The following is a 57,671-nucleotide window of genomic DNA, read 5'->3' as shown; positions in this document are numbered from 1 at the left end:
TGCCTTCAATCGCACATAACCCTCTTTTGCCTCTATCGGCTTGACATTTAATGAAGAGTAATCGGTCAGGTTCGCTTCATGTAACATCATATAAAGGTCTGGCTTAGCCTCTATTGTAACAGGTGTACACACCTTCTGCTTCTTACTCAATGGTGCTTTCGTCCAAAGTCCCTCATAGTAATCGGCATCAAAAGGCAATGTCCATGCCTCAGGGTCACCTTTGAAACAGAACTCTGTAAGCTCATCTGTGATAATGAAGTCGCTTAGGTTCTTCTGTTGTGGGAATACATAACGGAAGCCCATACCATCATCAAAGACACGGAAGACAATGGTCAGCTGGCGTTGAAGTCCTTTCTTCTGTGCTAACTTCATCGTCAATTCGTTATAATGATTGCGTACATCATCTTCTTCTCCCCATGGTTGATGCCACGTTTCATCCTTAGTTGCACGTGAGAAACCTATGAGTCGGAAGTCATTAGACAAGTCGCCATCCTTCAACTTCAACCCAAGTGCCGAATGAAGGAGTATCTCCTCTTTCCCACGATTCAATGAGTAATAAGGACGACCCACATTATCTACACCAGTCGTCAGCGTAATGTTACCTGATGGTGAACTCACTGTTGCTTCCTGCTTAGCCATCATTGCCATTGGCAAGAGCGATAAGCAGACTGCTAAAATGGAGTGTTTTAAAATCTTAGTTTTCATTTATTGAGATATTAATTACCTTATCTTTTACTATTCAAAGTACCAATGATAGCCTTTGCTTCATCCATTTTCAGTTGCACAAGGGCATTATATGCTTCCTTAACCTTAGGATTGTTAGGTTCGGCAACACGTGCCTTATACCATTGATAGATAACTTCGAGGTCGGAAACTGTATACTTCACGCCTGTAAACTTCTGCAACATTTCGAGGTACTTGTAGCCATATTCCAATGTAGGCTCTATCGTTGTACCCTCTCCATAATCGTTCCATGTACTAATCTGAAGGTACTTTAACCCAGCGTTCTTGGCTGCATCTAGCTGGCGTTGGAACAACTTTCCACCCTCAGCATCGTATGTTGTATAACCATTACTGCCCTCACCTTCTTTATAATAGTCATGGAATCCAGGCATAGCACCACCCACAAAACACTTATAGTTCTTAGCTATTGCATAGTTCGGATTGGCATTTACCCATGTATAGACGCCTTGCGCATTGTCTGAATAGCTCGTATTATTAACGCTGCTGAGCTTTCCATCTAATACAAGGAACATCGGTTTTGTGGTCAAGATAGAAAAGACACGATACCAATCCTTCGGTGATTCCATCGTAATTGGACCAAAGTTAAGCAGAAGTGGACGCCCATCTACCTTCACATAACTATCATCCTTGAAGAATGTCTCTGCCAAATAGCGCATATCCTGACGAGCTGTTCCTACCCTATCAGACGCTCCGTCCAATGTACGATCCTCATAGACGACACTCATCTTGAGCCCTGCTCGCTTCAAAGCACGGAACAATGCCTCTGTATTCGACTTGTGTTGAGCAATAGAATTATCGCTATTTACACCATACCAATCGACCATTACACCATCAAGACCTGCATATTTCATCAACAAACATTGATAGTCTAGCACTGCCTCATCGCCACTTGCATACGGACCAATCTGTGGATAATAGTGCGAAGCAATCTCTCTTTTATCATTACCAACCATCTTATTAGGGTCACAATTCTTCATTGTCCAGTGATAACCCCACTTACCTGCATTCTGCGGATTGGACGTTGTTGTCTCAAACCATGGCATGTAATGAGCATAAACCTGCATACTATTAGTCTTCTGGACGGCTAATGGCATCACTTGATGCGCCTCTTGCCTTCCATCCACCTTCTTGGGTGCACCCTCATAACTATCTGCACAAGATGTAAATAAGAGTCCAGCAGTAGCTGCTAAAGTAAGTATTGACTTTAAATCCATATCTTTTTATTCATTATCCATTATGTAATAAGTAATACTGAGATACGTTAAAAGTTATCCTGCCCCTCAACATGTATCGTTAAAAAGAGGAACAAAATTAAACAAAAAAATCGTTTTCTCTTATCTAAAAATAACTTTTAACTATCTCATAATATCATTCTCTTAAATGCTTAAAACACTCTCTTATCATGGTTAAAACACTTGATTCTATCGCTAGAAACAACTGATTAAAAGATTAAAGAGATTGTTCTTACTAAGAAAATAATCTATTTTTGTATCCTTTTTAGTTTAATTTATTTCTATTTTTAATCTATTTTTCAATTATAAAGAAACTCTTTTCCATGATAAGGCAATAAGTTTAGACTCATTAATAAGCCTCATTACTCACAAAAAAGAGCCTTTATAAGATAATTAAGAGCATGAAAAAGCTCCATTTATAAGTATATATTACGATAGAAAACCATCTTGCTTTTCATCCTTATTATATACTTATAATGGAGCTTTCAACGCTTTTTACTGTTGTGAACTATAACCTGGATTCTGCTTCAAATTAGGATTCTTGTTCAGTTCCTCTTGTGGGATAGGATAGATACCAGTGTGATGATCAGCTGGATCAGCTGGTTTCTCCCACCATGCCTGATAGTAGGTACCAAAGCGAATGTTGGTTGTTCGACGAAGATTCTCAAATACAAACTCATGCTTCCACTCGGTATCTAAGTCCTCAAGTGTCAATGTTGTAAGATCGTTGAGACCTGCACGTTTGCGAATCTGATTGATATATGTGAGGGCTGTTGGGGTATAGCCGAGGCGGAAATTACACTCTGCTTGCATCATTAAGATTTCTGCATAACGCATAAGAACCCAATCATTATCACGCTCCCAAGAGTCAGTTGCACTCCACTCATACTTATTTAAACGTGCACCAGCATTCTTTGCTGCATCGGTGAAATTGTCTATTTCTTCAGTATAGTTCAATGGTGAACCATCGTCCATCAATACTTCTGAACCATCTTTAGCACTATACTGCTGACCTATTAACAGACATTGGCGACGAACATCCTTCTCATCAAATGAAGAATAAAGCCCTGGCTGTGCACAAATACCATTACCACACCACTGGTAAACACCAGCTGGATCGAAGGCTAACTTCTGATTGTAATGATAGGTCATACTAGCTAGGTAGTTACCAACAGTACCTTGTTTATGGTCGTAAGGAATAGAGAAGATAATTTCAGGAGACTTCTCATTTTGGATAGCGAAACTGGCTTTATAGTTAGGAGTTAAGCTATATCCTTGAACCTTACTACATGCATCCAAGCAGTCTTGCCAACGCGGAGTTCCTGTGTAAACTTCAGCATTTAGATAGAGACGAGCCAACAAGGTGTTAGCCACATTCTGCGTAAACTTAGCATAAGTAGTACCTGATGGAAGTATTGGAAGTATATCCTTAAGCTCCTTCTCTATAAATGCAAAGACATCCTTACGAGGCGAGTTTGCAGGCAACTCCTTCTGTGTGAAGTCGGTCACGATAGGCACATTTCCAAAACAATCAAGCAAGTTGTAGTAGTAATAAGCACGTAGACCGCGTAGCTCAGCCTCAACTTTTTGCTTGTCTTCAGTGCTTAATCCACTTTGTTCTACTTGATGAATAATAGCGTTAATCTTCGATACTCCGGTGAAGTTATAACGCCATACAGAAAGGATACCCGTGTTCTTTACGTCCCAATTATGACGCTGGAACTGCTGGTAACGACCGCCATCGAACCAGTCAGTACCACGTGTTGGAATACAAGCCTCATCGCTTGAACACTCCTGAGTAAAGAACACGTACTCACAAGTTGGATAACAGATAACACCTGCCCCTTCGGGTGTGTTAGCTCCATAACCACGTAATGTGGCATACGCACCACCGACTATAGTAGCCACTTCTGATGATGTCTTTCCATAGTTGTCTTGCGATACTTTATCATAAAGATGTTCGTTTAGATCGGTGCAAGAAGATAGTGCCAAGAGAAGACCTAAGCCTAAGCATGCCTTCTTAGGGAGCATATTTGATATATTGAAATTCAATCGTTTCATAATAGATAGAATCTTTTAAAGTTAGAATTTACGATGAACTTAGAAGCCAACGTTCAATCCGATAGAGAAAGTACGTGGTCGTGGATAACTATTGAAGAAGTCTATACCTGGTGAGTTAAGTACGTTGTCAGGTACACTAACCTCTGGATCAATACCCTTATAACCTGTTATACAGAAGAGATTCTCGCCTGTTACATAGAAACGTAGACGAGTGAGACCTAGCTTCTTGAGGCTGTTCAATGGTAAAGAATAGCCCAATGTTATAGCTTGAAGACGGAAGAAATCACCCTTCTCTATGAAGTAATCAGAGAAAGTTGGATTATCAGTTATACCACTAGTCATGAAGTCGTCAAGTGTATTCTGTGATGGGAAACGTGTTGGATCATATAATACCATACGACTAACATTCAGTACTTTCTGTCCGAACATACCATAGGCTGCAACGCTAGCATCAAAGTTCTTCCATGTAGCATTTAGACTTAAACCAATATTCCACTTAGGCATTGCTGAACCAAGATAACCTTCCTTCACCTTACCATCAGCATCTTTTTCAAGCATATATTTGCCATCTTCAGAGATACCTTGGCAATGTGGTCCCCAGAAAGCACCAGCTGGATAACCTTCTTTAATTACTTGTGAATAGATGTTAGACATACCACGTACACTATGCAAAGGTCCTGCCTGCAAACCAACAGCTTGATATTGATCATTTGACAACTTGGTTATCTCTTGCTTATTATACGATAGAGACATATTTGCATCAAGTGTCCAATCCTTTGTACGAACAGCTTTGTAACCTAGAGTTAACTCAAATCCTTTGTTCACTAAGTCACCAACATTGGCTAACATAGTGCCAACGAGATATGGAGGTTGTGGTACTGGATAGGTCCAAAGAAGGTCTGATGTCTTCTTATAGTACAATTCTAAAGTACCATTCAACTTATTGAATACAGAGAAGTCAACACCTAGGTTCCATTGAGCAGTAGATTCCCACTTAAGATCAGGGTTAGGGTTTTGAATCTGTGTGTAGGAGTTCTTCCATGTATTAGTTGCTCCATCGTAATAAGCAGAACCTGCTGCCGAAAGAATAGAGAGCGATTTGTATTCACCAATACCATTCTGGTTACCAGTTACACCAAAGCCTGCACGAAGTTTCAAATTGTCTAACCATTCACGAGTTGATGCCATAAAAGGCTCTTCAGAGATACGCCATGCAAACGAAACAGAGGGGAATACACCCCATTTATGGTTCTCACCGAAACGTGAAGAACCATCACGACGTAAGGTTGCTGTAAGCATGTAACGATCAAGAAGACTATAGTTAACACGTCCAAAGAACGATATTAGCTTAGAACCTCCTTTATAAGAACCAGCGTCACCTTGCCTATAATCACTACCAGCACCTAGGTTATTATAACCGAAAGCATCAGAGTCATAACCAGAACGAGTAGCACTGAAACCCTCATAGATATTATCAAGATAAGAGTAACCACCCATCAGATTTAAGTGGTGAATATCAGCAAACTTCTTATCATAAGTTAGGTAAAGTTCAAGCTGCTTATTGGTATAATCATCATAAAGACGTTGACCCCAACCTTTCTCACTCTGCCCTTCCATGCGCGCATAAGTTGGTTTATAAAGACCTGACTTAACGGAATTGAACTCATAAGAAGTATTCATTGTCGCAGAGAGACCATCGATAATCTGTAACTCAGCTTTCATATATCCAAGGAAGCGATGACGCTTTCGGTCCTCTGTACGATGATTATTTAATTCAACTGGATTCTCCGTGTTTGTACCATTCAATTGGGCGTAGGTTCCATCTGAATTATATACAGGGAACGTAGGTTGAAGATTAATCATTCGCTCGAATATTCGACTATCGATTGGATGCCAACTATCGAAGTTTGTATTGATACCTTCATCTAGTCTTAGATGTCCATTAAGCCCTGTTTGATATGCAGACAATGAACCTGCAAGCCTGTTCATAGTGTTAGTTTTGATTACACCTTCATTATTATTATAGGTGAAACTAGCACGATATCCATGATTCTTCTTCGATGATGAGAAGTTAATATTATGACTATGTGAGACAGCTGTACGCATTAATTCATCCTGCCAATCAGTGCTAGCTCCAAAGTCCAAAGCACTCATATTACCAGTAGAACGTACATAGCTTCGCCATTGATTAGCCGATAATACATCTAGTTTGCGAGCTGCTGAAGCAAAGGCAACATAGCCATTATATTGGATAGTATTTACTTCTGTATCTGTTCCCTGACGATTAGTTGTAATGATGATGACACCATTTGCACCACGAGAACCATATATTGCTGCCGCTGATGCATCCTTGAGAATGTCCATACTAACAATCTCTGACGATTGAACAGAGTTGATATCAACACCAGGAATACCATCAACTACAACCAAAGGACCATTGCTTGCAGACAAAGATGTACCGCCACGTAAGCGAATTGATGCTCCTGATTCTACAGCACCAGAACTTTGTACGATAGAAAGACCTGCTACTTTACCTTGTAATAATTGTTCTGTAGAGGTAATAACACCTTGTTTCATGTCCTTAGAACTAACAGATGCTATAGCACCAGTTAGGTCGCTCTTACGCATCTTACCATAACCAACGCCAACAACAGTCACCTCATCAAGTTTCTTAGCATCCTCTTCCAATACAACCTTCAAGTCTTTTGCGGCTTGAATCTTACGTGTTGTATACCCAATATAGGATACTTCGAGCATGTCACCTTGCTTACATTCAATACTAAACTTACCATCAAGGTCAGTTATAGCACCTACTTTACCACCTACAACACTTACAGAAGCACCGATAAGTGGCTCTTTCTCTGAATCGACAACACTACCACTAACTGTGATATTTTGTGCCGATACATTGCTACAGAACAACATCATCATAAAGAGGATGAGCCCCGATAGTTTATTTTGAAATGTTAGTTTCATAGAATTTAATGCTTTTATGGATTGATAAAGATAGGAGAGAATCCCTCTCCCATCACCTTATTTAATCAGCTACAACAAGTGGTATAGTTGATTCAACAACCACTCTATCATGCTGTTCCTTGATAGTTAATTTCAATTCAGATGCTTTAACGCCTTCTAACTCCTTATTAAGATCAAGTGTTACCTCACGCTTGTCACGAACACCAGACATAGTTCCTGTAAGAGTCTTAGAGCCTGCTACGATTGTATACTTTAAATCTCCAGATGTTCGTTCATTGTATTCACGGGTCAAAGTAAGGATATCCTTTGCACTTACTCGTGTAGGGAAATAAGAGAACATAGGGTCTGGATAAGGTGCAGCAGAACCTGCCTTTTGCTTTTGATCACCACTATTTACACCCCACTGATTAGCTCCATTAGCATCTTTAATCACCTTAATTATAATATAATTCATGTTTTCAAGTTGGAAACTAGCCTTCTGATCAGGATCAGCAAGGATTGTTGGCTTATCAGCTTGACCTGCATCTTGAGGGTTATAAGCATAATACTCACTAGGTATTCCAACGTTCCAAGCATAGAGACCATTAGAGAGTTTCTTCAAACCAGCCTTCTTTAATACAGCAGGACGCCATACATCAAGTGTTTGTTGCACAGTCCAATCATTTAAAGCTGAGTGTACACCAAATTGAACGAAATCAGCATCTTTAGCCAACTCTGTCAATGTCTTATCACCTAACTTATACACATCAGGGTTGAAAAGGACTGTCAATGGCTCATCCAAAGTAAACTTCTCTGTCAAACCAGTAGACTTCTTACCACTAAAGAAGGTTATACCTGCACCTGACTTCTTGAAGTTTGCAAACTCTAAACGGCTGTCGGGAGCAGCAAAAACACCTGACCATAGACTTCCATCTTTCGTCTTCAAGCGTTGCCAAAAGCCTGGCCATTCAGCGTCTTCGAACTTTGATACATCACAATGGAAGTATTGTGTTGGTATCATAGTCTTCTTATAAATGTTGTTACCAACGTACTCCAATTTGGCAAAATCCGAAGAGTTACCACCATGACCAGCATCTGGCTCTGTTGGTTGCCATGCCCATAAATAGAGATCAACCCCTTCTTGAAAGCCCACATCTGTCATATCATAATAGAACGTAACTTCCTCATCTGCAGTGAAGACTGCTGGTACTGTCCAACACTTAGGAGCCGTACTTAATTCCGTACCTTGACCAAATAAAACCAAAGGGAACAAGCACATCAATGCTAAAAATATCTTTTTCATAGCCAAATCACTTTACAGCTTGCGTTAAATTATACGTATATGAAACAAAAGACTGTCCGTTTGTCTTACGAGTCAAACGATATTCAAGAGTCTTAGTATTACCCGGTACAGCTGTTACCGTGAGAGATGTTTCTGCTTTACCATCGTTAAGAATCAGATTACTAGCTGTGTTGTCACTCTTTGTGAAGTTATAATCCATCTTCCACGTACCGCTGGTTGGCAGTAGTGCAGGCGCATTACCTTCAACAGAGAAAGTGGTAGCATTACCCGCTTCATCTTGGTTAAGATTAATAACAAACGTGTCAAAGTCGAGTAGATTTGTTAGTGTCTTTGTTCGCGCGTTAGTTTCATCAGTCTGCGTAACTGAGTTCACAACCCACTTACCACCAATCTTCTCGGTCAGTGTGATGGGTGCTGTATAACTGCCATCATCAACTGTTGAGCATCCTAGGAACGTCATCGTTGAAGATAGTAGTAACACTGCACCAAGCAAATTACTTGTGATTTTCCTCATAGTGAACCATGTTTTTAGTTATTTAAAATATATTCTTTTGTTCTTATTCTTTATTCGCAAAGATAGTGATGATTTCACATTTAATAAATAAAACTGCTTATTATATAAACAGAAAATGATTTTATTAATTATCAACAAGCTGATTATCAAGTATTATCAATTATCTTTTTAGTTGGTAAATATAATCAAAATATTAGGCTTATAATGCCTTTATAATAAAGAAGTAACTATTTTTCAACCACAAAATAAGCTTTTTAAAACATTCAAATAGGAACTAATAGCACTTACACTAAACCTCTTTAAGCATAAGACTATGCTCTTTAGAAGTATTGTGAAAGCACCATTACAATAAAAGAAAAGCCTACTATATCTTCATGATATAGCCTTCAAACTTATCATTGTCTATGTGAGAACGATTCTTGACACGTGTTTTATAAGTATTAATGGTATGAACTGAGTAATTAAGGAATGTTGCTATACGTTCAGAGTCAGTAATTCCTAAACGAATAAGAGCGAAGATTCGCATCTCTGTTGTGAGCTGTTTCGGATCAAGACACTTACTATCCGGATCATCAAAAAGCTCATTGTATTTCTCGATGAAATGTGGGAAAAGCTTCAAAAAAGTCTCATCAAAATCAACGAACATCGACTTTCTTTCTGCTATCAATTCACTCTCTTTGAGTGACGAACGCAAGTCTTCAATTCGGCGAGTCATGAGTTTTCTATCAATGGTACGATAGAGTTTCTCTACCTTATTAATATATTCAGAGTTAATATAGAATGATCTCCCAATATACTCATCCTTTATTTTGTTTACTTCTTCCAATTGGTTGTTCTTAGTCTCAAGTTGTTTGTTACGCCGAGCGATAATTACTTGAGCTTTCTTTAGCTCCATCATTTGCTTACGAATGTACCACCACGCCACAAAAAGTCCAATAACAAAAAGAATAAATACCACAGCTGCCACTGCTATTGCATTCCTTTGCCCCTGCATAATATTATATCTATCCCGCTCAATGATGGGCAGAATACTACTTACCTCTATCACTCTCTGTCGTGCCCCATAGAAATTTGCATTCGAAAGTGACTGTCTGACGTATTCAGTTGCATGTTGTATATCACCTTCTTTATAAAGAAGTCTTGCCAAAGTACACAATGCTGTGGTTTCTCTTACAACTCCTTTATTATCATAAATGGCTGCTTGTGCAAGATATTTAATAGCTTTGTTTAAATCCTTTTGGTACAGATAAAGCCATCCAAGACATGAGGTAACAATAGCTTTACTATGCACATCGCCCCCTTTCTGCTCCATATATTGATTAAAGTAATCAAGGGAAGCTGCAAAATTATGCTCCTTCATTTCTTTTATTCCTACCGCATAATACCACTCTGGAGAATCTTTTTGAATATAATGAAGCAACGAATCAGTATAAACACTACCTTGTTTGATGTATTGACTTTGGTAAGGTTCGGTCTTAGTATAGTCTGAGACATCATAATACAAGCGTGATGCCATCTTAAAATAAAGCTTTCTAGATTGCTGATTGGTTCCTTCAAGACGAATTGTAGCCAACTCATTGAACGCTTCAGTATATAATCCAGCCGAAAGAAGACAGAAGACAATATCACAGCGAGCCTCTAATTCATAATCACAATTCCGTTCTTTAAGAGCTTGTGAAAGTAAATGATTCGCATAAACATAAGCTGAATCGTACTGATAAGATGAATATTGATCAAACAACATACGATTGATTTTAAACTTATCAGCCTGTGATGCTGTTCTCAAATTGCGTTTCAAAGCCTTTATCTCATCAAGTTTTCTTTGCTCATAGACGCTCTTTTGAGATAAACTCTCATCCAACTTATTTAATTCTTCAGACCATTTTCCATTAGAGGCTGAACTTATCAGCGGTAAAGAAAACAGCACACATAATAGATATAGTCTTATTGATGTATTCATCTTAGGTATTCTTTATTAGTAAACCAATAAAAGACATGTCTTTTTATAGCCCACAAATATAAAGATTTTATTAGATAGTAACAAAATTATTGACGCCTTTTTCTAATCTAATTCTTAACTCTTCTCCTTCCTTATAATAATAGGTGTAAATGCTAAAAAAACTTCAATTACAAAGATTATAAGCCTTAATAATAATAATAACAACTCATTATCAACCATTTACATACCATTATCACTCTCGTGAGTACAAATGATTTATTTGTTTCAAAACGCCCAATAAATTATCTTATAACAAGGCTTTATACCAATAACAAGGCTTATAATTTACTTTCTTATAATGTATTTTAAATATACTGATTATCAGTTACTTAATAAAATAACCTCCTTTTAAATACCTTATAACCTTTATATTTATAGAAGCACAGCCTTATATAGGCTTTGAGCTTGCGCTTTTTATTGTAATTTTGCCTACAGAAACGATTAGACTAATTTACTCATAAATAAGGTTTTCATGATTTCATAGGTTTAAGTTTATCGTAAGAATAGGTCGAAAGAATTGTAAGTAAAAGTTAGGTTTTGTGTTATTTGAAACACTTCGTTGTGATATTTGGTATATATGTATTTGTTATTTGGGTAATTTTAAATAATGAAATTTTAATTAAACTCACATCACTTTTTAATTAAGCAAAATGGAGTTTGTCGGGAGACAAGCTCCTTTTTGTTTTCCCTCACTTTAGGTTTTATTATCCACATAAGACTCTTCTCCATTCCATATAACGCTTTCTTCCATAACAAGAGAGGCTCTCCTTCATTAGAAGAGAGCACTTCTTGCATTAGAAGAGAGGCTCTCTTACAATCAACATAAGTGTTTCGAACATCAGAGAAAGGATGATACTATATAAAAAGCGAGAATATCTCCTATCAAAGGTAAGATCCTTTTGAGATACTCTCGCTTAAATCAATAATAACAAGATAAGTTCTTTATATATCGTAAGGAAAAGATTCCTTTCTTTATTTCACTTCAGCTGTTACAGGACTATTGATTCCCTTCATGGAGGTAAGGAAAGCCTTGGCTGAACCAAACTTTAAGCGCATATCGAGACGAACAGGGATGTGATTCTTATCGTCTGTAACGTAGAAACTTGCTATGTCACGCCACTTTCCATCATCGTATTCCCAATAAGTAAGTTTCAAACAACGATACTTATGACCATTATCCGCCTTTACATCTTCCTTACCATTATATATAATACGTGCAGGATCACGGCTGTTTCCATCTACGATAGGGAAGTTTACAACCTCACCTTTCTTCCAACTCTCAGGATTAAAACTCCTAGCACGAAGGAAGATACTCATCATATCAAAGCAACAATCATCATAAGTGCGTTCTATCCACTTATGTTTCCCTTCACTATTGATACGATGCTGGCGAAGATGACACTTACCATTAGGATAAGAATAGAATATTTCATCCACCGTATAACGCTTTCCTTCTCTTGCTCCCTTGCGATAGTACAATGGTGCCATCTGCTTTGAATTATAAGCAAGGAGCGTATCACGTAATACAAAGTAATTATCGAGCTTACCATTGCCACGCGTTGTCAACGATGCACGATAAGCCGGTGTACCTTTATAATTAGACGAGACTGTGTACCAGGAAGCCGTTCCTGCCTTTACCCAAATAAACTTCCAATTGTAATAGAGATTGTAAGTTAAATATTCTCCACTGCTGAATGCTGTGTTACGAAACGTGCATTGAGCCGAGACATGCAGGCTAAGAACAGCCAAGAGACAAACTATATAAATCTTAAAGTGTTTCATCTTAACCAGTTTAAAAGTTCAATTCATATTATATATATTCTTTATTTCTTTTATTGAAAGATAAAGAATGATTTAGTATGATGGGCTGTGGATTGGTGCAGAACTTATCTTCTCTTTTCTTGTTAGATTGCTTATCAACTTGAGAAAGATACTTATTAAAAAGTTATTCGTACTTCTTTTGATTGATAATCAACCTTTATTATGAGTTATCCACACTTTCCACAAGTGGTGCAAAGATAATAAGTTTATATCTTTTTACACTGATAACTTGTGTAAAACTTATCTAAAATGCCGTTAATAACTATGTGGATATCCACTAAGAAGGGGATCTCTACTGAGGGTTGTGGATATCCACAGGGTTATAAAAGGGTTATGAAATGTGTTTTCAACATAGTTTTCAACAGTTTTGTGGATAACTTTTCCTACTTATGAGGATTGTGTTTTTAGGAAGATGAGATACGAGTGATTGCTTTTATATACAATCATTCGGGCAAATCAGAATAGCTGACTTGCCCGAACGATAGGTGTAATGAATAAATTAAATAGCTTTTTAAAGGTCGTCGATAAGGGCTGTACTCTTTGCATAAGCCGTACTTCTTGCTTCAAAGAAGTCGGTTTTCACCATATTAGCGTTAGAGTATTGCCCCACCCACTGCATGTTTTCTGGTTCTTTCTGATTGTCTGGATAGAGGAAACCAAAGCCCAATCCTGACCAACGAAGGTTACCGAGATAACGAATATAATCTGATACCATCTGCGAGTTTAGACCCTGCACTTCATTTCCAATAACGTATTGTCCCCATGCTATCTCTTGGCGTACTCCCTCGCGCATCATATCCTCGTAAATCTTTACCTTTTCTTCGGTGAACATATCAGGTTCCTCCTTCTTTAATTCGAGGATTATGCTTCTGAAGAGCCAGAGATGCGTGTTTTCGTCCCTATTGATGTATCGAATCTCTTGAGCAGACCCCGACATCTTACCATTTCTACTGAGATTATAGAAGAACATAAAGCCACTATAGAAGTAGATACCTTCGAGGATGAAGTTAGCAATTAAGGTCTTCATCAAACTGAATTTATCGCGCTTCTCATGGAATTCATTGTAACAATCACCGATGAATTTATTGCGATTCAGCAAGTGTTCGTCCGTCTTCCACTGATAGAGAATGTCGTTTCTTTCCTCTGGAGAGCAGATAGTATCAAGCATATAACTATAACTCTGACTGTGTATGCACTCCTGAAATGCCTGTATATGCAAGCATAGATTCACCTCATTGGCAGTAATATACTCACTAACAGTTGGCAAGTTATTACTTTGCAAAGAATCGAGGAATACCAAGAAACTAAGAATCTTATCGTATGCTGTTCGTTCGGCTTTATCCAATCGAGGATAATCCTTGAAGTCTTGCGAAAGATTAATCTCTTCGGGAATCCAAAAGTTATTCATTGCCTGACGATACCAATCACTAACCCACGAATACTTCATGTTGTTGAAGTCATTCAGATTGGTTGTATTACCGCCGATCATGCGTCTTAAACGCAAATCCACATCCCCTGAAGGGTTAAACAGGGTGTTTCGTTTTAGTTTATCTTCCATTGCTTTGAGAAGTTATGAATACTTCTTTTTTCTTTATCTATCATTAATAAATATATTTGTCTTCACTCCCTTTCATTCCTTTTCACTCTTGCTTACTCCTAAAATATGTAATACTTTTTCATTGATTGATTATACCTTTCAGATGAAACGAACGTACTTTTCATTAAAAACGGAGGTACATTTTACCAAAAACGGAGGTACGTTTTACTAAAAATGGATATACGTTTTATTAAAAACGAATATACGTTTTTTCTCAATCGATTATACTTTTCATAACACGTTAACTGTTAGATAGTTACAACTGATGATGGTTTATGACATAAATACTTGTTTTTATGATGAGAATCATCCGTTAGATACAAATTAAATGTAAATTATTTTCGTAAAGTTAAGATGCACAACTCTCACATTCCTCTACCTCTAATGACTTACTTCGAACGTAATAAATCGTCTTTACTCCGCTCTTCCAAGCTAATAAGTATAGGTCGAGCACCTGTCGCATGGTGAAGTCATTGGTGATATATAGGTTCATACTCTGCGCTTGATCAATATGACGCTGGCGAACACCAGAAGCCTTTATGCTCCACTTCTGGTTGATTAGATATGCACTCTTATACATCCAGTAAGTTTCGTCAGATAGTTCTGGAGCAACGCGAGGGAGCATACTTCCTTTCTTTTCCTCTAAGAAGAATCGCTTCATAATAGGGTCTAATCCAGCCGTAGTTCCTGCAATGATACTGGTGCTACTGGTCGGTGCAACAGCCAATAGATAAGCATTGCGCATACCCTGTAAAGCCACTGTTTTGCGCACTTCTTTCCACTCATCACTATCGTAACCACGCTTGTCAAAGTATAGACCCGTTTGCCAGTCGCTACCCTCAAAGTACTGATAACTGCCCTTCTCTTTGGCTAAATTAGAACTGGCAAGTATCGCCGAACGATTGATAGTTTCGAACACTTTGTCCATAAATTGTAGGTGTTCTTCACTCTCCCACTTTATTCTTCTCTTAGCCAAAGCATGGTGATAACCGCTGATTCCGAGCCCTATTGAGCGATACTTCTGATTAGTTATTTCTGCATAAGGAACGGGATAGAAGTTAAGACTGATCACATTGTCTAAGGCGCGAACTATCGTTGCTACCTTCTCTCTCATCTGTTCTTCATCCTCCAAAGGAAGGCGTCCTAAAGAAAGACTGGCTAGATTACAAACAACGAACTCACCCGGTTTGGTGGTTGTGACAACAATCGTTTCTCCGTCCTTCGTTTCGATAGTCTTCGATACAGTCTCTATAGGTGCCATGTTCTGCGCAATCTCCGTGCAGAGGTTAGAACAGTATATCATGCCCTTGTGGTGATTAGGGTTTGCACGGTTAACTGTATCTCGATTGAATGTGAATGGAGTACCCGTCTCAACTGCAGAACGTAGAACCAATCGGATGATATCTTTGATACTTATAACACGACGCGTGAGTCTTTGGTCGTTGACACAATCGAGATACTTACGTTCCCACTCCTCTCCGTAACAATCTTCAAGACAATATCCTTTGATGCGCATGATCTCATTTGGACAGAAGAGATACCAATTCTGATCCAAGTTCTCATCCGCCATCTTCCAGAAAAGGTCAGGATAACAAACAGCTGGGAAGATGTCATGTGCTTTCATGCGATCGTCTCCGTTATTTGTGCGAAGTTGTAAGAACTCTGGTAAGTCCTTATGCCATACATCCAAGTAAACTGCTACTGCACCTTGGCGCATACCCAACTGATCTACCGCAACTGCCGTATCGTTAACAAGTCTCATCCAACGAATTACACCACCAGCAACGCCTTTGAATCCTCTGATATTACCTCCCGTGGCACGCACCTTACCAAAGTACATACCCATACCACCGCCGAATTTGCTTACTTGTGAGAAGTTATCCAAACTGCGATAAATACCATCAAGGCTGTCAGGAACGGTGTCGATGAAGCAACTTGATAGCTGATGATTAGGCTTGCGAGCGTTCGAAAGCGTTGGAGTTGCCATAGTAACTTCTAATTTACTAAGCATGTCATAGATGCGATGAACCCATATAAGGCGGTTCTCTTTCTGCTCTGGCATGGCAAGATGAAGGGCTATACCGAGATACATCTCCTGTACTCTCTCTATGGCTTTACCCGCATAGTTCTTAATGACATAACGCTTCAGAAGAAGATCCAAACCCGAATAATTCAATAGTTTGTTACGCTCTTCTTTGATAAAGGTAGCCGCTTCATTGATTTCCTCTTCAGTATAGTTCTGTAGGATATATTCACCATATAGACCTTCGGAAGTCATGTATTTCAACTTATTGTAGAAACCATCTATTCCAATTTCATCTTCCTGTTTCTTTATCTTCTGTTCAGCCCTATATGATAAGATGCGAGCCGATATCATCTCCCATGCAGGAGCTTCAGGAGTGGTCAATTCTACGGCAGCTTTGATAAGAGTGTCTATAGCTTCTTTATGCGACATACCCGGTTTGCAAAGGTTAGCAAACTTCTCTTGAAGAGTCACCATACTATATACACGCTCTCGATACTCACGTGCCACGTCTTGCAGAACAGTGGTTAATTCCGTATCATCAGCCATTCGAGCGATGTCGTTGATAGCCTTTCTCTGCTCGTTGCGCTGGTATCTAAAGAGGATGAAGTTCTTTGCTTCTTCATAATGACCATGCATCATGAGATGCTTCTCCACCTGATTTTGAATTTCTTCAACGGTCCTTTGGTCTGGATTATCAATGATAATCTGCTCAACCTCAGCCACCATTGCGGCTATCTCTTCGTCCTTTATGGTCTTACCAGTGCTGATAAAACTCTTCTTAATGGCTATCGCTATCTTGTTGTTATTATATCTTTCCGATTCGCCATTACGCTTTATTATATCCATTGAATCTATTTATAAGTTTTCTATTTTAATCTACTTTTAATCGAATGAACAACGAGTATGTTCTTAATAAACAATTATTTATCAAATAGTTATAATTAATTTGCCATTTTGATATAGGCAAAGTTACCAAAAAAAAACGATAGCGTGTTGTCTATAATGTATAATTTTCAAGTCTTATAGAGTTTTAATAGTTATCTATTTTATGTGTTTCTCGATACTTAAAAAGTTGTTTTTTAAAGCCAATCTATAGCTTGTTTTTATCCTTTATATTGTTGCTTATTAAGGATGTAATTATTTGTTTCCTTTGAATAATGAGCTTCTTTTCTTTCTATTAATGCCTGTGTATAATCGAGATAGAACTTACCTAAATTGGATAATACTTCTTCTTACGCTAATAAATAGACTAAAAGAAGAAAGAAAATAGGCAAGAAGAAATATAATAATAGACTAATTTATAGATTAAGAAAGGTTCTCCTCTACCCTATTCGAATATTTTTAATTGTAAAGAAGATTATTTCTTGTTTCATAGAATAGTGTTTGTTATAATAGAAAAAGGCATAAAAAAGACTGTTCCAAATATCAACTATGGTGTATTTAACCGATAGATTGATATTTAGAACAGCCTTTAGAGTATTATACTTTAGTTGGTTTTGCTTTAAAGGAGTGCCTGATAGCTCCTAAACCTATTATAATGAACGGAATACTAAGTATCTGTCCCATATCAATAGGGAGACCTGCTTCGAATGTTTCTTGTACCTCTTTGGTGTATTCAATGAAGAATCTAAAGGTGAAGATAAGCGTTAGGCAGAGACCAAAGAAGAGTCCTGTACCCACTTTCTCAGGGTGGCGTCTATATATAAAGTATATGATTGCGAAGAAACAAATGTATGCTATCGCCTCATAGAGTTGCCCTGGATGACGTGGATAAGTATCAACTTTATAGAAGATAAACGCCCATGGCACATCAGTAACCTTACCGATTATCTCTGAATTCATAAGGTTTCCAAGACGAATAAACGTTGCCGTGAGCCCAGAAACAATCCCAAAGAAGTCGAGAACAACCCATGTTGGCATCTTCATACGGTGTATGTAAAGGGATAAACCAATGAGCATTCCAATGACACCACCATGTGATGCGAGTCCTTGATAGCCTGAGAAAGTCCATGAACCATTAGCTAAATGCTTGATGGGGACGATCATTTCGATGACATGATCCCATGAAGTAAGGAAGTATTCGGGCTCATAAAAGAGACAATGACCCAATCTTGCACCTGCAAGAATGCTTATGAACATGTAAAGGAAGAGTGGTTCAAACTTCTCATCAGGGTAATTATGGCGTTTATAGAGCCACTTCATCATGAAGAAGCCGAGTGCTAAACCAATCAACCAGCACATTCCATACCATCGAATACCTGCTGAACCAATATGTATGAGATACTCGTCTGGTCTCCAAGCAATATAAAGTAACGTATTCATAGTGATGTGTGTTATTGCTTATACATTGAATCGGAAGTGCATGATATCACCATCTTGTACAACATACTCCTTACCTTCTATGCCTAATTTACCTGCTTCTCTGATAGCTGCCTCAGAGCCATATTTAAGGTAATCTTCGTATTTGATGACCTCAGCACGTATGAATCCCTTTTCAAAGTCGGTGTGAATAACACCTGCACATTGTGGTGCTTTCCATCCTTTATGGAATGTCCATGCCTTCACCTCCATCTCTCCTGCTGTGATGAAAGTCTGTAGGTTGAGGAGATGATAAGCCTTATTGATAAGACGATTCACACCACTTTCTTCCAAACCAAGTTCTTCGAGGAACATTTGCTTATCCTCATAACTATCGAGAGAAGCGATGTCTTCCTCTGTCTTAGCAGCTATAACCATTGCTTCAGCCCCCTCTTCAGCAGCAATCTTCTCAATCTGTTTGCTGTATTCATTGCCTGTCTTTGCGCTAGACTCGTCTACATTGCAAACATAAAGGACTGGCTTAGTGGTTAAAAGGAAGAGATCGTGTGCTGCTTGTTGTTCTTCTTTGCTTTCGAACTCAACGCTACGTGCATTCTTACCCTGCTCTAGTACTTCCTTATAAGCTTCTAGTACAGATACAAGGATCTTAGCATCTTTATTGCCAGTAGCTGCTATCTTCTGTTGTTTTGCTAGTTGTGACTCTATCGTTTCAAGGTCTTTTAACTGCAATTCAGTATCAATAATTTCTTTATCTTCTATTGGATTAACAGCCATACCACCTTCTCTTACAACGTTATCATCCTCAAAACAACGGATAACATGTATGATGGCGTCACATTCGCGGATGTTACCAAGGAACTTATTACCGAGTCCTTCACCCTTAGAAGCACCCTTTACAAGCCCTGCAATGTCAACAATCTCGCAGGTAGCAGGAACGATTCTTCCTGGGTGAACAATCTCTGCTAACTTATTGAGGCGTTCGTCTGGAACGCTAATTACACCGAGATTCGGTTCGATAGTACAGAATGGGAAGTTAGCTGCCTGTGCTTTGGCACTGCTTAGACAGTTGAAAAGAGTAGACTTACCAACGTTTGGTAGTCCTACTATACCACATTTTAATGCCATGTTCTAATAAACGTTTATATCTTTGATGCAAAAGTACATAATTAATTCGAGACTAGCAAATAGGTAGTAATGATAGGTTCGTAATGGTGTTAGAGCTGGTATTTTAAGATAAAAGAAAAGACGATGATAATTGAATATCATCGTCTTTTCTTTTATTAAAGTATGATTTTTACTCTTCGAAGGCTTGTGATTCTGCAGCAGCAATAATACTCTCTTTGTCTATTTTTTGTGAATGAGAGATACCCGAAAGATCGAATTCTTCATCTTTAGCTTCTATTACTTCTTCCTGTAAAGTAGTATTCTCTTCAAGCTTTTTATTGTCTGCGGCGGATACCTTTTCATCAAATACTTCTGTGTGGAAAGGTGTTTCCTGCTTTTCTTTTTCTGTATCTGAATTTACGATGAAACTCATGTCTTGCGATGTTTCAGGTACATTTAAGACGGGTTCTTCTTCCATCTTTGTGCGGTTAGCCTTAGCTGAAAAGATCTCTTCAATGAACTGTGGTTCACGACGAAGACGCTGAAGAGTGAGTTTAGCAGCCTCTTGCTGTCCTTCTTTCTTTGAGTATCCACGACCCTCACCACATGCAATCTCTTCCATAAATACTTGGAAATGGAAAGTAGGACTGCCTTGTTTGTCCTTCTCATGCTCAATGAGTCGGAACTCCATATTGACCTTATTCTTCTGGCTCCATTCGATGAGCTTTGACTTAAAGTTCACTTCTTTATACGCCACCTTATCTATATTAATGAGTTCACCAAGAATCTGCTTTCTCATAAACTCCATACAAGCATTGTAGCCATGATCGAGATAAAGTGCCCCAACAAGAGCTTCAAATGCATTTCCTCCCATATAACTATTGTGAGAAGAAGAATGTCCATTAGAGAGAATCAACTGATTGATTCCCATCTCTTTAGCCAATCTGTTGAGTGTATCACGTTGTACTATCTTGGAGCGTGTATTGGTAAGAAAACCTTCACGCTTATATGGGAAATGCTCGTAAACAATGTCGCCAACAATAGCATCAAGTATTGCATCGCCGAGAAACTCGAGTCGTTCGTTGTTTACAGGCTTTCCCTTTGCATTACGACGTGCTATACTCTTATGTAAAAGAGCAGTCTTGTAATAATCGATATTGTGGGGAATAAAGCCAATGATATGGTACAAAGACAAATAAAGCTCCTTCTCCTTGCGGAAAGGGAGCTTTATTCTATCAACTATATTATTCAGCATATTTCTTGAATATGACACAAGCATTGTGACCACCAAAGCCGAAGGTGTTGCTGAGTGCAGCACGAACTTCACGTTTCTGAGCTTTGTTGAACGTGAAATTTAAGTTGTAATCCAGCTCTGGATCATTATCATTTTCTTCGTGATTGATAGTTGGAGGAACTATATCATTCTGCACTGATAATACACAAGCCATGGCTTCTACAGCACCAGCGGCACCGAGTAAGTGACCTGTCATACTCTTTGTAGAAGATATGTTGAGCTTATAAGCAGCTTCACCAAATAAAGCTTTGATAGCCTTAGCCTCTGATATATCACCTACAGGAGTTGAAGTTCCATGAACATTGATATAGTCAATATCCTCTGGCTTTAAGTTTGCATCATTCAAAGCAGATTGCATTACAAGTTTAGCACCAAGTCCCTCTGGATGAGAAGCAGTGATATGATGAGCATCAGCTGATTCACCTTCACCAACCATCTCTGCATAGATCTTAGCACCACGAGCCTTTGCATGCTCTAATTCTTCGAGTATCAAGCAACCAGCACCCTCTCCCATTACGAAACCATCACGGCTTGCAGAGAATGGACGAGATGCGTGTTCTGGATCATCATTGCGTGTTGAAAGTGCATGCATAGCATTGAAACCACCTACACCACAAGCACAAATAGCTGCTTCTGCACCACCACTAACAATGATGTCAGCCTTTCCTAAACGAATCTGATTAAATGCTGATGCTAATGCATTAGTAGATGAAGCACATGCAGATGTCGTTGTGTAGTTAGGACCATGGAATCCAAAGTGGATTGAAATCTGTCCTGCTGCGATATCAGCAATCATCTTTGGGATAAAGAATGGATTGAATTTAGGACCATTCTCTGGGTGTTGTGCATAATAGCTAACCTCGTCTTCAAAGGTTTTGATACCACCAATACCTACACCATAGATAACGCCAACCCTATTTTTATCGATTTTCTCCAAGTCAATGGCTGCATCCTTAACACCTTGTATAGCACTAATCATTGCTAATTGAGTGTAACGATCAAGTTTGCGAGCCTCCTTACGATCAATGTATTCGTTGATGTTTAGGTTCTTAACCTCACATGCAAATTGGGTCTTGAACTGCGTTGTATCGAAATGTGTAATAGGTGCAGCACCACTTTTACCTGCCAGCATATTCTGCCAAGTCTCCTCAGGAGTATTACCTATAGGAGTGACGGCACCAAGACCTGTTACAACTACTCTCTTTAATTCCATGCGTTGAAATATAAGTTAAAACAAGTAACCTAAAAAAAAGCCAAGCAAAACAAAGTGCTTTGCCTGGTGCTTTTTACATATAGGCTAAACTTACTTAGCGTTCTCCTCAATGTAAGAGATTGCATCGCCAACAGTAGCAATCTTCTCAGCCTTATCGTCTGGAATAGAGATACCAAACTCTTTCTCAAATTCCATGATGAGCTCTACAGTATCCAAAGAGTCTGCACCAAGATCGTTTGTGAAGCTTGCCTCTGGCTTAACCTCTGCCTCGTCAACACCAAGTTTATCTACGATAATAGCCTTTACTTTTGATTCAATTTCTGACATAACTGTAAGTTTTAAATTGTTTAATATTGATTTCTAAATTCTAAAATGCGCCTGCAAAGGAAATATAAATTTTCCATGTATGCAAGTTTTTGATGTAAAAAAGCACTTAATTATGCACAACACCCTATGGTTTGTGCATGTTTTTCTATGATTTATCACTTTATCTTGCGTCTCTTCAAATAATTATCTCATATCATTCAAATATTACTTATATTATAAGGTAAATTACTTTCAACCTTTCTTTTGCTTAAATTCTCTACATGAATCATGCGATAATAACTTATAAAGATAAGTTTATTCTCTATTCAAAAAACTTGTGTATGGACTCAAGTTGGTTTGAAAGTTAGCCTTCTTTTATGACCTTTACATCTAAAGTCAACTTCATTTAATCTATTTAAAAAGCTGAGTTTATTTTTATTTTTGGATACTGTCATATTTAATATTTGTAGTAAGAGCTTATTTCTCAGATGTTTGTAGGTAGATAAAAGTATGACAGTAATGCCGGGAAAATTAAATCAACTTTTATTGATATAGTTCTTATGTGTTGCTTTTTAGACTTATTGTTATGTTCTTTTCTTGTATCAATACCATTTACATCTATCATATATATGAAATGTGAACATGCTATATGTAAGATGTAGATATGCTCTTTTCAATATCTAGAGATGCTTTTCTTGTGCAAAGAAGAGCCTTTGTTAATTAGTAAGCAAGGCTCTCTAATATTCTTAATAGTTTGCTAGGTTATTGATAACTATCCTCTTATAAGCATGAGAGAATTGTTATCTACCTTATATAAAATATGCTCTTGTTATAGTTTTTGTATCCAACTCCTCTTTCTTTCAAGTCTAGTGACGTTAAAAACGTCCGTTTTATTTTGTGCTTTAAGTATTTTGCTTTATATTTGCACAATAAACAAAAAAGTAATAACCGAATGTCATTTACAGAACATTGTAACGAGATCTTTAATCAAGCTATTCGTGATTATCATGTCACAGATAATGTTGATACCCCGATTAATAATCCTTATGACAGAGAGTCGATAGAGAATCGACTCTATTTGAAATGCTGGATTGATACTGTTCAATGGCATTTCGAAGATCTTATCCGTGACCCACATATCAGTCCTGAAGATGGTATGAGTCTCAAACACAGAATAGACCGTTCAAATCAAGATCGTACTGATCTTGTTGAACAGATAGACTCTTATTTCCGTCAACTCTACTCTGATATAACGCCTTTACCAGATGCTACTATTAATACAGAGAGTCCTGCGTGGGCGGTAGATCGCCTCTCTATCCTTGCATTAAAGATATATCACATGAAGGAGCAGACCGAGCGTAAAGATGCATCAGAGGAGCATATTAAAAAGTGTAAGTCGAAGTTGAATATCCTTTGTGAGCAACAGAAAGACCTTAGTTTGGCTATTGATCAGTTGCTTGATGATATTCAGCATGGACGAAAATACATGAAGGTTTACAGGCAGATGAAGATGTACAACGATCCTTCAACGAATCCGATACTTTATAAAAAGAAGTGATGATATATTGAAAACCTTTCCTTTAACATAGGAAAGGTTTTCTGTTTATAAACCACCCTGCCCCACTCTCATTTCCTAAGATAGTTCTTTTTTATTATTGCTATAAGTCTTTTAAATAGATTGTAGAGCTGTCTTTATTTTAAAAAGTCCCTTCAAACGAGGTTAGATATTTATACCTTATAATTATATAAGGTCTACCTTTAACAGCTTCTTTGTATTAGTAAAGTTTGTTAATGGTTCATTTATTTGGGCTTTTATAGTCTTTTTTGTACTTTTGTAAACCTTAAAAGGATATAAGAAAAGACTAAAAAAGACGCAAATAGTTATGGTAAAAGATGACAAGGGACTAACCCCAATGATGAAGCAGTTCTTCTCGATGAAGGCACAACACCCTGATGCAATGTTACTCTTTAGGTGTGGTGACTTCTACGAAACCTATGGTGAAGATGCTGTGGAGTCAGCTCGTGTACTTGGTATAACCCTTACTCGTCGTAATAATGGGGGACTTAGCGGTTCTATAGAGATGGCTGGTTTTCCTCATCATGCCCTTGACACCTATCTACCTAAGCTCATCCGAGCTGGTAAAAGAGTTGCTATTTGCGATCAATTAGAAGACCCTAAGAAGAAGCGAGAGGCTATTAAGGGCAAAAAAGGCTTATCCGCAATGGATAAGATGGTGAAACGTGGTATCACAGAGTTGGTTACTCCAGGTGTAGCTCTTAGTGATAACGTGTTGAACTATAAGGAGAATAACTTCTTAGCAGCACTTCACTTTGGTAAAAGTGCATGTGGTGTCAGTTTCTTGGATATATCAACTGGTGAGTTCCTAACGGGTGAAGGAACCTTTGACTACGTCGAGAAGCTGTTTGGAAGTTTCCAACCTAAGGAGGTATTGTTCGATCGTTCGAAGCGAAGAGACTTCGAACGTTACTTTGGAACACGCTTATGTACGTTTGAGATGGACGATTGGGTCTTCACTGATCAGACTGCTCGTCAAAAGTTACTAAAGCACTTTGGCACTAAAAACCTTAAGGGTTTCGGTGTTGAACACTTGTCTAATGGTGTGATAGCAGCAGGTGCTATCTTGCAATACCTTGATATTACACAACATACACAGATAAATCATATCACCTCATTAACGCGTATTGAAGAGGATAAATACGTACGAATGGATCGCTTTACAGTTCGTTCTCTAGAACTGGTAGCACCTATGAATGAGGGTGGATCGTCTCTTCTTAATGTCATCGACAATACTATCACCCCTATGGGTGGGCGTATGCTTCGGCGCTGGGTGGTCTTTCCTTTGAAAGATGTAGCGGTTATCAACGAACGATTAGACATCGTTGATCATTTCTTCCGAGCCTCCGATTTTCGTAACAACATTGATGAACAGTTCCACCAGATGGGTGACTTAGAACGAATCATATCTAGGGTAGCTGTTGGAAGGGTTTCTCCACGTGAGGTGGTACAGCTGAAGAATGCTTTAAAGGCTATCGAACTAGTGAAAGCAGAATGCCTTTCTACGAATAATAAGTCGCTGAATAGGATAGGAGAACAGTTGAATCTCTGTGCGAGCTTACGCGATCGTATAGAGAAAGAGATCAATGTTGACCCACCACAACTAGTTGCTAAAGGGGACGTGATAGCGTCTGGATACGATAAGGAATTGGATGATTTACGTTCAATTCGTGATAATGGAAAGCAGTATCTACTTGAGATACAAGAGAAAGAGATTGCACAGACGGGCATAAGCTCGCTTAAGGTGGGATTCAATAATGTGTTTGGTTATTACTTAGAGGTGCGTAATACCTTTAAAAATAAGGTTCCTGAAGATTGGATCCGTAAGCAAACACTGGCACAGGCAGAGCGTTATATCACACCAGAACTTAAGGAGTATGAAGAGAAGATACTGGGTGCTGATGAGAAGATATTGGCTCGTGAGGGGCAACTCTTCATGGAGTTGATTCAAGATATGCAACCTTTTATCCCACAGATACAGGTTAATGCCAACCTTGTGGCACATCTCGACTGCTTATTGTCATTTATGAAGATAGCCTTACAACAGCATTATGTGCGCCCGACAGTGGATGAGTCTGATGTCCTAGATATACACCAAGGGCGTCATCCTGTTATAGAGACTCAGTTGCCAATAGGCGAACAGTACGTTCCTAATGACGTCAAGTTAGATACCGAACATCAACAGATTATGATGATAACAGGTCCTAATATGGCTGGTAAATCAGCCCTTTTACGTCAAACGGCACTGATCGTTCTCTTGGCGCAAATAGGTTGTTTTGTTCCTGCGGAGCGTGCGCGTATTGGTATAGTAGATAAGATCTTCACACGTGTGGGGGCTTCCGACAACATCTCACTAGGTGAGTCAACCTTTATGGTAGAGATGACTGAGGCTGCAAATATCCTCAACAATGTTACGACACGTTCGTTAGTTCTCTTTGACGAGTTGGGTCGTGGCACCAGTACATACGATGGTATAAGCATTGCATGGGCGATAGTTGAGTATCTACATGAGCACCCTAAAGCACAGGCTCGAACGCTCTTTGCGACCCATTACCATGAATTGAATGAGATGGAGAAGAACTTCTCTCGCATCAAAAACTATAATGTATCTGTGAAAGAGGTAGATGGTAAGATCATCTTTCTTCGTAAGTTAACACGAGGCGGAAGTGAGCACTCTTTCGGTATTCATGTTGCTGAAATCGCTGGTATGCCACGCTCAATAGTAAAGCGGGCAAACGTTATTCTAAAGGAGTTAGAGGCTGATAATTCACAAGTGGGAAGTGTTGGTAAGACTGCTATTGAGCATTTGGAGAAGAGTAGGGAGGGCGTTCAACTCTCTTTCTTCCAGCTTGATGACCCTGTACTTACGCAGATTCGTGATGAGATTCTAGGGCTGGATGTCAATAACTTGACGCCTGTTGAAGCCCTTAATAAGCTCAACGACATTAAGAAGATACTGAACGGATAGGTTCGTGATAAGCCTTTATAATATGTGCCAATACATGCAGGTTTTGTACAAACTCACGTGTATTGGCTTTTTTATGTGTTATAGTTTGATGAAAAATAGGGGTAGGATCACATTTGTAAGAAACCACATTAATATAAAGGCAGCCATCACAGCATCATTTCCCCATAGTGTTTTCTTAAAGTGTTTGAGTACTCGTTCTCTCCTGTTATTACGTTCGTATAGCTTAGAGATGATATAGTTAGCAGCTAGAAAGACAATCAGAAAAGCTATACAAAAGTCCCATTTGGGGCTTATTACGTATATATTTAGCTTGAAGAATAAAATCATCAAGGGCATAAAAAGCGGCAGGCAAATCATAAATGGACCATCCATTCGCCCTGTGTATTTATGTTCTCCGACATAATAAAGATAATCAATAAAGTGGTAATGTATCCTCTTTTGCGGTATTCTCATAGGATGAAACTATCTATATTATCAGATGTTACGATTGTACGAAACTATCTGCCTGATTCGTAAATATGCTCTTGTTGCATACAAGGACAAATATAGCTATTTTGTAATGGACAACAAAATCTTTATAAGATATTTGTATTGCAATACCAAAAAAACATAAGATTTTTGTATTCTGGGGCTTTTATTACTTTCTAGCTTATGGTTTCCTCCTTTCTTCTTTACTTGTTATTCTGTTCCATTTGTATGTTTTTAAGTCTGCTGTAATCCTCTTTCTTTCTTCAATACAGGCTCTGGCTCTCCTCTTAAAAATGCCATATAGCATTGCAGCTAATGGACTTGTATAGAAAAGGAGAAGCCTTTTAATGATAGCATCAAGGCTTATTTATATCATAAATAAGCTCTTTGATAATTAAAGAATAGATTAATAATACATTATAAATAGATTAATAATAATTACTTTTTAATCTAATAATTTGGTTAAAACAGGGTTTCTTTGTGAATAGACAGGCATTTCTAATGATTTAATAGTTGGTGTGCTGTAGGATAGGGGAGGCTCTCCTTATATGGAGAAGAGCCTATGTACCTAACGTTCTAACCTATAATTTTATTCACTGGTAAGACCACTTCGCCGAGTTCCATCATAGCATTGAAGAGGCTAATCTGCTTGTAGTTAGGGAGGTCGGAAACGAGGAGCTCACGCTCTTGTAGTAGTCCTCTATCCAGCAAACTCTGCCTCATTGTACCTTGAAGGAGTGGGGTAGAGGGCGTAAACCATTGTTTGCCATCATAAAGAGCCACGTTTGTATAAGAGGTATCAGTGATGTGGTTATTGCGAATAATCAATATTTCGTCACACTCGCCTTGCTTTTCTTTGAGTTGATTAAGGGCAGACCGATCCACACTCTTGTATTTGTAATCAATGTCGTTGGCTGTTATAAGGCGCAAGAAGTGGATATTCTTGCGTTTGTAAGGCGTACAGCTCATGTCATGAATACCAGCCTCATCATATACAAAACGTAGCTTAGCAAGCCCTGAAGGAGCCTTTATGCCTTTGAAAACATCATTAAGGAGTAGGGGAGTAGGCTGTCCGAACACCTCTAATCGTGTTTTGTTCATTCGCTGCTGATGGTATGCAAGGTTGCAGATGTGCCCATCCACAACCCTTAAAGACTCAATATATTGGCACATAAACCTTTTCTATTACCTCGTTGTATTCGTCATCATTATTGCTCTGAGCCGTTATACCGCCCCCAGCCTTATAGTAGTAGTGCCCTTGCTCATCCTCATCTATGAAGCGAATCATCACTGCGCTATCCAGAGAACCATTGCTGTAACAACCCATCACACCCGTATAGAAGTCTCGTTCATAGCCTTCCGCCTCACGGATAATCTCCATGGTTCGACGTTTAGGAGCACCTGTTATTGATCCAGCGGGCAGTAGACGGAAAAGCAAACTACCAATTTCTTCTCTGTAATTAGCAGCGAGTTGTCCTGTAATCTCCGAACTCGTCTGCAATATTTGTCCTTTATTTGTCGCCAAACGGTCGATGTATCGATAGCGAGAGACGCTTATCTGATTGGCAATCATACCCAAATCGTTGCGGATAAGGTCGACAATAGTGGCGTGTTCTGCCGCTTCTTTCTTGTTATTCATCAGTTTTCTCCTTGCGTCGGGGATGTTGGCATCAATCGTTCCCTTCATCGGATAAGAAGAGATAACGCCCTTTTCATTGATACGAACAAATATTTCGGGAGAGAAACAGACGAACTTTCCCTTCATCCAACAGCGATATAACGCCTTTGAACGTAGGAAGATGTCATGCAAAGAGAGGTTTGTTTGGATGGGAATCCTGCATGTTAGGTTGGCAAGATAGCTATCTCCTTTCCGTTCGTAATGCTTGATAAGGTTGATACGTGGCTCATACTCTTCCCTTGTGAGGGCTTCGATATGCCATTCAACAGCCTCTTGGTCGTAGGATTCGTTTGTTGGAATGTTGTTAAAAGAGGGAAAGGAACATAATAACTCCGTATGATCTATATCACAAGTTTCGGCTATGTATGCTCCATTGGCTTCATAGTTAATGATGAAGACAAAGTCTTTATTCTCTTTTGCTAGTCTGTTCATGCACTCTATGGCAGACTCCCTATTGTATAATCTCATGCCCTGTTTTTCTTTGGAATAGTCTTGTGTTGTGTGGAAAGAATCGCTATTTATCCATGGAAAACATATCTTTTGCCTCAAAGACACCTGATTGTTTGCTCTTTGCCAATTCAATCATACAATGTGCTACAAGCTCTGTTTTCATGGGTCGTTGGCTCATGAAAAGCCCGAAGCGATTGAGATATTTAAAAACAGAAACAGCTATTTTCTCACTCGTCTTAGTGGTGTTCTTGCGTATTAACGAGGGTGGTCTGAGGATGGAAATCTGCTGGTAAGGTAATTGATTAACAGCTTCCTCTAGTTCACCTTTCATCCTTGGATAAAAGAAATGAGCCTTTGGATTTGCCATAGCAGCCGATACGAGGATGTAAGCCTTTACTCCCTGTTCTGCAGCAGTGCGTGCGAATTGATATTGATAAGTGTAGTCTACCTTGTATTGAGCGTCCTTTGAGCCAGCAGTCTTGCGTGATGTTCCCATGCAAGAGAATACGATGTCGCCATGAATCTGTAGTCTCCAATTATCCGGTTGGTCAAAGTCAACGATGTGCGTCTTTACTTTCTTATGCTGAATCCCTGCATCTCTTCTTACGAAGAGATCAATCTCTTCAAACGTGTCATCGCTGATGAGCTGCTGAACAAGGTCTTTTCCTACGGCTCCAGTAGCTCCTAATATGATAGCTTTCATACTTTGTTTTTATTGTTCATATTGGTTATTTGCACTCAAGATATAGCCTTCTTTTATTATTTATAAGGTGTGATTGTAATCTTGGTGCGGTAGGTATTGCGGTCAATTACCTGTTGTATCGTATAGTGTTCGGGGTATATTAACTCTAACCGACGGCACATATTCTCTAGTCCAATGCCTTTCCCACTCTTGTCAGTGGCGTTCTTTGGATAGTTACTATTCTCTGATAAGAAGATGATGTCACCATTCTCTTCAATGATAGAGATGTGTATAAACGATGGTTTACTTGCACTGATACCATGTTTAAAAGCGTTCTCAACAGGCGTAAGGAATAACAGTGGGGCTATTACTAGCTGTGAGTTCTGAATTGTGAACTGGCTGGTTATCTCTACATTAGCCCCCGAACGAAGGCGCATGAGGTTGATGTAGTTCTTGATAAAGGCTATTTCGCCTGTTAAACTCACCTCTTTTGGTTGCGTAGCATACAATGTGTAGCGTAATAACTCTGATAGTTGACCTATCGCCCGTTGTGCATTTGCAGGGCTAGTCTGCGTTAGTGACGCTATATTGTTTAGTGTATTAAAGAGGAAATGAGGGTTAAGTTGGTTCTTCAACCAGGCTAGCTCAGCCTCTGTCATCTTCTGTTTCTGTTCTCTTAGCTGTCTTTTCAATGCGTTGTGACGTATATAATACCGCACAAAGATGGCTGCTACGACCATAGCATAGTTGAGTATCATCCATAGAACACCGAACTGATAGAATCCAATTCGGGTGGTTTCGGAGGGCAGTGTGGTGTTATATATATTGAAAAACTGCTTGTCCCAGAGGATAATAAACACTAAGTTGATGATCCAGAAAGTCCATTGTTTGACTCTATCTTTTGCTTCGAAGAAGTAAGGAACAAGTAGATAGAAATTGATCATGAAGACAATTAAGAGCAAGAAGAGTACTAAGGCGTTGATGCGAATTGACTCTTGAATGGTGTTGATATCATGTTCTAGGAGCATGGTAACCAATGTCCAAATGGAGACAAGAGCTGCATATACGCCTACCTGTGCGCCTAATATAGATAGATTGTAGCGTCTCAGGTGTTGTATCATAAACCTCTTTAGTACCTTCATGATGCAAAGATAGACTTTTAAAAGGAAAGATACAAGCGTTTAATATACTACCTTTTTACTTTATCAACATTATTACTATTTTTAACACATACGCCTAATTTGCTCTATACAAGTGCCTTATACATGATGAATTCATTACAAAAAGCCCCTTTCAAGGGGCTTCTCTTGATGATGGGATAGCTATTACTTATTCTTTTCTGCTTGGTCTGCTCTGATCAAAGCAAGTAGGTGTTCGACCGCTTCCTCTTCTGGTATATTATGTTCAACACACTCTTGTTTACGATAGAGACTCACCTTCTTTGGTCCAGCACCAACGTATCCATAGTCGGCATCAGCCATTTCTCCTGGTCCATTAACGATACATCCCATGATACCTACTTTAAGTCCTTTCATGCCTTTAGTGGCTTCTTTGATGCGAGCAATGGTGGTTCTGAGGTCGTAGAGGGTACGTCCGCAGCCCGGACAAGAGATGTATTCGGTTTTAACCATGCGTAATCTGCCTGCCTGAAGGATAGCGAAAGCTGTCTGTTCCACATCTTCCTGTGCTAAATCTCCATTGTTCATGAGCCATAAACCATCGGTGAGTCCGTCCATCATGAGTGCTCCCATGTCCGCAGCAGCTTCTAGTTGGAATTGCTCTTTGGGGCTAACTATTAACGAAGTAGGCGTATTGGCTGGTTGTATCGGTGCATCCGTCGTAGAGTGTTGATACATTTGTGCGAAGATAAGAGGGTTCTTCACGCCTGCAATCATCAGTTGATGAGCCAGTGCGCGTTGGTCTCCAAGGCGGTTCTGATGGTTAGTCATGCAGATAACAACCACCTCTGGATGGGCTTTCAAGCATGCTAAGAACTCCTCGGAAGGTGTTCCAAACTTCAAAACAAGGAACTTCACATCCTTATTAATTGCACTGATGAAAGGCATACCAGTAACTGGAAAGATGGGATAAACGTTCTCCAACGATTGACAACCGCTATTGGCAAGATTCATATAGGCATCATAATCGAGGATATACCTTTGCTTCTTCTCTTGTTTCTCTGGTAGTTCGCCCTGCACATAGATATAGTCTGGACTTGGCAACTCGGCTGATGAGACCTCAACAGCGGCTTGTTTAGGGTGACGAGTAGCAATGACAACGGGCACGTTATCGCCTCCTATGTTACCAGCAGGCACTGTCTTACGACGTACAGGACGCAAATAATCAAAGCCAGTATAGGCTTCGCCAGGGATAAGAAGATGTTTCTCGCGACGGCGAAGATACCATGCAAGGTATTTGGCAACGGGTATCTCACATTCAGGTTCCTCACTTAATGATACGCGAATGGTGTCTCCTATGCCATCAGCAAGCAATGCGCCAATACCAACTGCACTCTTAATTCGACCATCTTCACCCTCTCCAGCCTCTGTAACACCTAAGTGTAATGGGTAAGTCATGCCCTCCTTCTCCATCTCGGAAACTAATAATCGGACAGAGCGAACCATCACTACGGTATTAGAAGACTTGATGGAGATAACGACATCATGGAAGTTATACTTGCGAAAGATGCGTAGGAACTCCATACAACTTGCCACTATGCCCTCCGGAGTATCGCCATATCGATTGCGAATGCGGTCTGATAAGCTACCATGATTTACTCCTATGCGTACTGCCGTATGGTTTTCTTTACAGATATTGATGAATGGAACGAGTCGATCCTCAATCTTCTTCAACTCCTGCGCATACTCTTCATCAGTATATTCAAGCTTTTTGAATGTTCGAGCAGGGTCCACATAATTACCTGGATTGATACGTACTTTCTCTGCATAGAGCGCTGCTACGTCTGCAACATTCGCATTGAAATGAACGTCTGCACACAGAGGTGTGTTGTAACCAGCAGCTCTCAACCCAGCATTGATATGTTGTAAGTTCTCTGCCTCACGCTTTCCTTGTGTGGTAAGGCGCACGAGTTCGCCCCCAGCATCAATGATTCTTTTGGCTTGAGCCACACTCCCTTCTGTGTCATCAGTGGATGTTGTGGTCATAGATTGTATACGAACTGGATTCTCACCACCGATGTTCAATGCCCCAACATGGGCTACGGTGGTCTTCCTCCTAGCATAGTTAAATAAATCAATCATTGTCTTTTATCTTCTTAATTCATACCCCATCACTCAAAACTCATACCTCTTTCTATGCTTAGTAAGCAATTCTAACAATCATGAAGGATGAGTTTTGAATGATGAGTTACGGCTAATAAAGTTGCTTAGCACTTATACTTATAGTCCTGAATGGCTGCTAGTTCCTTATTAGCCTTCTCTATCTTCTGTCCTAAAGACGCCTTCCAGTTATCGATCTTTTGTGCAATAGCATCGTTACCAAGCGCTATCATCTCTGCAGCAAGTATCGCCGCATTCTGTGCGCCATTGACTCCTACGGTTGCAACAGGTATCCCTGGAGGCATTTGAATTATCGATAACATTGCATCGAGACCATCAAGCATACCCTTGATAGGTACTCCGATGACTGGTAATGGGGTTGATGCAGCAATGACACCAGGTAAGGCTGCTGCCATACCAGCACCTGCGATGATTACTTTTACGCCTCTTCCCTTAGCTTCTTTAGCAAAGGTTTCAACAGCATCAGGCGTTCTGTGTGCTGAAAGAGCATTCACTTCGAAAGGAATCTCTTGCTGTTCTAACCACTTACAAGCCTTTTCCATTACTGGTAAGTCGCTTGTCGAACCCATGATAATACTAACTAATGGCTTCATATTTAATTCTTGTTTTAGATGAGTTGATGCTTATCTCGTTTACTTATAAGTTTATAATCGTAAGGAAGGAACTGATGATACCAAGGAAGAAACCCGATGTCACTTGTTCTAAAGAGTGCTGTCTTAGAATCATCCTACTGCTTCCAACCATCCCTGAAACTATCAGTGTAAGGCATAGCCACCACATTGGATCAAAGTTATACATTAATGAGAAGGCTATCAAAGAACCTGTTACTCCACCAATAGCTGCCGTATGCGTCGATATTTTCCACCATATATTAATGATGGCGCAGAGTATCTGTATGACCAGAGCAACGATGAGTATTGAGGTCAGCATGTGCGGTAGATGAAGTAAGTTCATGATGTAGAAGCACGTAAAATAGCACACAATGGATAATATATAAGGTACTACTCGCTTCTCTTTCTGCCCTAATTGTATAGGAGTCCACCCCTGATACTGACGGTAGAGATGGATAAGAACGGTGGGAAAAAGCACTGTAAAGGCATAAACCAATAGGATATAAGAGAGCTTAGCTTGCCACGGGAACATGCTAAGATAGCTGAAGGTAAAGATAGCAAGAATGCCTACTACGGGTAAGTAAAAGGGTGTGAGCACCATACTCACTACTCTTGCGGTTAATATAATATTCTTTTCATTCATCTCAAATGGTTCTTCTAATACCTTTACAATCATTCTTTTCTAAGCCTTGCAACCGGTAAGCCCAGTTGTTCTCGATACTTAGCAACAGTGCGCCGAGCTATCGGGAAGCCCTTTTCCTTTAGTTGTTTTGCTAATGCGTCATCGCTAAGAGGCTTACTCTTATCCTCTTCCTTGATTAGATCTCGCAGTGCTATCTTGATCTTCCGAGTAGACATTTCCTCGCCATCAGTGGTTGTGTAGCTATCAGAGAAGAAGAACCTAAGTGGGAAAGTGCCCCACTTTGTTTGCGCATACTTGATGTTGCTCACTCGAGAAATCGTCGAGATATCCAGTCCGGTGCGGTCTGCTATATCCTTAAGAATCATTGGCTTCAATTCAGCCTCATCCCCGTCTTGGAAGAATTTACGCTGAATATCAATGATAGCACGCATGGTTACTTGTAGAGTATGGCGTCTTTGCTTCACTGCCTCAATGAATCCTTGTGCCTTATCAACCTTCTCTTTGGCATAAAGCAAGGCTTCCTTCTCTTGTCGATTCATACTTGCTTTATTGTTCCGATAGGCTGCCAGCATCTCATTAAAGCTCGGTGAGACGTGTAACTCTGGTAGATTACCATGATTAAGACTAAAGGTAATGGTGCCATCATCCTCTGTTTCGATGATAAAGTCAGGTGTTATCTGTTGTAGGTTACGCCCTTGTGTTTCGCCCATAGACGCTCCCGGCTTTGGATTTAACTTGCGTATCTCCTTTTGCAAGGTCTCCACTTGAAGATCAGAGAGCCCCATTGCAACCTTAATCTTATCCCAATGCTTCTTCGTGAAAGCATCGAAATGGCGTGTGAGAACCTGTTTCACATACTGATATAACTGTCCGTTGCGTTGCCACTCGCCGTTTTCAACCTTTCGTTCTACTTGCAGTAACAAACATTCCTGCAAACTTCTGGCACCGATACCAGCTGGATCAAAGTCCTGCAATAGCTTTAGTACATCCTCAATCTCCTGTGTTGTAGCATCAATACCATGGTAGATTGCAAGTTCATCACTGATGGTGTCTAAGTCTTTCCGCAGTAGTCCATCATCGTCCAAACTACCAATAAGATACTCCAGAATATCCCTTTGCCGTTCAGTTAGCTCCAGTTCGCCCACTTGCTCATTGAGTTTATCGATAAAGGAAGTGGTATCTCCGTAAACAATCTCCTCATAGTCAGCATTGTTGCGTTGCTGTCGTGCATCGTAAGTCGGCAAGTCGTCATCCGATTGCATACGTTCCAAAGCAGAGTCAAGGGCGTCTTGTCTCTCCTCACGTTCCTGTTGTGAGTCGAAATCATCATCCTCTCTCTGTTCTACGGAATCGTTTGTATCAATGCTATCAGACTCCTCTCCACCTGCTTCTAACGCTGGGTTATCATCTAACTCGGCGTTCACAGACTCTTCCAGTTCGGTGAGTGGCATCTCCAAGAGCTTCACTTGCAACATTTGTTGCTGTGAGAGACGCTGCACCTGTTGCTGCTTTTGGGTCTGAATCTGTACTTGTTCTTGTGCCATTACTATACCTGAATTACGCTACAAAAGTACTAAAAAAAAGCATGAAAATCACTGGAAGTAATCTTTTAATTGTGCAGCTAGGGCAGAAAGTCTATCTGGGTTATCATTACCATATCGGTTCCATATATCCTGACAAGGCAATAACAGGGGCGTAATCATTAGGTCATCACGATTGAGATAAGGGTCACAAAACTGGAAGACATCCATTACCTCCACCACAGAATGGGCCTTTATCTTCATCAACTTAGCCATTTCTCGTATCTCGGGAGTCTCTTCTACCATCGTGATAGGCGTCAGTCGGAAGTAAAGATCTAATATTATCACGAGCATGAAAGGTCTCAATTCATTATAACCATCTATTGGAAGGAAGTCATGCTCAAATGTTTCTCTTAGTTGCACACCATTATAAAACTCCTTCGCTTTGCCGAATCCCTTCATTGAACGCAGTTTCTTCACATCCTTATTGAGCTTGCGTGTGTTCTCAGCGTAGGTTTCCCAGATAAGTTGTAACACTGGTGTGTCACGGTGGCGCAGCTTGAATTGCTGTTCATAGAGGCTCTTTGGCGGTATATGAAGTTCCAAACTAAGCTCTACCAACGCATGGGAATACATTGGCTTCATGCCCTCCGGCTTCTTTAAATACAGCTGGAGGAGGAGTAACCAGTAGTCGTCAGACCATAAGGGATGTGTTGCCATATATAAAAAGGAGTATCTTTGTTTTTCGCAAAGATACTCCTTTTTATATGAATAAGCAAATTTTTGCTCACTTCTGATAGCCCTCTTTATTGCTTCGTACCGCCCACTAAGTCATCATTCTTTATACTCCTATCAACTTTCTTCACGTTTGCACGCAGCTTTCCGAAGTTCCATGAGAGGCTAATACCGAACTCTCTTGGCTTGCCCCAAAACGTCTCTTGTCCTATAAAGTCGCCTTTCACGGTACGCGTGTTATACTCCTGTCGTTTTGTGAAAGGCTTATTACTATAAATCATAAGGGTGAGTTTGTCTTTGAGGAAACGTCTGGTAAGGTAGAAGGAATAGGTGTTCCAGCGTCCTTCATATAGGTAAGGAGTGTATACAGGACGCCCGAATTCTATAGAAAGGTTCATCTCGAAAGTCAATTTCCATGGTAACTTCTGTTCCACATCGAAGTATATATCCCCCCAACAGCCCCTGTTCTTTATCGCAGGAGAGGGGATGCTGATCCGTGATTAACCGCACCATTCAAACTAAGGCTCGTTCCTGTGAAAGGTTGCCATTGCGTATAAGAAGAGAACCCCATACTTCTCTTCTTCATAACGTTATCGTATGTTGCAACAATATCCTGTCCATCAGTGTAACGGGTTCCTGTTATATCGTTATTAGTGAAGGAGTAATAAGGAGTGAAGCTCCATGTCAGTTTCGGAGTGATTAATGTATAGGTCATTTGGAGCTTCTGGTTATGACTACTCCCTAAGTCGGCATTACCATAAGATACATAGTTTGGCGTGCGAACAACAGCCGGATTAAGATACTTGATACCGGGTCTATTGATGCTTGTACTATAACTGAACTTTATCGTTTGGGCGTCTGTTATCTTGTATTGAACGCTTGCGGAGGGCACCCAGTCATGGAGATTGGCATGGAAACCCGTACCGCTTCCATCGGGAAAGTCGGCTTTCATATAGCTATACTCATATCTCAAGCCAGCCCGAGCAGACCAATTACCAGCCGTAAAGAGGTAAGACAGATAGGCAGCAGCCACCTGTGTGTTATGCTTAAACTCCTTGTCTTCGTTCGGCATAGAGCCTGTGTAATCTGTACGTGTGTGACTGTTATTGTTACGAAGGATGTATTTTAAACCGCTCTCCAGCTTATGCTGTTTACCAAAGGGGTGCACGTAATCCAGTTGGAAGGTGTGTTCTGTGAATCGCTCATGCGAATGTAAGTCACAAGCAGTGTAGTTGAAGGGTGCATTCACAAGGTTACTTAACTCTATGTGATTGGTCTTCCTATTTCGTGTAGCAGCCAACATGTAAGACAGTGTGAGCACTTCTCCATCCAAGTGAGTCTTGTGCTGATAGTCTAATCGCCCTCCAATCTTGAAATAAGAGTAGTGAGGTATCGTTGTGGATTCGTCATATTGATAGAGAAGATGGTTGTTCTTGTCCCATCGTTCATAGTTCGATATAATTGTATTGCCCACCTTATAGCCGAAAAGAGAGGTCGATGCAGTCAAGAGATTCAGTGAGTCAAGCTCATAACTGGCACTGACGTTACCGATATGAATGTTCCCTCTCGTGGCGTGGTGACTCTTTTCAAGAGATTTCTCACCCGTCTTGAGGTATGTAAACGAGCTTTCTACCTCTCTTTCCGTTTGCTTCCCTGCCTGATAATATTCCATGTAGTTAATGGTAGTAGTGAGCTTTCCCACCTGCGTAGTGAGCGTTGTTCCAAGTCCAACAGAGCCGTATGAACTTACATTTGTTTGTATATTGCCTGATAATCCTTGCATACGTACATTGCTCATCGTTACGATGTTGAGGATAGTTGACGTCCCTTCGGCATCATACTTAGCACCGGGATCGGTGATAACCTCAATCCTCTTGATGGTAGAAGCAGGCATTGCTTTCAGTATCTCTTTGAGACTTTGCCCTGCAAAAGCAGGGTCGGGGTGCCCGTTTTTATATACTTTGAAGTTTGCAGAACCTTGTACTTTGATATTGTCCTGACCGTCAACAGTGACGAAAGGAACCTTTTTCAGCACCTCTAAAGTGCTCTTCGTCTGTGCCGTCACATCGTCTTTCACGTTGTAAGTCAGCTTGTCAATATCATTCTTAATCAGCTGTTTTTGATGCGTCACAACGACTTCTTTCAACTTTTGCGTCTTCGTTGTGTCGCTCTTAGTGGCTTCTTGTGCCGATAAAGAGGTTGTCAGGAAGAGGATTATTGATAGTAGGATGGCGTTTCTTCTCATAATGGTATCCTTTCTAAGATATAGTTAATAATCGGAGACAAAGATATGTTTTTTCTTTTAACTTGTCAATAGTTACTACTTGTTTTTTTACGTTTTTTTACCTTTCCCAGCCTCCCCTAAGGGGAAAGAAGAAGCCTCACTCCCGTCCCCTCTCCGACTGGTAAAACCTCCCCCAACCCCTCCCAAGGAGGGGAGTGCCTAACGGAAGCGAGCAAGGGGATGGCAGGTCGGGGTGTAACGATGCAATGCCTCGTTAGCTGGAACAGCAGGGGTAAAAACAAAGAGACGCCTTCTTTGTTTTGAAGAGGGCGTTTCTTCCATGCGAAGAGGGCGTTTCCTTGATGTGAAGAGACGCCTTTTTTGTTTGTAAATAACGCTATTCACTCCCCTTTCCATTCGGAGAGGGGGCGGGGGTGAGGCTTTTTTAGTGTTTTAATCGTTGGTCGTTAAGCGAATTAAAGACTGGTAAATAGCATTAGTATCGAATACTTTTTGTAAATTTGCACATTAGTTATAACAAGTGAAAAGAATGGAATACAACTTCAGAGACATTGAGCAGAAATGGCAACAGAAGTGGGTTGATTTGAAGACTTACAAGGTTGTTGAAGATAAGAATAAACAGAAGTTCTACGTGCTAAACATGTTCCCTTATCCATCCGGGGCAGGCTTACATGTGGGGCATCCGTTGGGTTATATAGCCAGTGATATATATGCTCGTTATAAGAGACTCAAGGGTTTTAACGTCTTAAACCCTATGGGTTACGATGCTTATGGGCTCCCCGCAGAGCAGTATGCCATACAGACTGGACAGCACCCAGAGGTTACGACGAAGAAAAACATAGCCCGTTACCGTGAGCAACTGGATAAGATTGGCTTCTCATTCGACTGGGATAGAGAGGTAAGAACGTGTGACCCGCATTACTACCATTGGACTCAATGGGCATTCGAACAGATGTTTAACTCCTATTACGACAATCGTTTGCAGAAGGCGCAGCCTATTTCTCAACTCGTAAAGCACTTTGAAGAGGAGGGAACTCTCAATCTCGACGTGGCTAAAAGTGAGGAGTTTGTATTCTCAGCACGCGATTGGATGAGTATGGATGAGTATGAGCAACAGGAGAAACTGATGAACTATCGCATTGCTTACTTGGGTGAGACGATGGTGAATTGGTGCCCTGGTTTGGGTACTGTGTTGGCTAATGACGAGGTTGTCAATGGTGTTAGCGAGCGTGGAGGATACCCAGTTGTGCAAAAGCTGATGAAGCAGTGGTGCCTAAGAGTGTCTGCTTATGCCCAGAGACTATTGGATGGTTTAGAGAAAATAAACTGGTCTGATTCTATTAAAGAGACCCAGAAGAACTGGATAGGACGCTCGGAAGGAACAGAGGTGGAGTTTAAGTATGTTACTCCAAATGGTTCTGAAGGACAGAAAGAAGGAAAGTTTACAATCTTCACAACGCGTGCAGATACAATGTTTGGCGTCACTTTCATGGTACTTGCACCAGAGTCTGAACTCGTAGTAGAGCTTACCTCGGATGCACAGAAAGCTGAGGTGGAGGATTATCTGGCTTATGTAAAGAAGCGCACAGAGCTTGAACGAATGTCAGACCGTAAGGTGACGGGTGTCTTCTCAGGCTCTTATGGTATTAACCCATTCACTGGTGAGCAGCTTCCTATATATGTGTCTGAATACGTATTAGCGGGCTATGGCACTGGAGCAATTATGGCTGTGCCTGCTCATGACAGCCGTGATTATGCCTTCGCAAAGCACTTTAACTTGCCAATCGTACCTCTGATTGAGGGTGCGGACGTGTCGGAAGAGAGCTTCGATGCGAAAGAAGGAATCGTTATTAACTCTCCTGCGGAAGGTAAGGAGGCAGCTTTGGAGGGTTTCTCACTCAATGGACTCACGGTGAAAGAGGCTATTGCAAAGACAAAGAAGTTTGTTAGTGAGAGAGGAATCGGACGTGTGAAGGTGAATTACCGACTGCGTGATGCCATCTTCTCACGCCAACGCTATTGGGGAGAACCATTCCCTGTCTATTATAAGAAAGGGATGCCTTACATGGTACCAACGGACTGCTTGCCGTTGGAGTTGCCTGAGATAGATAAATATGAGCCTACCGAGAGTGGCGAACCACCATTGGGTCGTGCGAAGATGTGGGCTTGGAGCGAGAAAGAAAACAAGGTTGTTGATAAGTCACTAGTAGATGATGAGACCGTATTCCCGCTTGAGTTGAATACAATGCCAGGTTTCGCAGGTAGTTCGGCATACTATCTTCGCTATATGGATCCGCATAATAACGATGCACTTGTGGGTCGTGAGGCTGATGAGTATTGGCAGAATGTGGACTTATATGTGGGTGGTACCGAGCATGCCACAGGTCACTTGATATACAGTCGATTCTGGGATAAGTTCTTATTCGATATTGGTTGCAGTTGTAAAGACGAACCATACGAGAAGTTAGTGAACCAGGGTATGATTCAAGGACGCTCTAACTTTGTTTATCGAATCAATTCCGATGACCACTCAAAGGCTCCTGTCTTTGTTAGCTTAGGGCTGAAAGACAAGTATGAAACTACTCCTATTCATGTCGATGTGAATATTGTTCATGCTGATGTGCTCGATGTTGAGGCTTTCAAGGCATGGCGTCCTGAATATAAAGATGCCGAGTTTATCTTTGAAGATGGTAGTAAGTCGGCTGATAGAACATCAAATGAGAGTGCCGCAGGTAACGCTGTTTACAAGTGTGGTTGGGCGATAGAGAAGATGTCAAAGTCCATGTTCAACGTTGTTAATCCAGATGATATTGTGGAGCAGTATGGCGCTGATACACTTCGACTCTACGAGATGTTCTTAGGTCCAGTAGAGGCTAGTAAGCCTTGGGATACCAATGGTATTGATGGATGTTTCCGCTTCTTAAAGAAGTTCTGGAAGCTTTATCAGCAGGAACTGAACGATGAGGAGCCATCGAAGGAGTCGTTGAAGAGTGTGCACAAGCTCATCAAGAAGGTGACAGGAGATATCGAGCAGTTCTCTTACAACACGGCTATTTCAGCGTTCATGATATGTGTTAATGAGCTAAGTCAGCAGAAGTGCGCTAACAAGGAGCTGTTGAAAAAGCTGGTAATTGTCATTGCGCCATTTGCACCACACATGGCAGAAGAGTTGTGGGAGCAGTTGGGTGGTGAGACAAAGAGCGTTTGTGATGCCGCTTGGCCAGCTTGGGACGAGTCTTACCTGGTGGAGAATGAGGTGCAACTGACAGTTTCTTTCAATGGTAAAGCACGTTTCCAAATGACTTTCCCGGCTGATGCTACGAAGGAAGACATCGAGAAGTGCGCATTAGTAGACGACCGCAGTAAGCATTACATAGATGGTAAAACGATTGTAAAGACCATCGTTGTACCTCGAAAGATTATCAACATCGTTTGTAAGTAACTAATATCTAAACCAGAGAGGATGTGTGTCTACACTGCACACATCCCCTCTATATACCTTTTAAGACCTATGACTATTAATCAACAGCTTATCCGTTCAGAAGCAAAGGATTATCTCTTTCTTACGATGGGACTGCTTCTTTATGCCGTTGCCTTCACTATCTTCCTCCTTCCTTATGAGATTGTTACGGGTGGGGTAACGGGTATGTCCGCCATTGTTTACTATGCAACTGGATTCAAGATAGAGAACACTTACATGATAATCAACATCTCCCTGTTGGTTGTCGCACTAAAGATTCTGGGCTTCAAGTTTATGATGAAGACCATATATGCTATCTTCGCGCTCTACTTTATGCTGAAGTTTGCACAAGACCTGATGCCTGTTGATGCTCATGGACACTTCATTAAGGTGCTTGGGGAAGGGCAGGATTTCATGTCATTGATTATTGGCTGTTGTATAACTGGTACTGGTCTTGCCATCGTCTTCTTAAATAATGGAAGTACAGGAGGCACTGATATCATCGCAGCCTGCGTCAATAAGTATCGCGACATATCGTTAGGACAAGTGTTGATGGGCGTCGATATATTGATAGTAGGTAGTTGTCTCTTCTTCCCGCAGTTTGGTTCTATGGTCGACCGATTGCATAAGATGGTCTTTGGATACTGCACTATGTTCATCGAATGCTTCATGCTTGACCACGTAATGAACATGCGGAGGGAGTCAGTACAGTTCCTTATCTTCTCATGGAAACATGAGGAAATAGCCAAAGCTATCGTCGATGAGACGGAGCACGCCCTTACTATACTCGATGGACACGGTTGGTACACAGGCAATGACATGAAGGTTATATGCTTACTAGCGAAGAAGAACGAGAGTAAAACTATCTTCCGTCTTATCAAGATGGTTGACCCTACAGCCTTCGTAAGCCAGAGTTCGGTCATAGGAGTGTATGGTGAAGGCTTTGATCAGATAAAGATTAAGGCAAAGAAGGATAAGAAAAAGCAGATAGAGAAGCTGCAACAAACTGCTGAGAGTGTGCCTGTAAACAAAGAATAAATGGCTTTTTGAGATGAAAATAGTATTTGCAACGAATAATAAACATAAGTTAGAGGAGATCAAGGATATCCTTGGTAAGGACTTCGAGATAGTTTCTTTGGCTGAAATAGGCTGTCATGAGGATATCCCAGAGACGGGTTTAACATTGGAGGAGAACGCTCGCCAAAAGTCAACCTACATCGTTGAGCATTACAATCACGATTGTTTTGCGGATGATACGGGACTTGAGGTGGATGCACTCAATGGTGAGCCAGGTGTTCATTCAGCCCGTTATGCTGAAGGAACTGACCACGATAGCGAAGCAAACATGCGTAAGTTGCTATCGAAGATGTCGAATGTTAAGGAGCGTACAGCACGTTTCCGCACGGTTATCTCATTAATCATTAATGGTGTAGAACATCAATTTGAAGGACGTGTCGAAGGGCGTATTGCAACCGAGAAACATGGTAAAGAAGGCTTCGGATATGACCCTATTTTCATTCCAGAAGGCTATGACAAGAGCTTTGCAGAGCTTGGCGAAGAGGTGAAGAATCAGATTTCTCATCGTGCAAGAGCCGTTAAGAAGCTCGCAGAATACCTTTCCTCATCTTGCTAAAGCATTCCTCTACGTGCTATCAATACTCCTTCCTGTCTATAAATGTAGCTGTGTGGCTTTGGTAACAGAGCTACAACGGCAATGTATGGAGTGTGGTATTGCGTATGAGATTATCGTGGCTGACGATGGGACAATGGCTGATACTACGAATCAGTACATCGTTGAGTGTAACAAAGTCATTGGTCAGTTAGAGGGCGTGCGGTATATTATAAGGCAGGAGAATGTCGGTCGGTCAGCCATTCGCAACTTCCTTTTCTCGCAATCAAAAGGTGATCGTATTCTCTTCATAGACGGTGATTTATCCCTTGATAACCCCGATTTCATTCGTAGATACACGCAAGCAGAAAGCGATGTGGTCGTTGGTGGCATCAAAATAGGTGGCAATCCAGAACAATGGAAAGGGAATCTTAGATATAAATATGAGTGTGCTTTCGAACGAAAGAATAGTTTGAGTGATAGACAGAAGAGACCTTTTCAAAGTTTCCGCACTACTAACTTTATGGTAAAAAGAGCGGTCTTTGTCCAACACCCATTTGACGAGAAGCTCACTCATTATGGTTATGAAGATGTATTGTGGGGTAAGGCTCTTGAAGAGAACGGGGTTCAGATAACCCATATTAATAATCCCATAACCCTAACCGACTATGAGAATAACACTTTGTTTATAGATAAGACGGAGGAGTCTTTACGAACTCTTTATGAGTACCAGATGCTATTGAAAGGATATTCTAAGTTGTTAGAAATGAAAGATAGGATGGTACGATTTCATCTAGTGAAGGCTATTCTAATAGTTCATAAATTGTTCGGTGAGAAGGTAAAGATGCTTTTGCAAGGCAATAAACCAAGCGTCTTTCTGTTTAATGTATATAAGCTCATGTATTATATAAGCCTTGAGCAGCAAGCAAGATAATATTCATTTCGACAAGAACCCACTATGACAATAAAACGAATTATCCTATCTTTTATCATTCTCATATCCTCTCTCTCTGCTTTTGCAGGAGGTATTGGGACATGGAAGTCTTACCTTTCTTATGCCAACATACAATGGGTTGAGCAAGGAGGCAATCGGTTATATGTACTTGCATCTAATGCCCTTTACACCTATAATAAGGCTGATCAAAGTATTCAAACATACGATAAACAGAACGGACTAAGCTCTATTGACATCCGATTCATTGGTTGGAACGAAGTCGCCAAGCGCCTTGTTACTGTCTACGAAGACAATAATATCGACCTAATGGACGCTAAGGGGAACGTTACGAACGTACCCGACTATTACTTAAAGGCTTTGACTTCCGACAAGACTATCTATAGTATTGATATGAATGGGGCTTATTGCTATCTCTCAACAGGCTTCGGACTTGTCAAACTGAATGTTGCTAAGGCAGAAATAAGCGACAGTTATAACCTCTCCTTTCCTGTTAATTACAGTTATATAGAAGGTTCTTACATTTATGCCGCAAGCCAGTCTAATGGGCTTTATCGTGCTTCGTTAACGGCAAACTTGCTCGATAAGAACAACTGGACACGGGTTGGTGGCTATGTGGAAAGACCTAAGAGGATGGATGCAAACCTCCTTAATCAAGCGAAAACATTGAGTCCTGGAGGTCCAAAGTATAATGGTTTTGCCTATATCCAATACCTTAATAACCGCTTATATACCGTTCCAGGTATGTTTAAATCAGGTTATGGAGATTCTAATACACCTGGTGCTGTACAGATTCTACACGATGGTGAGTGGACGAATTATCAAGAGAATCTATCGTTAAAAACGGGCTATGAGTATCTTGATAACAATGTTCTTGCAGTCGACCCACGTAATGCTAACCATGTATTTGTTGGTGGAAGGACAGGCTTATACGAGTTCCTTGATGGGCAGTTAAAGACTTATTATAACAAAGACAACAGCTTGTTACAAGGCGCAATGGACCGAGGACGAGAGTTAGGAAACAACTATGTGCTTATTAATGGACTTTGTTTCGATAATAAAGGAGACCTTTGGATATTAAATAGTCAAGCCTCCAGAGAGAATCTCTTGCGTCTTTCGGCTGATGGACAGATGACTTCTTTCAGTAAGCCAGCCCTTATGAAGGATGGAGTAGGGGGCTCAGTCCTAACAAGTATGGTCTTTGATAACCGCAACAACTTATGGTTCTGTAACGATCACTGGGGCTATCCGGCTTTGTTCTGTTACCAACCAGCAACCGACAAGTTGCTTTCTTTCACTCGATTTGTCAATGAGGATGGTTCAAACTTAGACTTAGTACCCCATAGCGTGACACCTTTGTCGAATGGAGATGTGTGGGTTACCACTACTATAGGACCACTTCTCTTGTCTCGTTCGGCTATTGATAACCCTGAAACAGCCGTTTTTACGCAGGTAAAAGTGCCTCGTAACGATGGTACCAACCTTGCCGATTACCTTCTGTCAGGCATTGATGTCACCTGTATGGCTATTGATGGAGGAGGCAGAAAATGGTTTGGAACAAAGGCAAATGGTGTTTATCTCATCAGTGCCGATAATATGACACAGGTGAAACATATCCTCTCTTCAAATAGTCCGCTCCTATCGGATAATATCCTTTCTATCGCTATCAACAACGCAACAGGAGAAGTATTCTTCGGCACGGACAAGGGTTTATGCTCTTACATGAGCGATGCGACGACACCATCCGACCAACCGAGTGAGGACAAAACATACGCTTATCCAAATCCAGTTAAGCCCGGTTATACAGGTCCAATCACTATTGTTGGACTCTCAATGAACGCTGATGTGAAGATTGTTACGACAAATGGTGTACTCGTCGCAGCAGGTACTAGCAATGGTGGTAGCTTTGTTTGGGATGGCAAGGACAAGTTCGGTAAACCCGTTGCATCAGGTGTTTACATGGTTGAAAGTGCTGATGAAGACGGCAACAATGGAGTTGTTTGTAAGGTGGCGATTGTTAGATAGAACGGAAATATTAATGATTTCATAATAATCTGACTATAAGGACACTTATAATGGAGGGTTGTCAATAGAGCAAATGATGGTAGAGAGGGTACGTTGGATAGACATGCTGCGAGGTTTCTGTATGTTGGCAATATTGTTAGACCATACTGAAATCTATTATACAGGAGGTAACCTTATTCCTTATGATTGGTATGTTTCGAATGTTCTAATCGTCTTTTTCTTTCTGTCAGGATACCTCATGTACAAACAGCAAGGCTTTTCTTTGAGGCACAAGCTGACTTCGATAGGGCGCAGTCTACTTCTTCCTTACCTCCTTTTTACTGCTGTTTTGGCACTTCCGAAAGCCTTTGTACATGGTCATAGTATAGACTGGGAAAGCGTATTATTGCCTATCTTGACTGGTCGAGCCTCTTGGTTTATAGCTGCCTTGATAGTTTCTGAAGTTGTTTTTAGCCTTTTCTTGTGGATAACTCGTGGAAAAGTTATATCCTTATTCATACTCTCCTCTTGTGCTTTTGTTGGTTCGGTACTTTTAACGAAACAATCCACTGATTATCCTTGGTGTATCAACAATGCCTTGCAAGCAGTCCTTTTCCTTTATATCGGATGGTTTTATCAATGTCGAAAAGATGTTTTCAACCATATCAACACACCATTATATACGTCATTCCTCTTTATATTTCTTATAGTAATAAAAGGTTATGCAACGTGCAAAGGGGTGCACACAATGATATACCCAATGGGTATAGACTCTTATTTCATCTTCTTCCTTGATATGTTAACGAGTATTTTCTTACTTGTCAATGTTTGTAAGCTACTGCCAAGATGTAAGCCTTTAGAGTGGGTTGGAGCGCATAGTATTGTTTATTATTTCGTCTGTGGAGGTGTTCCCCTTTGCTTATCTTTAGCACTTGAGAAGGTGGATTTAGGCTATCATGGAGCTTATTATAGTGTACTGATAGCCTATGCTTTGGTCTGCATAGTGGCAAGCTGTATTGTTGCAATCGTCTATCGCTACTTGCCATTTATGCTTGGAAAGCTTTATTAAGTCCTTTCTTTACCTTGTATGAGGCTATAACTGTTATAGACGTATAAACTCACAACAAATGAAGAAACGCCCTTTTGAGGGCAAAAAGAGCCTCTCCTTGATGCAAAGAAAGCCTCTCTTCAAATTGAAGAAAGGCTCTCTTTGTTTTTTAAAGCTGGTTTTCTCTTATTTCTTTAGTTATTAAGAGGGGGGATAGATGAGGCTTAGGATTGGGTGAAAATCTACTTTTTAGGTTCAGACCTCTTATCCTTTACCTTCTTAATCTTTACCTTCCCTTGTAGTATATCTTCGCTTGGGAGGTCTATACCGAGGCTGCGGGCACGCTCCAGATTGCGACTCCTTGCCTTACGCTGCGTATCTGCCTTCTGCTTAGTAATTGCCCCAGGCTTCTGTTGATAGAGCGGTAGAAGGCGTGGATTCCACGTTCCTTGCACATCACGTTTCGCTTTGCACTCTATGGATTTAGGGTAGTAATACACCGCCTCAGGCTCTCGCTGCGTTGCATAATCACCTCCGTCCCACTTGCCGTTATCGTTATCATCAACAATGAGGCGCATGTAGTACGTGCCAGGCTTTATGTAGTAGAAGGTCGCCTTATCGTCTTTTGCGGTTGTTTCCCTTACTGGTTTATCGCTTTCGTTGAGCAGTTGTACGAGGCAGTTCTTGCCCTTCATACCCTCAAGAGACATCACTAAGGTGCCATACTCATCAATGGAAGGGATGCGAATACCCTGTTTGTACTTCTTAGAAAGCCTCCCGTAGATATCCGTGAAGGCTGCTGAATCAAGCTCCAAGCTGTATTCTTTGCCCGTATCCCACGCACTGACGAGTTGTAACTGACGTGGTTTTCCGGGTTCAGTACCCAACTGGTACTTCGCTCGATACCATGAGCTGTCCACCTTCTCATAGAGTTGTATCTTGGAAGTATCGATCTTCTCTATCGGAGCAGCAATCTCGAAGGATAGATTCTGGTCTGGACTCATCTGCGACGGGACGTTATATTTCACGTCAAGGGGCTTTGCTGGCATTGCTGTCTCATACGCTTTCCCACGTTCCTTAGCCTTATCTTGCTTCTTTTTCCACTTGTCGTATTCCTCTTGTTGGCTCTTCATGCGCTTTGCATAAGGTGTTTTTGCAAGTAGCTCAAGCGTCTCGGTCTGTGGAACAAGCCTCCCCGTGCTGTCCGTCATATTGTATGTCATCTTCATACGTAGGGTGTCTTGATTGATAAGTGCAGAGTCACGAAGCCAATAAGTAATGGTGTCTTGGTTCATACTTGGCTCTTCCAAGAAGGCATCCTTAGCGTTGAAATTCAGTGGAGTAAGCTGTGGTAGGCTCGCATCTCCATAGCTAAAGAAGAGCGTGAAGTGGTCTGCATCCTTTCTTTCTGCCTTTATGAAGTATCGATCCGTTTGTACTGCTGTGAAGGCAGAGAGCGTTACGTCGTCTGGAAGAAAGTGGGTGTAAGGCACCTGCTTAATGTCTTTGATGTGCAAAGAGTCCGTCCATAGCGTGTCTTGTCGTATGTCCGGCTTCCACGAAGGCATGATAACTTCAGGCGTGAAAGCAATCTCCTCACTCTTTTGATTGTACATGTAATTGCCGTCCGCATCCTTTAGTGCATAGATACGATAGTCTCCTTTAGCAACACCACGTATCACAAAGTGCCCCCGACTATCGGTTCTTGAGACGCGCAACATCGGTAGTTTCTGGAAAGCAGTGTCACTCTGATTGCTGTAAAGACCCACAAGTATCCCCTTGATAGGCTCTAGATTCTCTGCTTCCAACACATAGCCAGATACTTCGAGAGTATCAATATGATCGCCAGTAGAGAAGCTGTAAGTGTAATTACCTAGTGGATTGCCCTCGTTGTTATCGGAGATTGCATCCGAGAAGTCGATAGTGTAGGTTGTATTCGGCTGTAGTTTGTCTTGCAAAGCGACGGAGATATGCTTGCCTTGAGCCTTTATCTCTGGTGCTTCTAGCTGTGGTGGAGACACAACAACCTTCTCTGATGCGTTCTCTAACTTGATGAACTCATCGAAAAAGATGTTCACTTTCTTACTGTTTACATCGGTTGCTCGATCAGAGGGAGAGGCTCCTACGACCTTAGGAGGTGTCTCGTCAAACCATCCACCATCGGGTTGTCCCATCTTAGCACACGACACTAACGATAGGAGAAGGAGGGTTATAAGACTATATGCGAGTGTTATTTTCTTCATATCTTATTGAACTTTTATAGTCGATGAGGGGCTTATGCCGAGCATTCTATGTGGGTATCTGCAATCAAGAAGAGCGTATTTACTGGTTCATTGTCAGTAATTCTTCAAGATTAGAACGGCTGTTTGACAAGCGAGGAATCTTGTGTTGACCACCGAGCTTACCCTTTGTTTTCAGCCAATCATTGAAGAGGTTCTTACGAGCGACAATGATTTCGAGGGGCTGAAGGGTCACATTATGATAGCGTTTAGCCTCATAATCGGAGTTAATCTCTTGTAGTTTGTTATCGAGGATAGTGGCAAACTCTGCAATAGACGCTGGTTCTTTGGCAAACTCAATGAGCCATTGGTGTCGGCACTTAGCCTTTGCATCCATATAAATAGGTGCTGCGGTATAGTCTAATATTTGTGCTCCTGTAGCCTTACAAGCGGCATCAAGTCCCTTTTCTGCATTGTCCATGATGAGTTCCTCACCAAAGGCATTGATGAAATACTTGGTTCTTCCGGTGATAATAAACTTATAAGGACGGGTGGAAGTAAACTGTACTGTGTCGCCAATCTCATATCTCCAAAGACCGCAGGAGGTGCTAATCAGCATGGCATAGTTGCGTCCAACCTCTACACCAGATAGTGGGACGATGTTCGGATGCTCGTTTCCAAACTCGTCCATAGGCAAGAACTCGTAGAATACTCCATAATCAAGCATGAGCGACATACTGCTATCTGAAGGGTCATCCTGTATTCCGAAGAACCCTTCCGAGGCGTTATATGTCTCCATATAGTTCATTCCCTGCTTTGTAATAAGCTGTTCGTATTGTTCACGATAAGGTGTGAAAGCAATGCCACCATGGAAGAATACCTCCAAATTAGGCCACACTTCTTCAAGATGTTGTTTACCACTTAGCTCCATGACACGCACTAATACGGATAGCATCCATGATGGTACTCCAGAGATATTAGTGATGTTTTGCTTAAGAGTTTCCCGTGCTATTCGATCGCGTTTCACCTCGAAGTCACTCAATAGAGCAGTCTCTTTCTTGGGGACACGCACGATATTTGCAAGTGGATTAATATTCTCTATGAGTATTGCACTTAGGTCTCCAACAAGGGAATTGTGCAAGTTGTAATTGGGAGAATGGCTACCACCAAGGATCAAACCTTTGCCATTGAAGAGTTTACTCTCAGGGTGATTACTAAGGTAATAAGCGATTACATCCTTACCACCTTGGTAATGAATGGTTTGCAGTCCTTCGTGAGTTACGGGGATAAACTTACTCTTGTCGTTTGTAGTTCCTGATGACTTAGCATACCATCTAACCACTCCTGGCCATAGAATATCACGTTCTCCATGACGCATTCTATCGATGTCGTCCTTCAGTTCTTCATAGGTATTGACGGGCACGTTATGCACGAAATCATCATAAGAAGTGATGGTTGAGAACAGATGTTTGCGTCCGTATTCTGTATCTTTAGCCCGTTCTATAAGGTATTCCATAACCTCCTGCTGGATAGCTTCGCTATCAGTAGTATAGCGTTCTAGCTCCTTGCGGCGTGGTTGGAAGTATAGTTTGTTTACTAAACTAGTAAGACTCATTCAAATTTCATTGCTTGATTAAATTGCAAAAGTACGCCAAAAATGCTAGATGTTAAGGCTTTTCTATCTTTTTAACATTGCAATATGCAGTCTAAAAAGTGGTTTGTTCGTGTTTTTCACGTTGTTATTAACACGCCATTTAGCCGTCTCTAAGGGGAGGGATAGCGAACGGGAAGGCGCCTAAAGTCCCTCTGAAAGAGGGGATGTAAAGCCTCAATCAATCTCGCAAGTAGGGGAGGAATAGTTAACGGGATAATGTACTGTAAAGAAGGAAAGGCTCTCCTCGATTTGAAGAGGGCGTTTCCTTGATGCGAAGAGAGGCTTCTTTTGATGCAAAGAGACGCCCTCTTCAAATCGAAAAGGGCGTCTCTTTCTTTGTACTCTTTTGTCTGTTGCTATCGAGGTTGTGCCTCGTTACACTGGCACAGTTATCTATTTCTGTGTTTCATAACCTTAATGTGCTTCTAACCAGTTCTTTCCCCAACCAGCATCAGCTATTAGTGGGACATTGAGGGGATAGGCATTCTGCATCTCTTCGAGGACTATTTTCTCCACCTTCTCACGCTCATCTGGGTAAACAGAGAAGTTGAGTTCGTCATGTACCTGTAGTATCATCTTTGAGCGGATACCCTCTTCTTTGAATCGATTCCATATCCGCACCATAGCAACCTTTATAATGTCTGCCTCTGTCCCTTGTATTGGTGCGTTGATAGCATTGCGCTCATCGAAACCTCGGATGGTACCATTTCGACTGTTGATATTCGGTAGGTAGCGGCGACGATGGAACAATGTTTCTGCATAACCTTTGCTTCTTGCAAGCTCTTTCGCATGTTCCATGTAGGCTTGAACCTTAGGGAATGTGCGGAAGTAGTCCTGTATCAAAGCCCTTGCCTCATTGTTGGGTATCTCCATTCTTTGGGCTAATCCAAAGGTAGTTATACCATATATAATACCAAAGTTAGCCTGCTTAGCCTTCTTTCTCTGTGCGTCCGTCACGTCATCAAGAGCCTCATGCCAGATCTTAGCCGCCGTCGCCCTGTGTATGTCATAACCCTCTCTAAAGGCCTCCATCATATTGTCATCCTCTGATAGATGAGCCATGATTCGCAGTTCAATTTGGCTATAGTCAGCTGAAAAGAACATACATCCTTCCTCTGGAATAAAGCACTTTCTAATCTCTTTCCCATCGTCTGTTCGCACTGGAATATTCTGTAGGTTAGGGTCGCTGGAGGATAGTCTTCCCGTTGCAGTTAACGCCTGGTTGAAGGAGGTATGGATGTGTCCTGTACGAGAGTTAATCAGTTTGGGTAAGGCTTCTACATAGGTACTTAGCAACTTCTTCATACCTCTGTAGTTCAGAATGTTACGTACAATAGGATGTTTTGATTCGATACTCTGCAACACTTCCTCACTAGTGACATATTGCCCAGTCTTGGTCTTCTTGGGCTTATCCATAATCTGCATCTTACCGAAAAGGATGTCACCTACCTGCTTTGGACTCGATATGTTAAATTCTTCACCAGCCTCTTTAAAGATATCCACTTCATATTGTCTCATACGTTCCGTGAATATCTTTGATGTTTCTTTTAATGCTTCCGTATCAATGCGAACACCGGTAAGTTCCATGTCAGCCAGTACACGAACAAGGGGCATCTCAATGCTCCAGAACAACTCTTCAACATTGAGTTCTTTCAGCTTAGGAGCGAGTACATTCTTTAGACGTAAGGTGATGTCGGCATCCTCTGCGGCATATTCATAAATCTCAGAAGGACTTAAGTCGCGCATATTCTTTTGCTTCTTTCCTTTCGAGCCAAGCAAGTCTTCAATGTGTATGGTTCGATATCCAAGGAGTGTTTCAGCCATGTAGTCCATGTTGTGACGAAGTTCGGGTTGGATAAGATAGTGTGCTATCATCGTGTCGAACATCGCTCCTTTCAATTCCACCCCATAGTTGCTTAGTACCTCATAATCGTACTTGATGTTCTGACCAACCTTTAGAATCGACTCGTTCTCATATACTGGTTTGAATATTGCAACACGTTTCAAGGCTTCTTCGCGATTCTCTGGAATAGGGATGTAAAAGGCTTCCTTTTCCTCAACAGAGAAGCTCAAGCCCACCAACTCAGCACTAATTGCATCGGTAGAAGTGGTTTCTGTGTCTAAACTAAGCGTTTCTTTTGTTAAAAAAAGCTCACATAAGCGATGCAAATCAGCCTCATTATCAACGAGTTGATAGTTGTGTTGGGTCGTTTTAAGGCTCTCAAAACTCTCGTTTTTTGCTTCGCTTGGGTTGTCGGGCGCAAATTCTGCAAATAAATCAAGCTGGTTTTCGACAACTTTTGACTTCTCTTTATCTTTGTTAAGAAACTTGTTAATAAGTGTCTTAAACTCTAATTCTTCAAATATCGCACGTAGTTTCTCTTCATCCGGTTGCTGAACTTTCATTTCATCTAGTTCCAACTGTAATGGAACGTCCGTACGGATTGTTGCAAGGAACTTAGATATTTTGATGTCTTCAACGGCAGCTTCGACCTTATTCCGTAGTTTCCCTTTTATCTCATTAGTATGAGCAAGCATATTATCAATGCTCCCGAATTGATTAATTAACTTCGCTGCAGTCTTCTCACCAACCCCTGGACAACCCGGAAAGTTATCTGCTGTGTCACCCATCAACGCCAGAATGTCTATGACTTGGGCTGGGGTAGGGATTCCATACTTACTTTCTACCTCCTTTTCACCAAGTGTTTCGTAACCTCCGCCATGCTTTGGACGATACATGAAAACGTTTGGTCCGATCAGTTGACCATAGTCCTTGTCGGGAGTAAGCATAAATGTATCGATTCCATCGGTGCCGAATCGGGTTGCAACAGTACCTATGATATCATCTGCCTCGAAGCCATCTACCTGCAAGATAGGGATGTGCAATGCCTCTAATATCTGTTTGATTATAGGGACTGAGAGCTTAATGTCCTCCGGCGTTTCCTCCCTTTGCGCCTTATACTGGGGGTATGCATCGTGTCTGAAGGTCTTTCCATGATCAAAAGCAACAGCTATGTGCGTTGGTTTCTCCTTAGTTAACACTTCATTTAAGGTGTTGCAAAACCCCATAATAGCCGATGTATTCAAACCTTTAGAATTAATACGTGGGCTGCGAAGTAGTGCATAATAAGAGCGAAAGATTAGCGCATAAGCGTCGAGAAGGAACAGTTTTGCCATAAAGTAAATATGTAATTTTTAGCTGTAAAAGTACTAAAAATATTCCATAATATGCGATTTATTGACTAAATTTGTATCAAATTTGAAGTCAATAATGGATACCCTTTCACTAATAAAGCAACCGATTGAGACAGAATTAGTCGATTTCATCGACCTTTTTAATCATGCTCTCAACCACGAGGATGGGCTGTTACAGGTGGTTTTGAACCATATTAAGCAGCGCGCAGGAAAGCGTATGCGCCCCATCCTTATCCTCTTGATGGCTAAGAACTTTGGTAAGGTCTCACGTGTAACACAGCATGCTGCAGTTGGTTTAGAGCTCCTTCACACGGCATCACTTGTCCATGATGATGTGGTGGATGAGGCTGCTGAACGTCGAGGGCAGGCTAGTGTGAATGCTGACTACGATAATAAGGTGGCTGTGTTGGTTGGTGATTATGTGCTATCAACGGCACTTTTGCACGTTAGTTATACCCATTCAGAGATGATAGTACGCCGTTTAGCTGAATTGGGGCGCACTTTAAGTGATGGAGAAATACTCCAGTTAGCTAATATACAGAACAAAGAAGTAACAGAAGAGGTATACTATAAGATTATAGAACGTAAGACTGCGGCTCTCTTCGAGACCTGTGCTGCGATTGGAGCAGAGTCTGCTGGCGCTACAGAAGAGCAGGTTGAGGCAGCAAGACTATTTGGTAAAAACCTCGGAATAGTGTTTCAAATCCGTGATGATATCTTCGATTACTATGATTCGGAGGTTGAGATTGGTAAGCCAACAGGCAATGATTTTGCAGAAGGTAAGCTCACTTTGCCCATCATATATGCGTTGAACGCAACGCAAGATGAGGATATGATGAGGTTAGTTCATAAGGTGAAAGCACATAATGTGACGCATGAAGAGGTCGAGACCTTAGTTCGGTTTGCAAAAGAAAATGGTGGAATAGAATATGCGGAACGTCGTATGTGGGACTTCCATGCCGAGGCACAGCGATTTATCGATCAATATGTTATGGATGACAACATACGTACATCTTTGCAAACCTACCTTGATTATGTCATCAAAAGAAAGAAATAATCATTTATTCTTGTAGGTTGATAGCAATATAAATAATACTTATTAAGCTTACAAATAAGCTGTTTTATTAGTTATAAAGACGCCCTTCTTCAATGGATATAACAATTAGTTATCTTGGAGAAGGGTGTTTGACATTTTGAAAAATAATTTATTTATAAAATGATAATAGATTAATAATACTAAATTAATAATCTATTTTTAGAATCACAAAAAGCCTTTTTCTAGTTTTAGGGAATGTTTTCTCTGATAAAGGTAAGTGTTTCTTGCTGTTTAAAGAAGCGTTTTCTCTTATGGTATAGATGTATGGGTGGAATAGAGAAATGGGTTACAATGAAAAATCCCCACGCCTTTTATGAAAGGGTGGGGACGTTATGTGTTATGCTGTCAGTCTAGAAGAACTTAGTCTCTGAACCGATGATCTCTCTAAGAAGAAGGTTTGTTAACCGACTTGTACCCATCCTAAACCAATAATTAGTAAGCCACTTTTCGCCTAGAACTTCTTTAACGATAGTATAGTAGATAACGGCATCCATGACCGTATTAATGCCTCCTGCGGGCTTTAAACCAATCTGTATACCCGTCTTCTTGTGGTACTCCTTGATGGCTTGACAGAGCACATAAACCGACTCGGGAGTAGCACTAATCTTCTCTTTACCCGTACTTGTCTTTAGATAGTCAGCCCCGGCGTACATAGCGAGGACTGCTGCTGTCTTGATATCGCGCGCATTGCGGAGGTCGCCGGTCTCTAGGATTACCTTCATAGGAACGTCCCCACAGGTCTGTTTCAGTTCTCCGATGGTATCACAAACTCCCTCATAATCACCAGAAAGGAACTTACCTACAGGCATAACAATGTCTATCTGCGTTGCACCATCCTTTATTGCAAGTGCTGTCTCAATGGTTTTTACCTCAAGAAGAGCCTGTGATGAAGGGAAGTTACCCGTTACGTTGGTAATGTCGACACCATCCACTTCAAGGCTATCAGCGATTAATTTGGTGAAACAAGGGTATGCACAGACAGCTGCAACATGTGGAAGATCAGGGTATTCACTATCGAATTTATTGACTTTCTCTACCATTTCGAGTACTTTCTCTTCGGTATCTGCAGTG

At 40.8% G+C, this 57,671-nt stretch carries 37 protein-coding genes and 1 pseudogene (2 of these 38 only partly in view); 9 read left to right on the top strand and 29 right to left on the bottom strand.

The annotated features are described in order from the left end of the window. From F0475_RS01250 to F0475_RS01180, 15 genes are all read right to left on the bottom strand, one after another. Positions 1 to 705: the beginning of a glycoside hydrolase family 97 protein gene (locus F0475_RS01250; protein WP_155715041.1), read on the bottom strand. The gene continues 1,317 nt to the left of window position 1, outside the view; only the first 705 of its 2,022 coding nucleotides appear in the window; it begins with the start codon at positions 703 to 705; its stop codon lies off the left edge, out of view. Positions 706 to 725: 20 nt separating this feature from the next. Continuing rightward, entirely contained in the window at positions 726 to 1,958 is a 1,233-nt protein-coding gene (locus F0475_RS01245) for a glycoside hydrolase family 71/99-like protein (protein ID WP_009434388.1), read from the bottom strand. 513 nt (positions 1,959 to 2,471) lie between these two features. Then, positions 2,472 to 4,037 carry a RagB/SusD family nutrient uptake outer membrane protein gene (locus F0475_RS01240; RefSeq protein ID WP_009434328.1) on the bottom strand — a complete coding sequence of 522 codons (1,566 nt, stop codon included), beginning with the start codon at positions 4,035 to 4,037 and terminating at the stop codon, positions 2,472 to 2,474. Positions 4,038 to 4,076: 39 nt separating this feature from the next. Further along, positions 4,077 to 7,013, bottom strand: a complete 2,937-nt coding sequence (locus F0475_RS01235; RefSeq protein ID WP_155715040.1) for a SusC/RagA family TonB-linked outer membrane protein — start codon at positions 7,011 to 7,013, stop codon at positions 4,077 to 4,079. 61 nt (positions 7,014 to 7,074) lie between these two features. Then, positions 7,075 to 8,295, bottom strand: a complete 1,221-nt coding sequence (locus tag F0475_RS01230; RefSeq protein WP_009434322.1) for a hypothetical protein — start codon at positions 8,293 to 8,295, stop codon at positions 7,075 to 7,077. Between the two features lie 7 nt (positions 8,296 to 8,302). Next, positions 8,303 to 8,809, bottom strand: a complete 507-nt coding sequence (locus F0475_RS01225) for a DUF5004 domain-containing protein (protein WP_155715039.1) — start codon at positions 8,807 to 8,809, stop codon at positions 8,303 to 8,305. Positions 8,810 to 9,173: 364 nt separating this feature from the next. Continuing rightward, entirely contained in the window at positions 9,174 to 10,769 is a 1,596-nt protein-coding gene (locus tag F0475_RS01220) for a DUF6377 domain-containing protein (protein WP_155715038.1), read from the bottom strand. 1,011 nt (positions 10,770 to 11,780) lie between these two features. Beyond that, entirely contained in the window at positions 11,781 to 12,590 is an 810-nt protein-coding gene (locus F0475_RS01215) for a DUF3108 domain-containing protein (RefSeq protein WP_155715037.1), read from the bottom strand. Between the two features lie 550 nt (positions 12,591 to 13,140). Next, positions 13,141 to 14,187, bottom strand: a complete 1,047-nt coding sequence (locus F0475_RS01210; protein WP_009434359.1) for a ribonucleotide-diphosphate reductase subunit beta — start codon at positions 14,185 to 14,187, stop codon at positions 13,141 to 13,143. Between the two features lie 388 nt (positions 14,188 to 14,575). Continuing rightward, positions 14,576 to 17,098 carry a ribonucleoside-diphosphate reductase subunit alpha gene (locus tag F0475_RS01205; RefSeq protein ID WP_155715036.1) on the bottom strand — a complete coding sequence of 841 codons (2,523 nt, stop codon included), beginning with the start codon at positions 17,096 to 17,098 and terminating at the stop codon, positions 14,576 to 14,578. Between the two features lie 633 nt (positions 17,099 to 17,731). Beyond that, the gene (lgt, locus tag F0475_RS01200) at positions 17,732 to 18,574 is read right to left on the bottom strand and encodes a prolipoprotein diacylglyceryl transferase (RefSeq protein WP_155715035.1); all 843 of its coding nucleotides are present in this window, start codon (positions 18,572 to 18,574) and stop codon (positions 17,732 to 17,734) included. Positions 18,575 to 18,592: 18 nt separating this feature from the next. Further along, positions 18,593 to 19,696, bottom strand: coding sequence for a redox-regulated ATPase YchF (ychF, locus tag F0475_RS01195; protein ID WP_155715034.1), 1,104 nt, complete (start codon positions 19,694 to 19,696; stop codon positions 18,593 to 18,595). A gap of 169 nt (positions 19,697 to 19,865) precedes the next feature. Continuing rightward, entirely contained in the window at positions 19,866 to 20,930 is a 1,065-nt protein-coding gene (gene rnc / locus F0475_RS01190; RefSeq protein ID WP_155715033.1) for a ribonuclease III, read from the bottom strand. After that, positions 20,920 to 22,182, bottom strand: a complete 1,263-nt coding sequence (fabF, locus tag F0475_RS01185; protein ID WP_009434334.1) for a beta-ketoacyl-ACP synthase II — start codon at positions 22,180 to 22,182, stop codon at positions 20,920 to 20,922. Before fabF ends, rnc begins: the two co-directional genes overlap by 11 nt. A 90-nt stretch (positions 22,183 to 22,272) precedes the next feature. Then, positions 22,273 to 22,509, bottom strand: a complete 237-nt coding sequence (locus F0475_RS01180; protein ID WP_004347843.1) for an acyl carrier protein — start codon at positions 22,507 to 22,509, stop codon at positions 22,273 to 22,275. Positions 22,510 to 23,440: 931 nt separating this feature from the next. On the opposite strand from F0475_RS01180, the gene F0475_RS01175 reads away from it, so the two are divergent. Then, positions 23,441 to 24,046 carry a DUF4254 domain-containing protein gene (locus F0475_RS01175; protein ID WP_009434364.1) on the top strand — a complete coding sequence of 202 codons (606 nt, stop codon included), beginning with the start codon at positions 23,441 to 23,443 and terminating at the stop codon, positions 24,044 to 24,046. A gap of 325 nt (positions 24,047 to 24,371) precedes the next feature. Further along, complete coding sequence (gene mutS, locus F0475_RS01170) at positions 24,372 to 27,032, top strand: DNA mismatch repair protein MutS (protein ID WP_155715032.1); 2,661 nt, start codon at positions 24,372 to 24,374, stop codon at positions 27,030 to 27,032. 1,044 nt (positions 27,033 to 28,076) lie between these two features. Here mutS and F0475_RS01165 read toward each other — a convergent pair. The 10 genes and pseudogenes from F0475_RS01165 to F0475_RS01120 all read right to left on the bottom strand — a co-directional run bounded on the left by F0475_RS01165 (position 28,077) and on the right by F0475_RS01120 (position 39,363). Beyond that, positions 28,077 to 28,673: an aminotransferase class IV gene (locus F0475_RS01165; protein ID WP_155715031.1), complete on the bottom strand. Its 597-nt coding sequence runs from the start codon at positions 28,671 to 28,673 to the stop codon at positions 28,077 to 28,079. Continuing rightward, the gene (locus F0475_RS01160) at positions 28,657 to 29,646 is read right to left on the bottom strand and encodes an aminodeoxychorismate synthase component I (RefSeq protein WP_155715030.1); all 990 of its coding nucleotides are present in this window, start codon (positions 29,644 to 29,646) and stop codon (positions 28,657 to 28,659) included. The genes F0475_RS01165 and F0475_RS01160 overlap by 17 nt, the downstream gene beginning before the upstream one ends. Before the next feature lie 46 nt (positions 29,647 to 29,692). Then, positions 29,693 to 30,331 (bottom strand): NAD(P)H-binding protein, encoded by a 639-nt coding sequence (locus F0475_RS01155; RefSeq protein ID WP_155715029.1) that lies wholly within the window; start codon positions 30,329 to 30,331, stop codon positions 29,693 to 29,695. A gap of 56 nt (positions 30,332 to 30,387) precedes the next feature. Then, positions 30,388 to 31,452: a sensor histidine kinase gene (locus F0475_RS01150; protein ID WP_155715028.1), complete on the bottom strand. Its 1,065-nt coding sequence runs from the start codon at positions 31,450 to 31,452 to the stop codon at positions 30,388 to 30,390. Positions 31,453 to 31,635: 183 nt separating this feature from the next. Then, positions 31,636 to 33,570 (bottom strand): 4-hydroxy-3-methylbut-2-en-1-yl diphosphate synthase, encoded by a 1,935-nt coding sequence (locus F0475_RS01145; RefSeq protein ID WP_155715027.1) that lies wholly within the window; start codon positions 33,568 to 33,570, stop codon positions 31,636 to 31,638. 125 nt (positions 33,571 to 33,695) lie between these two features. Beyond that, positions 33,696 to 34,202: a 5-(carboxyamino)imidazole ribonucleotide mutase gene (gene purE, locus F0475_RS01140; protein ID WP_004383071.1), complete on the bottom strand. Its 507-nt coding sequence runs from the start codon at positions 34,200 to 34,202 to the stop codon at positions 33,696 to 33,698. A 43-nt stretch (positions 34,203 to 34,245) separates the two neighbouring features. Continuing rightward, a complete protein-coding gene (locus F0475_RS01135) occupies positions 34,246 to 34,863 on the bottom strand; it encodes a hypothetical protein (RefSeq protein WP_155715081.1) in 618 nt (205 codons plus the stop codon). 29 nt (positions 34,864 to 34,892) lie between these two features. Then, positions 34,893 to 36,407 (bottom strand): RNA polymerase factor sigma-54, encoded by a 1,515-nt coding sequence (gene rpoN, locus F0475_RS01130; protein ID WP_155715026.1) that lies wholly within the window; start codon positions 36,405 to 36,407, stop codon positions 34,893 to 34,895. A gap of 48 nt (positions 36,408 to 36,455) precedes the next feature. Further along, positions 36,456 to 37,103, bottom strand: coding sequence for a hypothetical protein (locus F0475_RS01125; protein ID WP_155715025.1), 648 nt, complete (start codon positions 37,101 to 37,103; stop codon positions 36,456 to 36,458). A gap of 86 nt (positions 37,104 to 37,189) precedes the next feature. Next, positions 37,190 to 39,363, bottom strand: a pseudogene (locus F0475_RS01120) (TonB-dependent receptor domain-containing protein). Positions 39,364 to 39,892: 529 nt separating this feature from the next. On the opposite strand from F0475_RS01120, the gene F0475_RS01115 reads away from it, so the two are divergent. The 6 genes from F0475_RS01115 to F0475_RS01090 all read left to right on the top strand — a co-directional run bounded on the left by F0475_RS01115 (position 39,893) and on the right by F0475_RS01090 (position 48,457). Further along, complete coding sequence (locus F0475_RS01115) at positions 39,893 to 42,805, top strand: leucine--tRNA ligase (RefSeq protein ID WP_155715024.1); 2,913 nt, start codon at positions 39,893 to 39,895, stop codon at positions 42,803 to 42,805. 69 nt (positions 42,806 to 42,874) lie between these two features. Further along, on the top strand, positions 42,875 to 43,861 hold the full coding sequence (locus F0475_RS01110; RefSeq protein ID WP_155715023.1) for a YitT family protein: 987 nt from the start codon (positions 42,875 to 42,877) through the stop codon (positions 43,859 to 43,861). 13 nt (positions 43,862 to 43,874) lie between these two features. Beyond that, positions 43,875 to 44,456, top strand: coding sequence for a non-canonical purine NTP diphosphatase (locus F0475_RS01105; RefSeq protein ID WP_155715022.1), 582 nt, complete (start codon positions 43,875 to 43,877; stop codon positions 44,454 to 44,456). A 13-nt stretch (positions 44,457 to 44,469) separates the two neighbouring features. Further along, on the top strand, positions 44,470 to 45,366 hold the full coding sequence (locus tag F0475_RS01100; protein WP_317163166.1) for a glycosyltransferase family 2 protein: 897 nt from the start codon (positions 44,470 to 44,472) through the stop codon (positions 45,364 to 45,366). A 24-nt stretch (positions 45,367 to 45,390) separates the two neighbouring features. Further along, a complete protein-coding gene (gene porZ / locus F0475_RS01095) occupies positions 45,391 to 47,409 on the top strand; it encodes a type IX secretion system anionic LPS delivery protein PorZ (protein ID WP_155715021.1) in 2,019 nt (672 codons plus the stop codon). 73 nt (positions 47,410 to 47,482) lie between these two features. After that, on the top strand, positions 47,483 to 48,457 hold the full coding sequence (locus F0475_RS01090; RefSeq protein WP_155715020.1) for an acyltransferase family protein: 975 nt from the start codon (positions 47,483 to 47,485) through the stop codon (positions 48,455 to 48,457). Positions 48,458 to 48,678: 221 nt separating this feature from the next. Here the strand turns inward: F0475_RS01090 and F0475_RS01085 are convergent, their stop codons facing one another. From F0475_RS01085 to polA, 3 genes are all read right to left on the bottom strand, one after another. Beyond that, a complete protein-coding gene (locus tag F0475_RS01085) occupies positions 48,679 to 50,679 on the bottom strand; it encodes an Ig-like domain-containing domain (protein WP_155715019.1) in 2,001 nt (666 codons plus the stop codon). A gap of 79 nt (positions 50,680 to 50,758) precedes the next feature. After that, complete coding sequence (locus tag F0475_RS01080; RefSeq protein ID WP_155715018.1) at positions 50,759 to 52,270, bottom strand: GH3 auxin-responsive promoter family protein; 1,512 nt, start codon at positions 52,268 to 52,270, stop codon at positions 50,759 to 50,761. A gap of 453 nt (positions 52,271 to 52,723) precedes the next feature. Beyond that, positions 52,724 to 55,486: a DNA polymerase I gene (gene polA / locus F0475_RS01075; RefSeq protein WP_155715017.1), complete on the bottom strand. Its 2,763-nt coding sequence runs from the start codon at positions 55,484 to 55,486 to the stop codon at positions 52,724 to 52,726. A gap of 94 nt (positions 55,487 to 55,580) precedes the next feature. Between polA and F0475_RS01070 the strand changes: the two genes are divergently transcribed. Then, positions 55,581 to 56,561 carry a polyprenyl synthetase family protein gene (locus tag F0475_RS01070; protein ID WP_155715016.1) on the top strand — a complete coding sequence of 327 codons (981 nt, stop codon included), beginning with the start codon at positions 55,581 to 55,583 and terminating at the stop codon, positions 56,559 to 56,561. A gap of 389 nt (positions 56,562 to 56,950) precedes the next feature. On the opposite strand, the gene deoC is transcribed toward F0475_RS01070, so the two are convergent. Next, positions 56,951 to 57,671 carry the 3' portion of a deoxyribose-phosphate aldolase gene (deoC, locus tag F0475_RS01065; RefSeq protein ID WP_155715015.1) on the bottom strand. The gene runs 227 nt beyond the window's last position, so only the last 721 of its 948 coding nucleotides appear in the window; the start codon falls outside the window, past its right edge — the gene reads right to left on this strand; it ends in the stop codon at positions 56,951 to 56,953.

This window comes from Prevotella vespertina (genome assembly GCF_009728485.1).
GTDB classification, from domain to species: Bacteria; Bacteroidota; Bacteroidia; order Bacteroidales; family Bacteroidaceae; genus Prevotella; species Prevotella vespertina.
The sequence above is the reverse complement of the archived record's forward strand: the minus strand, read 5'-3'. Positions and strand labels throughout refer to the sequence as shown.

Bases quoted from the DNA above. Each gene is read 5' to 3' on its own strand.
- F0475_RS01245 (WP_009434388.1), bottom strand. From the start codon at position 1,958: ATGGATTTAAAGTCAATACTTACTTTAGCAGCTACTGCTGGACTCTTA.
- F0475_RS01240 (WP_009434328.1), bottom strand. From the start codon at position 4,037: ATGAAACGATTGAATTTCAATATATCAAATATGCTCCCTAAGAAGGCA.
- F0475_RS01235 (WP_155715040.1), bottom strand. From the start codon at position 7,013: ATGAAACTAACATTTCAAAATAAACTATCGGGGCTCATCCTCTTTATG.
- F0475_RS01230 (WP_009434322.1), bottom strand. From the start codon at position 8,295: ATGAAAAAGATATTTTTAGCATTGATGTGCTTGTTCCCTTTGGTTTTA.
- F0475_RS01225 (WP_155715039.1), bottom strand. From the start codon at position 8,809: ATGAGGAAAATCACAAGTAATTTGCTTGGTGCAGTGTTACTACTATCT.
- F0475_RS01220 (WP_155715038.1), bottom strand. From the start codon at position 10,769: ATGAATACATCAATAAGACTATATCTATTATGTGTGCTGTTTTCTTTA.
- F0475_RS01215 (WP_155715037.1), bottom strand. From the start codon at position 12,590: ATGAAACACTTTAAGATTTATATAGTTTGTCTCTTGGCTGTTCTTAGC.
- F0475_RS01210 (WP_009434359.1), bottom strand. From the start codon at position 14,187: ATGGAAGATAAACTAAAACGAAACACCCTGTTTAACCCTTCAGGGGAT.
- F0475_RS01205 (WP_155715036.1), bottom strand. From the start codon at position 17,098: ATGGATATAATAAAGCGTAATGGCGAATCGGAAAGATATAATAACAAC.
- lgt (WP_155715035.1), bottom strand. From the start codon at position 18,574: ATGAATACGTTACTTTATATTGCTTGGAGACCAGACGAGTATCTCATA.
- ychF (WP_155715034.1), bottom strand. From the start codon at position 19,696: ATGGCATTAAAATGTGGTATAGTAGGACTACCAAACGTTGGTAAGTCT.
- rnc (WP_155715033.1), bottom strand. From the start codon at position 20,930: ATGCTGAATAATATAGTTGATAGAATAAAGCTCCCTTTCCGCAAGGAG.
- fabF (WP_009434334.1), bottom strand. From the start codon at position 22,182: ATGGAATTAAAGAGAGTAGTTGTAACAGGTCTTGGTGCCGTCACTCCT.
- F0475_RS01180 (WP_004347843.1), bottom strand. From the start codon at position 22,509: ATGTCAGAAATTGAATCAAAAGTAAAGGCTATTATCGTAGATAAACTT.
- F0475_RS01175 (WP_009434364.1), top strand. From the start codon at position 23,441: ATGTCATTTACAGAACATTGTAACGAGATCTTTAATCAAGCTATTCGT.
- mutS (WP_155715032.1), top strand. From the start codon at position 24,372: ATGGTAAAAGATGACAAGGGACTAACCCCAATGATGAAGCAGTTCTTC.
- F0475_RS01165 (WP_155715031.1), bottom strand. From the start codon at position 28,673: ATGTGCCAATATATTGAGTCTTTAAGGGTTGTGGATGGGCACATCTGC.
- F0475_RS01160 (WP_155715030.1), bottom strand. From the start codon at position 29,646: ATGAGATTATACAATAGGGAGTCTGCCATAGAGTGCATGAACAGACTA.
- F0475_RS01155 (WP_155715029.1), bottom strand. From the start codon at position 30,331: ATGAAAGCTATCATATTAGGAGCTACTGGAGCCGTAGGAAAAGACCTT.
- F0475_RS01150 (WP_155715028.1), bottom strand. From the start codon at position 31,452: ATGAAGGTACTAAAGAGGTTTATGATACAACACCTGAGACGCTACAAT.
- F0475_RS01145 (WP_155715027.1), bottom strand. From the start codon at position 33,570: ATGATTGATTTATTTAACTATGCTAGGAGGAAGACCACCGTAGCCCAT.
- purE (WP_004383071.1), bottom strand. From the start codon at position 34,202: ATGAAGCCATTAGTTAGTATTATCATGGGTTCGACAAGCGACTTACCA.
- F0475_RS01135 (WP_155715081.1), bottom strand. From the start codon at position 34,863: ATGAATGAAAAGAATATTATATTAACCGCAAGAGTAGTGAGTATGGTG.
- rpoN (WP_155715026.1), bottom strand. From the start codon at position 36,407: ATGGCACAAGAACAAGTACAGATTCAGACCCAAAAGCAGCAACAGGTG.
- F0475_RS01125 (WP_155715025.1), bottom strand. From the start codon at position 37,103: ATGGCAACACATCCCTTATGGTCTGACGACTACTGGTTACTCCTCCTC.
- F0475_RS01115 (WP_155715024.1), top strand. From the start codon at position 39,893: ATGGAATACAACTTCAGAGACATTGAGCAGAAATGGCAACAGAAGTGG.
- F0475_RS01110 (WP_155715023.1), top strand. From the start codon at position 42,875: ATGACTATTAATCAACAGCTTATCCGTTCAGAAGCAAAGGATTATCTC.
- F0475_RS01105 (WP_155715022.1), top strand. From the start codon at position 43,875: ATGAAAATAGTATTTGCAACGAATAATAAACATAAGTTAGAGGAGATC.
- porZ (WP_155715021.1), top strand. From the start codon at position 45,391: ATGACAATAAAACGAATTATCCTATCTTTTATCATTCTCATATCCTCT.
- F0475_RS01090 (WP_155715020.1), top strand. From the start codon at position 47,483: ATGATGGTAGAGAGGGTACGTTGGATAGACATGCTGCGAGGTTTCTGT.
- F0475_RS01085 (WP_155715019.1), bottom strand. From the start codon at position 50,679: ATGAAGAAAATAACACTCGCATATAGTCTTATAACCCTCCTTCTCCTA.
- F0475_RS01080 (WP_155715018.1), bottom strand. From the start codon at position 52,270: ATGAGTCTTACTAGTTTAGTAAACAAACTATACTTCCAACCACGCCGC.
- polA (WP_155715017.1), bottom strand. From the start codon at position 55,486: ATGGCAAAACTGTTCCTTCTCGACGCTTATGCGCTAATCTTTCGCTCT.
- F0475_RS01070 (WP_155715016.1), top strand. From the start codon at position 55,581: ATGGATACCCTTTCACTAATAAAGCAACCGATTGAGACAGAATTAGTC.